General features: G+C 42.3%; 39 protein-coding genes and 1 pseudogene (1 of these 40 cut by a window edge). 7 read left to right on the top strand and 33 right to left on the bottom strand.

Annotated elements, in window-relative coordinates; translation table 11 throughout:
- Both PSM36_RS06170 and PSM36_RS06165 read right to left on the bottom strand, forming a co-directional pair.
- On the bottom strand, positions 1-2296 hold the 5' portion of the coding sequence (locus PSM36_RS06170; protein ID WP_076929795.1) for a carboxypeptidase-like regulatory domain-containing protein. The gene continues 257 nt to the left of window position 1, outside the view; only the first 2296 of its 2553 coding nucleotides appear in the window; the start codon lies at positions 2294-2296; the stop codon falls past the left edge of the window.
- A 151-nt stretch (positions 2297-2447) separates the two neighbouring features.
- Entirely contained in the window at positions 2448-3305 is an 858-nt protein-coding gene (locus PSM36_RS06165; protein WP_076929793.1) for a GLPGLI family protein, read from the bottom strand.
- A 168-nt stretch (positions 3306-3473) separates the two neighbouring features.
- On the opposite strand from PSM36_RS06165, the gene PSM36_RS06160 reads away from it, so the two are divergent.
- The gene (locus PSM36_RS06160; protein WP_076929788.1) at positions 3474-5048 is read left to right on the top strand and encodes a sensor histidine kinase; all 1575 of its coding nucleotides are present in this window, start codon (positions 3474-3476) and stop codon (positions 5046-5048) included.
- Positions 5045-5725, top strand: a complete 681-nt coding sequence (locus PSM36_RS06155; protein WP_076929786.1) for a response regulator transcription factor — start codon at positions 5045-5047, stop codon at positions 5723-5725. The genes PSM36_RS06160 and PSM36_RS06155 overlap by 4 nt, the downstream gene beginning before the upstream one ends.
- 17 nt (positions 5726-5742) lie before the next feature.
- Here PSM36_RS06155 and PSM36_RS06150 read toward each other — a convergent pair whose 3' ends face one another.
- From PSM36_RS06150 to PSM36_RS06030, 25 genes are all read right to left on the bottom strand, one after another.
- Positions 5743-7344, bottom strand: coding sequence for an ABC transporter ATP-binding protein (locus tag PSM36_RS06150; protein ID WP_232001529.1), 1602 nt, complete (start codon positions 7342-7344; stop codon positions 5743-5745).
- 46 nt (positions 7345-7390) lie between these two features.
- Complete coding sequence (locus PSM36_RS06145; protein WP_083710956.1) at positions 7391-8512, bottom strand: nucleotidyltransferase domain-containing protein; 1122 nt, start codon at positions 8510-8512, stop codon at positions 7391-7393.
- Positions 8509-8778, bottom strand: a complete 270-nt coding sequence (locus PSM36_RS06140) for a PqqD family protein (protein ID WP_076929782.1) — start codon at positions 8776-8778, stop codon at positions 8509-8511. Before PSM36_RS06140 ends, PSM36_RS06145 begins: the two co-directional genes overlap by 4 nt.
- A 58-nt stretch (positions 8779-8836) precedes the next feature.
- On the bottom strand, positions 8837-9277 hold the full coding sequence (locus tag PSM36_RS06135; RefSeq protein ID WP_076929780.1) for a S24/S26 family peptidase: 441 nt from the start codon (positions 9275-9277) through the stop codon (positions 8837-8839).
- Entirely contained in the window at positions 9277-10158 is an 882-nt protein-coding gene (locus PSM36_RS06130; RefSeq protein ID WP_076929779.1) for a hypothetical protein, read from the bottom strand. Before PSM36_RS06130 ends, PSM36_RS06135 begins: the two co-directional genes overlap by 1 nt.
- Positions 10159-10201: 43 nt before the next feature.
- Positions 10202-11260, bottom strand: a complete 1059-nt coding sequence (locus PSM36_RS06125; protein WP_076929777.1) for a hypothetical protein — start codon at positions 11258-11260, stop codon at positions 10202-10204.
- A 69-nt stretch (positions 11261-11329) separates the two neighbouring features.
- Positions 11330-11479 carry a hypothetical protein gene (locus PSM36_RS17300; protein ID WP_154670970.1) on the bottom strand — a complete coding sequence of 50 codons (150 nt, stop codon included), beginning with the start codon at positions 11477-11479 and terminating at the stop codon, positions 11330-11332.
- 214 nt (positions 11480-11693) lie between these two features.
- A complete protein-coding gene (locus PSM36_RS06120) occupies positions 11694-12674 on the bottom strand; it encodes a Gfo/Idh/MocA family protein (protein WP_076929775.1) in 981 nt (326 codons plus the stop codon).
- Between the two features lie 48 nt (positions 12675-12722).
- Positions 12723-15167: a cytochrome c biogenesis protein CcsA gene (gene ccsA, locus PSM36_RS06115; RefSeq protein ID WP_076929773.1), complete on the bottom strand. Its 2445-nt coding sequence runs from the start codon at positions 15165-15167 to the stop codon at positions 12723-12725.
- 117 nt (positions 15168-15284) lie between these two features.
- Complete coding sequence (locus PSM36_RS06110) at positions 15285-16202, bottom strand: TIM barrel protein (protein ID WP_076929770.1); 918 nt, start codon at positions 16200-16202, stop codon at positions 15285-15287.
- Positions 16203-16214: 12 nt separating this feature from the next.
- A complete protein-coding gene (locus PSM36_RS06105; protein ID WP_076929767.1) occupies positions 16215-17585 on the bottom strand; it encodes a Gfo/Idh/MocA family oxidoreductase in 1371 nt (456 codons plus the stop codon).
- A 75-nt stretch (positions 17586-17660) separates the two neighbouring features.
- Complete coding sequence (locus PSM36_RS06100) at positions 17661-19226, bottom strand: SUMF1/EgtB/PvdO family nonheme iron enzyme (RefSeq protein WP_076929763.1); 1566 nt, start codon at positions 19224-19226, stop codon at positions 17661-17663.
- Positions 19227-19360: 134 nt separating this feature from the next.
- Positions 19361-20524, bottom strand: coding sequence for a Gfo/Idh/MocA family protein (locus tag PSM36_RS06095; RefSeq protein WP_076929760.1), 1164 nt, complete (start codon positions 20522-20524; stop codon positions 19361-19363).
- 371 nt (positions 20525-20895) lie between these two features.
- Positions 20896-22785: a RagB/SusD family nutrient uptake outer membrane protein gene (locus tag PSM36_RS06090; protein WP_076929757.1), complete on the bottom strand. Its 1890-nt coding sequence runs from the start codon at positions 22783-22785 to the stop codon at positions 20896-20898.
- 12 nt (positions 22786-22797) lie between these two features.
- Complete coding sequence (locus tag PSM36_RS06085) at positions 22798-25878, bottom strand: SusC/RagA family TonB-linked outer membrane protein (RefSeq protein WP_076932101.1); 3081 nt, start codon at positions 25876-25878, stop codon at positions 22798-22800.
- Positions 25879-26024: 146 nt separating this feature from the next.
- Positions 26025-27227, bottom strand: a complete 1203-nt coding sequence (locus PSM36_RS06080) for an MFS transporter (protein WP_083711143.1) — start codon at positions 27225-27227, stop codon at positions 26025-26027.
- Between the two features lie 1015 nt (positions 27228-28242).
- Positions 28243-29379: a hypothetical protein gene (locus tag PSM36_RS06070; RefSeq protein ID WP_076929749.1), complete on the bottom strand. Its 1137-nt coding sequence runs from the start codon at positions 29377-29379 to the stop codon at positions 28243-28245.
- Positions 29366-31255 carry an FAD-dependent oxidoreductase gene (locus PSM36_RS06065; protein WP_076929746.1) on the bottom strand — a complete coding sequence of 630 codons (1890 nt, stop codon included), beginning with the start codon at positions 31253-31255 and terminating at the stop codon, positions 29366-29368. Before PSM36_RS06065 ends, PSM36_RS06070 begins: the two co-directional genes overlap by 14 nt.
- A 13-nt stretch (positions 31256-31268) precedes the next feature.
- Positions 31269-33740 carry a hypothetical protein gene (locus PSM36_RS06060; RefSeq protein WP_076929744.1) on the bottom strand — a complete coding sequence of 824 codons (2472 nt, stop codon included), beginning with the start codon at positions 33738-33740 and terminating at the stop codon, positions 31269-31271.
- An 89-nt stretch (positions 33741-33829) separates the two neighbouring features.
- A complete protein-coding gene (locus PSM36_RS06055) occupies positions 33830-34936 on the bottom strand; it encodes a DUF4998 domain-containing protein (RefSeq protein ID WP_083710955.1) in 1107 nt (368 codons plus the stop codon).
- Between the two features lie 22 nt (positions 34937-34958).
- Entirely contained in the window at positions 34959-36215 is a 1257-nt protein-coding gene (locus tag PSM36_RS06050; protein WP_076932100.1) for a DUF5000 domain-containing lipoprotein, read from the bottom strand.
- Between the two features lie 42 nt (positions 36216-36257).
- Positions 36258-38195, bottom strand: a complete 1938-nt coding sequence (locus PSM36_RS06045) for a RagB/SusD family nutrient uptake outer membrane protein (RefSeq protein WP_076929740.1) — start codon at positions 38193-38195, stop codon at positions 36258-36260.
- Positions 38196-38207: 12 nt separating this feature from the next.
- Positions 38208-41591 (bottom strand): TonB-dependent receptor, encoded by a 3384-nt coding sequence (locus PSM36_RS06040; protein ID WP_232001528.1) that lies wholly within the window; start codon positions 41589-41591, stop codon positions 38208-38210.
- A 327-nt stretch (positions 41592-41918) separates the two neighbouring features.
- Entirely contained in the window at positions 41919-42911 is a 993-nt protein-coding gene (locus PSM36_RS06035) for a FecR family protein (RefSeq protein WP_076929736.1), read from the bottom strand.
- 172 nt (positions 42912-43083) lie between these two features.
- Positions 43084-43686 carry an RNA polymerase sigma-70 factor gene (locus PSM36_RS06030; protein ID WP_173823169.1) on the bottom strand — a complete coding sequence of 201 codons (603 nt, stop codon included), beginning with the start codon at positions 43684-43686 and terminating at the stop codon, positions 43084-43086.
- A 335-nt stretch (positions 43687-44021) separates the two neighbouring features.
- Here PSM36_RS06030 and PSM36_RS06025 point away from each other — a divergent pair, with 335 nt between their 5' ends.
- Positions 44022-44357 (top strand): hypothetical protein, encoded by a 336-nt coding sequence (locus tag PSM36_RS06025; RefSeq protein WP_083710953.1) that lies wholly within the window; start codon positions 44022-44024, stop codon positions 44355-44357.
- Positions 44347-44700, top strand: coding sequence for a type II toxin-antitoxin system RelE/ParE family toxin (locus PSM36_RS06020; protein WP_076929731.1), 354 nt, complete (start codon positions 44347-44349; stop codon positions 44698-44700). Before PSM36_RS06025 ends, PSM36_RS06020 begins: the two co-directional genes overlap by 11 nt.
- 43 nt (positions 44701-44743) lie before the next feature.
- Here the strand turns inward: PSM36_RS06020 and PSM36_RS06015 are convergent, their stop codons facing one another.
- The 6 genes from PSM36_RS06015 to PSM36_RS05990 all read right to left on the bottom strand — a co-directional run bounded on the left by PSM36_RS06015 (position 44744) and on the right by PSM36_RS05990 (position 54397).
- Positions 44744-45784: a nucleoside hydrolase gene (locus tag PSM36_RS06015; protein WP_197684919.1), complete on the bottom strand. Its 1041-nt coding sequence runs from the start codon at positions 45782-45784 to the stop codon at positions 44744-44746.
- Positions 45729-47519 carry an FAD-dependent oxidoreductase gene (locus tag PSM36_RS06010; protein ID WP_076929729.1) on the bottom strand — a complete coding sequence of 597 codons (1791 nt, stop codon included), beginning with the start codon at positions 47517-47519 and terminating at the stop codon, positions 45729-45731. Before PSM36_RS06010 ends, PSM36_RS06015 begins: the two co-directional genes overlap by 56 nt.
- 77 nt (positions 47520-47596) lie before the next feature.
- Entirely contained in the window at positions 47597-49255 is a 1659-nt protein-coding gene (locus tag PSM36_RS06005) for a RagB/SusD family nutrient uptake outer membrane protein (RefSeq protein ID WP_076929727.1), read from the bottom strand.
- A gap of 12 nt (positions 49256-49267) precedes the next feature.
- Positions 49268-52528: a TonB-dependent receptor gene (locus PSM36_RS06000; protein ID WP_161947551.1), complete on the bottom strand. Its 3261-nt coding sequence runs from the start codon at positions 52526-52528 to the stop codon at positions 49268-49270.
- 199 nt (positions 52529-52727) lie between these two features.
- Positions 52728-53723 (bottom strand): FecR family protein, encoded by a 996-nt coding sequence (locus PSM36_RS05995; protein ID WP_076929725.1) that lies wholly within the window; start codon positions 53721-53723, stop codon positions 52728-52730.
- 122 nt (positions 53724-53845) lie between these two features.
- Complete coding sequence (locus PSM36_RS05990) at positions 53846-54397, bottom strand: RNA polymerase sigma-70 factor (protein WP_076929723.1); 552 nt, start codon at positions 54395-54397, stop codon at positions 53846-53848.
- A 446-nt stretch (positions 54398-54843) separates the two neighbouring features.
- Between PSM36_RS05990 and PSM36_RS17720 the strand changes: the two are divergent.
- From PSM36_RS17720 to PSM36_RS05975, 3 genes and pseudogenes are all read left to right on the top strand, one after another.
- Positions 54844-55119: pseudogene (locus tag PSM36_RS17720) on the top strand (type II toxin-antitoxin system HigB family toxin); the annotation flags it as partial.
- Positions 55120-55152: 33 nt separating this feature from the next.
- Positions 55153-55494 carry a helix-turn-helix domain-containing protein gene (locus tag PSM36_RS17860; RefSeq protein ID WP_394333052.1) on the top strand — a complete coding sequence of 114 codons (342 nt, stop codon included), beginning with the start codon at positions 55153-55155 and terminating at the stop codon, positions 55492-55494.
- Between the two features lie 122 nt (positions 55495-55616).
- A complete protein-coding gene (locus PSM36_RS05975; RefSeq protein WP_076929716.1) occupies positions 55617-57512 on the top strand; it encodes an IS1634 family transposase in 1896 nt (631 codons plus the stop codon).
- Positions 57513-57671: the final 159 nt, after the last annotated feature.

The raw sequence follows: 57671 nt of genomic DNA, 5'->3' as shown, positions 1-57671 counted from the left end.
ATCGTCGCTGCATATAATAAAAAGATCCTTTGTGGCTCATATTCCACAAGCCGCTTAATGACGCTACTTGTCCCGATTTGTCGGGATTGTCCCCGAAAGAGGACCATTGCCGCCGTAACTCTCCGTTATATGCCATCTCTGCCTGTCGGGTTAGAGATATGGAGAAAGAGGGTTTTATCATAAGCGTCCGGAAAGAGAAAGGCATCCACACGCCTTCCCGTATCTGTGCCGATTGATTGTACCAATAGGATACCTCTGCCGATACCTTGGTATTGATATCGAAAAATCCTTTTGAAACAACCGTATTTATGCCATACGAAGATTCACGATGCGGTATATACCGGCGAGTCCACCAGAATATATTATCCCTGACACTTTGCTCCAGGGTATGGTTTACCCGGCTACGCGATACCGTCAGATCGGCAGTTACAAAAAACTCCTGCAATGTATTTTTATACTCCGTCCGTAATGTATAAAGTTGCTTGTCGGTAACCGGTATACCCGTTTCATTTTCCATTGTGGTTCGATAATCAGTAAAATAGGGTTTCAAGTAAAATGCCGTGATATCATTGAGTTCTTTTCCGTATCGAGCCGATAAACGGGCATTCCATGCGTAATTTATTTTGTAGTCTGTCCTGAAAGTAAGTCCGGCCAGATATAACACCTCCTTATCCCCCGGGAACAGCACTGCCTGCAAAGGTGCCGACATCCTGAACGTAAGTGATTTGAACAGATACTCATAGGCAGGGGTCACCCACAGGCGATGATGATTCTTCAGATTGTTCAAATCGACAGACGCTCCGACGGTATAATGTTGTCTGACCTCTGTCCGGCGAATGATCCATCCCGATTCTGCACGGGCATACAATCCTTCCAACAGCATAGGCTGGTCGTGACCATTCAATTGCGCCTGCCGATCATAACCATTAAATTTCAACTGCTGCCAACGACGCCAGTAACCTAAAACCGACCTCATCTGCCATATATCCTTATTGGCCAACGTACGGGTAACACTAAGATTATCCTGCAGGGTAAGCGATTCCTCCCTTTGATATTGAGAAACATGATAACTACCACCAATTCCTGTATTACTCCGATTCTCTTCAAATTGGAAATCGAGTTTATTGCGCAAATAGTGGGTTACAGCATTGTCCTCATAATCAGCGAACAGATTCAATAACCTGCCTCTCTGATAACTGCTCTTGTTCTCTTCAATCATCAGTGTATCATTCGGATTAAAATAAGATGTAACCGAATTTACTTCCTGTTTAATATGATCCTGCGTATAAAAGGCATTCATTTTCAACCGCGAATCCTCGCCTAAACGGTACAAACGATTGGCTGTAGTAAGTGCAGCATCATCAAAAAGCCACCGGTTTTCCTTCAAAGGTGCTGAAATAGTACCGGAGTACAACAAACGGTAATCAGGCAATCCGGGCATATCATCGATTCCTTTGTCTCCTTCTTTAGTGATACCGTTTCCGGTATTGGATAACTTCAACGCATAAAGGGACTGGCTTTTCCGGGCAATCTGTAAAGCATTCGCTTCTGCCTCATACAAAAAACCTTCACTTGAAAATCCTGCCGACACCTTGGGTTTGAAAGTCCATTTATCTTTGAAATTGTCCTTGAGTTTGATGTTAATATCGGCAATATCTGTTGGTATTATCCCTGCCAGCGATTTAATTCGTTGATGGTTATCCAGTACCTCCACTTCTTTTACCGACTGTGCGGAAAGATTCCGGCTTACACTCTTGTAGCGGCTGTCCATCAAATCCAGTCCCTCTACATACATTGTCCCGATCTCCTTTCCCCTGTACTGGATCTTCCCGTCGTCATCCACCTGAATACCGGGCAGGCGTCTCATCAGGTCTTCGACCGTTTTATCATTTTCCCTCAAGAATTTCGAGGCATCATAACGTATCGTGTCACTCCGTCCCCATATCCTACCCGGACGAATGGTGACCTCTTTCAACCGGATAGGCGAAGGTACCAGTCTTACAGTAAAGTTTGACCGGTCTCCTATTCTTTCCGAAAAAGACTCATAACCCATCGAGGAAACCGAGAGTATAAGTGTATCAGCAGGAACATTGAGAGGAATTAGGAATTCTCCTTTTTCGTTACTGATGGTAAACGCCACTGTACGATCGCCCCTTAGTACCACCACATTTGCCGCCTCCAGTAATTGTCCGGTTGCCGCATCGTTGACCGTACCGGAAAGTGTCTGCTGGGCGTTCCCCCGAAAAGAACTAAAAAATGCCCATAAGACAATGAAACATAATATCTGTCTATACATGAGATTGATAGAGATTGATAGAGATTGATGAAGATTGATGAAGATTGATGAAGATTGATGAAGATTGATGAAGATTGATGGGGCTAGGTAAATTCTTAACTTCCAACTTCTAACTTCTTTTTCACAACGTCTTTATTCTTTACTCTACAAATCAATTGATTTCCATCGGATTATAGGGATTGCTCATTTTTCTGATTTCGTTCCCCATATTATCTTTCACGGTAATTGTTACATTGGGTGCATTTACTTTAATATATCCTTGAGGGTCGGCATTATAACGTTCATGCAACTTGTTCAACTCTTTACGTGACACTTTCCTGCGTGTAGTCTCCGGCATTTCAATAAAAGAAGTAGTCCGGCTCTGTTCAATACCTGTAGCTATAAACCGGTAATGTTTTTGCGAATCTTCCGCTTTCAGGATAAGACCGGGTAGCCCATGCAGTTTCCAGGGGCCGTCGCTACGAGGAATTTCAGTAGTGAACCATACTTCATATTCCCGCCCGTAAAGATGGGCTACCGCCTTTTGGCAAGTATATCCGCATACAGTAGCAGTGTCGGGATGGATAGTCCAATCAATTTTCGGCATCGGTTCTTCCACAACAAAGTTATCCGTCGCCATCCGGTCGAGTAATGTCAGTTGACCCTTAGGATAATTCTTATAGATACGGTGGGTAATCACGCCGAAACCATACTGTTGCAAATGTTCGTTAATAATTTGTTGTGATGCCCTGGATTGCACATCTGCCCGCAACACAGAATCGGCAATAAAAGAAGTATAAGAATAATATTCCGATATATTTTCTCCCACACGCAGCATCATTGTCTCTTTCGTAAGATTCTCGGGATGATTAGGGTTTTCTACAATGGAGACATCATACTGCACTGTAAAAACAAGTGAATCGACCGCGATCAGTTTACTGTATGAGTTGAGATCAGGAATTGTGATACGCTGGGCTGAGACTGACAATCCTAATAAAAATAACCCTGCAGGAAATAGTATTTTCTTCATATTATATCTTTTTTATCATTATCTGTCCGGCAAAAGTAGCAGTTCATCAGCATCAACCGACTGTTTTGATATTACTGAAATATTACTGATGCAAAAATCGTAGGGTCAAAACCATTCTATCTTCGTGTTAAGCGGTATATTTGTTTCGGATTCAGGATATACAACACTATGAAATCAGGCAAAATAAAATTAATCTGGTCATTAAGTATTACCGCTGCATTGTTGGTGATCCTTTTGCAAGGATACTGGCTATACAACCAATACCGGTTTACACTCGAAAAAAAGGCGAATGAGACAACAGGGCAAATTTTGCTGGCATGGGATGATTACAAGACATGGCAAAAAGCAAAATTGAAGAGTCAGCGTGAAAACCTGCAATCCTATAATACGAATCTTAACCAAAATACCTCTACCATTTATGTTTCCGAAATGAAAGAAAATATTACGGACTGGACTATTTCCATCCATACAATAAAAGCTACCGGCGAACCGGTAACACAACTTTCGGAAGACAGCATTAACAAACCGGAAGAAGATGAACAACGCAAAAATCTTCTCAATCAAATAGAAGAAAATCTATTCCTGACACAGACAACAAACACGGTACAAAAAGACTCCGTAAAAGGGTGGGAAGAGAAAGTGCTGCAAACCGATTCTACTCTCGTGAATACCTTCCGTTTCAGAACTTCAGAAAATCAAAACCTGGTATACGATGCCGTAGACCTGTTCCTTGTCGATATAAACTCTCCATTTAAAATAAGTGATGTGGACAGTATCGTACAACTAAAAACGGAGAACCTAGCCAGCCGGATCGATACGTTATCATTGCCGCCCGACTCTGTCTTATGGCAACCGAAAACAATGAAACAGTTGTCCATTGCAAATCCTTCCGTTACCGTGGAAATCCCCTATAATGTACTAAAAAGAAAAGTAGCCATAATAACTGTTCCGGTAGCTCCCGCCCATATCATCAAAGCAATGACGGTACAGATCATCATAAGCATCATATTGGTTTTAGTGCTTATCGTCTGCCTGCTGCTCCAGGTACAGACCATCACCCGGCAACAACGGATCAATAAATTGAGGCAGAATTTCGTCAATACGACCATTCATGAATTGAAACGACCGGTACAGACACTCAAAACCATTGTTTCATACCTGCAACAATCTTCTCCGGAAGAATCGGAAATGCTGAACAATGCCCGCATCGAAACCGATAACTTTACCTCTTATTTGCAGAAGCTACGGGACGTAAACCAGGCTGAAACAATTGCCGGAAGCCTCCACCTTTCATATTTTGATTTCACTGTTGTACTTACCGGTTGTATTGAAAACGTACAGAAAAATGCGGGAAAACAATTCCACATCGAAACCGATTTTCCCGGCACTCCTCTCCCTGTTACTGCTGATAAAATGATAATGAACAATATTGTGATCAATCTGCTGGAAAATGCGATAAAATATTCGGGAGAGGAGCCGGTTATCCGGGTAAATGCCGGAATTGACGACAATGGACTGTCTTTCAGCATATCGGACAATGGGATTGGTATTCCGGCCTCGGAACAAAGCCATATCTTCGAACCCTTCTTCCGTTCAAAAAATGACTACGTGGCATCGCTGCCCGGCATGGGACTCGGGCTGAGCTATGTAAAAATGGCGGTGGAAGCCCATCGGGGAACTGTAGATGTCCTGTCCAAACCCAACTATGGCACCACCATAACCGTTAAAATTCCCCGACAATGAAACCATCCCTGAAAATACTTTTTGCCGACGACGATATCAAATATGCACTTTTGTTGAAAGATTTCCTCACGCACAACGGTTACAACGTCACTTATGCGGGGAACGGACGCATTGCCCTGGATCTTTTCAATGAAATAAAACCCGGTTTGGTGCTTCTGGATGTGAATATGCCTGAGATGAATGGCTTTGACGTTGCGAGAGAGATTCGGGCGAAAGACAACAAGGTACTTATCTTTTTCCTGACCGACCGAAGCGATAAAAACGACAGGTTAAAAGGATTTCAACTGAAAGGGAACGACTATCTCGCCAAGCCGTTTTATCCGGAAGAACTATTGGCCCGGATAGAAGAGCGTTTGGGTAATCCATCCGAAACGAATCAAAAAATTTACAAAATTGGGAATATCTCATTCCACTATACCACTAACGAACTGATTACCGGAAATACCAAAACCATCATCACATCCCGCCAGGCCGATATATTACGTCTCCTGGCAGAAAACATCAATGAGACGGTAAGCCGGGAGCTCCTTCTCAACAAGGTCTGGGGTACCGATAATTATACCAATTCGCTTGCGCTAAATGTACAGATAACATATCTGCGACGTGCTTTGCAATCCGACAAATCCCTGAGAATTGTATCGGTAGTGCGAAAAGGATATATGTTGTCTGTAGGATAATGTTATTTGCGGGATGATTACCGGCTTCTCCGCTCCAATTTGATTGTTTGCCCGCAATATTGTGCCACGATTTCCCTATGTGTAATAAATATCAGGGTTTTATCCTTGGTTTGTGAAATAAGACGCTCCATAAGCAGACGTTCAGTTTCCTTATCCAGTGAAGAACTGAATTCGTCCAGCAACAGGATATTTCCCGGTCGAAGTAATCCGCGTGCTATGCAGATACGTTGCGATTGGCCTTCACTTAACCCCGCCCCTCGCTCTCCGCAAAGGGTATCCAGTCCATCGGGCAAGTCATATACGAAATCGGCTACTGTTGTCATCAATACTTTGCGGAGCTCCTGGTCTGTAGCATTCGGATTACCCAACAGCAGATTATCACGTATCGTTCCACTAAGCAAAGTGTTTCCCTGCGGGACATATACCAGATTACACCGTGTAAGCGGACTTGCTTCCAGTTCCTGTGTGGAATTATATAAATAGACCTTTCCTTCACGGGGTTGCAGCAAGGCCAGCATCAGGCGGATAAGGGTGCTTTTACCTACCCCCGTCTCACCCATGATTGCCGTACGGCTCCCGGGAGTAAAGTCATACGATAGATGTTCTATTATTTGTCGGTCACCATCGGGATAAGCAAATGAAATATTTTCGAGACGTACCCCAACCTGTCCATGAAGCATCTGTTGTTTGCCTTGTATTTCAGTGGTCAGGTCATCCAGTTCGTTGAGTCTTTCGGCAGAGGTAATAGTATGTACTATCGAAGGTATATACTGGCTGAGTTCGACCAGCGGGCGCTGAATCTGCCCGACCAATTGTAAAAAGGCGGTCATCATACCAAATGTGATGGCTCCTTCGTAGATGCCTCTTATCCCCCAAAGAAAGGCAATGAGGTAACCGGCAGCAAATCCGGACATAATCAATGTACGGGAAAAGACGGTGAAATTCGCGCGCTTTATCACACGGTTATACAATATGGATTGAATGGAATTTAGCTTAGTAGTTACCGGTATGTTCTGTCCGAGTGTTTGGATCAGCACCTTATATTGCAGTTTCTCCTGTATATGAGATTGTACCCGGCTATCCAGATTACGTATCTCCTCTGTAAACCGACGCATGCGCTTCACATATATCTTGCTCAATACCAAAAAGACCGGCATAATAAAAATAAGCGTCCATGCCAATTGGGCATTGAGTCTAGTCAGGAAAAGGAAGGCACCCAGGAACTGGAAAGAGGTTACAATTACTGCAGGCAACGATTTACAAATACCTTCGGCAACTACACGCACATCTTCTTCGATACGGTTGACAGCATCACCACTATGAAAACTCTCCTTCCCATTCCAGGTACTGTCCATCAGGCGGGAAAAAAGCTTATACCGCCATCTGTTTTTAAAATATATATCGTTCTCTGCTTCCATGCGATTTTTCAATGCCGACAGGATAATTTGACCAACCATAGTGGCTATCAGCAACACAATATAGTGGGCCATATTACCCTCTATGGAGCGGGTAGCAATATCGATCAGCTGTTTGGATATCCATACAAAGAATAATCCGGCACAAACATTCAGTATGCCAGCCGAGCTAATTAGTAGAATACGAAAATGTATCCCACTCAAATATCTCCCGATTTGACGTATACTATTGATTGGCACGGTTCAACCTTTATTTAAATTTATCATTCACTATCTGTTGTATCCCAATGACCAAATAATAGAGATAGTAAAGTCCCACATTTCCACCAATTGTAGAAAATAAACACAGCGCTCTCCGGTTTTTCATCCTGAAATTGTGAAACTTCCCGGATAGATAACCGGGGGGACGTGTTTTCCATTTCGGATCATAACGCCCAAAATTACCCAATGACAGAATATCTTTCAATATTACTTTTTGAGAGACATCCCTGAATTTATCCGTATAGAAAGGAAATTTTTCTTTTGCAAGGCCCAGTTGATGTACAGCTATACAACCAAAAATTTGCCATACACGCAATAACCGGAAAGCTTCGAGGTCATTTATCAGTTCCTGACGGTCTATTTGGTCATGGAATTTATGAAGATAGATTACCCAGTCACTCAATTGGCGGCACCCTATTCCATCCGAAATAAAATGATGGAAAGCATGATAAAAGATATATAATGCATCAAAATTTGCCGGCGGAAGCAACACCTCTGTATTATTCAGCTTCCAGACCTTTAATCTATTCCCATGTAAATGGTATTGTGTCCATCGCTGAAATATTTTATTTTTGAATGGGTCAGGAAATCTTTCTACTATACGATGAAATTCAATTTCCACACCCTCATGGTCGAAATGAAAATGTTTATGGCTTTCTAATGTGTTACCTGATACAATCCCCTTTTCAACAACCAAATCGCAAGCTCTTTTGTAGTCTTTCTTTCCAATATAAAGATCTATATCGCCACACTGGCGACGGGCGGGATTCGGATAATTCTGCGCTACTCCCTGCCCTTTGAGTAATATGGGATGGATGCCTTCAGCCTGTAATAAAGCTATTATCCGGATCAATCGGTCATTCAGCAGTTCATGGCTTTGTTCTATTCGGATAACCGTCCGATAGAGTTGACGCATGGTTGCAGCAGGAGGCTGCACATCTTCCGGCAAATTGGATATACCATCGAAAATAATACCACTGACAGTTTGCATGGCAGCTATTTTCATAATTGCACCCCAATCTGTATCACCTGAAAAAAGAGATTTCTCAACCGGACTTTCCCATAGTCCCGATCGTAGCAAAGCGAAAAATTGTTGCTCTGTGCGGCTCATTCTTCTACAATCCCTGCGTCAATCCAGCTCCTTGCAATATCGTTAGCATCGGTCAATGCCTGACCGACAGGTATGCCATATTTCGACACCAATAAATCGGCCAGGGTCTTTTCATCGAAATCCTTTCCTTCCACTTCCTGCCACAAATAAGCAGCAGAACTGTTAAGCGAAATCAATTTATTAAAATCTATTTGTGCCAGTCCTTCACCGGCTACAATGTATTCCTTGCCCACGGTGCGAAGTTTAAAACCTTGTTTTATCCTCATACAGTTGTTTTACACTTTAGTTTTATGATGGAACATCCCTATAACATTGGGTTACCTGCTATATAATTCGTCTGTATATGGCTAACAGATATCTCCTAACCGGCAAAAGCTTTCTCCACAGGAGAGCTTTTCTATACTCTCTTCTGCTGTGGCAATCAACCGGTTTTCCCTTATGGATAATAGTTCTTGCCAGACCGCAAATATTTTCTTTATAGCACCGCTCCACTCCGGAAACATTACCATCTCCCATCAGGATTACCTGTTCATTATCCATCTTCAGGATACGGTGCAGGACAAATTGCTTTGAACCAATTTCCGCCAGCACTATATCCCCTATATTATATACCTCCCTTTTTTCCAGCACTACACTATCCCTGCCTCCTACAATAAAAGGGAGCATACTGTTACCCTTTGCCTTGATGGTAACCTGCTTACCCTCCGAGAGCATCTTTGCCACTTCGAGGAGCATTACTTCATTGGGTAGTGTGACACTCCTCATTACGCTCCTTTTATTGTAGTAGCCGACAATTCTGCCGCAGCCTTATCGGGCAGGCAATACAGCCGATAGCAGGGGACCGTACTTACTAGTTTTTCCACCGTACGGTGTACTCCCGATGCAATCTCCTCTTCCCAACGCATACTCGAACAGGCCGGAAACACTATTGCATAAGCCTGTAACAAAGATAATGCTTTAATTTGATTCTGTGGTGCCTGTTCCAACTTTACAATCCCTTTCAGTAAAGCCTTTTCATTGCGGTAACAGGGAGTCTTACCACTCCATGGTGTACCATAAACAATGGGATTCCCATCAATAATCCGTACCACCGGATTGTCGTCATTCAACAGTTCACTTCCCTCTATATAATCCAGCCACAACCGGCTATGGGTACTCTTTCCGGTACCGCTTTTACCCAAAAATATAAATCCATCAGTCTCATTTTTAATAACTGACGCGTGCATCATCAGTGTATCAAGGTTGGCTGTGGAAAAAGCATAGAGCAACATTAAGCAGTTATTGAGACAGAAAAAACGGTACTTATCGCCGGCAGGAAGTTTCACCTGTGCCACCCGAAAAGCAGCATCGGTATCCATCGTGCAATAGTCTCGGCTTCCCGGATAGGCAATCCGAAAACGAAAAGATCCGTTATCGGGCTTGAATACGCCAATGAAAGCTATGTCGTTATCAAACTGCCCCACTTGTTTGTAATCGAGTTCATCGGAAAGATTGTCCACAATGGAAAGAGAAAAGAGGCAATCACCGGTCTCCTTAGACACACGAAAAGGAGAGTAATTGGTTAGACTATCCTCCTCTAAAGATTCATTAGAAAAAGATAGCCGGAAACGATGCCCGGCTACCTGATAGAAAAAATTGTTCTTCAAAATAATGAATATCTATATGCTGTTGGTTCTTCTAATTAATTACCTACTCCCATCCGGTCAGATTGAAATAGTAACTCTTCCCTGCTTTAAATCCATTTTGTAAGACGGCATTAGTGTTTGAAAATATCCGCAAAAAAGCCGGATCCATTTCTTCATCTTCCGAATTTACATATATCGCTCTAAGATACAATACATCATTCCCTTCAAATGGATCAGTAGCCAATATCGGGATAAAAAAGTCAAATTCTTCAGTCGGGGCACTCTCATGCATATTGATGGTCACAGTGGATATCTGCCAATAAGTTGCGGGAGTCAATGCATCGTCATCTATATTTTCCAGATAACCTTGTGTATTGAAAAAAGGTCTAAGATCTTCCGGAATAAGACCATTTACTCCTCCATTTGCCACTTTAGCTATCTCAAATCTGGATAATTTAGGGAACAACGGCTGGTTCTCATTCCTTAAATGAATCCGTAAAATACCTCCAAGCTGTTTATACTGTAGGCTGATAGGACTCGAAGCTCCTTCATCCTCTATAACTACACCCGTCGCTTTTGCTTTCATAAATATATTTGGAGTCAAATAGGATGACGACTCTTCATTTTCAATCGGTGCTATAGAAACCATTGTAGCCTTGTAGAATTCACCGCTCAAGGGATTACCATCTGGACCAGTGACCACCCCCAGGGTCCATCCTGAAGCGGGATAAAGCCCATATACGGTATAGGATCCTACTTCAAGACCTTCAGCTCCGTCTACGGGAACAAATTCACACCGGCTTGGTTTTTCGTTTTCTTCAACAACTGCCTGGTAAATAATTTCGATGGGGTCGTCTTCAAGAATTCCATCTTTATAGAACAACAACTTCACCTGATCACCGTTACTCCAATAAAAACTTTCACCGTTTCCTACAGGATCGTCGTTCTCTTCAACAACACCTGCTCTTGTAGTGGTTTCTGTGAATTTACCAAGATTTCCCTGAATTGTGGGCAAATATGTTTTCTTTGCCTCCGGAACAGATGATTGGGGAATTTCATCGTTATTACATGAGGTTACCAGGAATAATGCAGAAATTCCCATGAGGTAAAATATTTTCTTCATTTTAGTCGATTTTTTAATTGTTACAAATTAGTTCATTCTCCTCTGATTAAAAATAATGTAGAGAATAAACTACGGAAAAACTCCACCATTATCCCATCCATCACTACTACTTTGCAATATGGGATGTTCCATCTCCATTTCAATCACTTCGATTTCAGGCTTTTCATAAGCCACTTCCACTTCATTTAGTAGATTGTTTTGAGCTTGATTTTCTTTCATTGTCTTTTCTTTTATTAGTTAAACATTCTAATTAATAATTATCACCTTTTACCAGCCCCTAGATAAGGGTAAAGTACGGAAACTTCTGCTATGATTCGAATTAGAACAAAATAGATATCACTTTGTTCACAAAAATAAACAAATAAATTGAATAAAAAAGACAAATGTATAAAAAAAAGTACACCTCAAAGTAAAATCGTGAAATATTTCCCCATCAGGTCGTTTTTCCCAGTATCTTATCCATAACCCAATTGGCGCGGGTAGCCGAAATGCCGGTGCTGACAGGCTCTACCCCATGGCCGTTCAGATAGTTGACAATGCTTTCAACAAGATAATACTGGATATTCTCGGGATTCTCTTCACGAAACTCCTGTATGCCTGCGGCTGTATACAGGAGAATGGGTGCAAAATCGAAAGTGGCGAAGGTAAGCCTCCCTTTTGTGCCGGTTATATCAATCAGGTCGATCCGGCTGTTTTTCGGTGCGGTAAAACTCCAGCTTCCACTACCTGATAGCCCGGATTTAAAATGGAAAGAAGCACTTACACTATCTTCCACTTCATATAATCCTCCCACGTTATTGGTGAATCCATATGCATCCGTAATCTCTCCGAAGAGATAATCGAGCAGATCAAGTTGATGGGATGCCAGATCGTAAAAATACCCTGCACCGGCAATCTCTTTTTTCACCCGCCATGGCAAGGAGTCACGATTGTAATCCTCCTTATAGGGAGGAATGGCGAAGCGGATTTGTACAGTTGAGATGCTGCCTAAAAGCCCGTCATCGATAAGCTGTTTCACCCTCAGGAAATAGGGTAAGGTACGGCGGTAATAGGCCACAAAACAGGGTACCCCGGTCTCCCGGGAAACGCGGTTTATCTGAAGGCATTCCTCGTACGAAGCGGCCATCGGTTTTTCCACATAGACCGGCTTACCCGCTCTCATGGCAGCTACTGCATACTCTACATGCGAACCGGGAGGGGTAGCAATATACACTGCGTTTACCGACGGATCGTTGATCAGGTCATGTGCATTATCATACCACTTCCCTATCCCATGCCTACGGGCATAATCCTCTGCCTTTTGACCATCGCGGCGCATGACTGCTACCACATCCGATCCTTCTACTTTACTGAAAGCAGGACCGCTCTTCTTTTCGGTGACGGCGCCACAACCGATAAATCCCCAATGTATCATAATTAATTACAAATTACTAATTACCAATTGTCAACCAATTATAAGTTTTCAACTTTTCCTCTCCAGTCTCCCTGTTTCCCTGTCTCCCTTTTCACTTTTCATATAGGAAATTATACCCAAAATACCGAGCACTGCAAAAGCAATCCCGATATACAGGAAAACAGAGGATACACCATCCGCCTGTCCGTAGGAGTGCATCCCGCTAAGGAAATAGTTAACTCCAAGAAAAGTCATCAGGACGGAGGCGAAAGCAAAAACTGAGAGCAGGTTAAAAAGCCACAGATTGTTCCATTTCTTCACCAGGTGTAAATGGGTCACCATGGAATAAACTACCACGGTGATCAGCGCCCAAGTCTCCTTGGGATCCCATCCCCAATACCGGCCCCATGACTCGTTCGCCCAGACGGCTCCAAGGAATGTACCGGTAGTCATCAATACTACTCCCACCAACAACGACATATTATTGATGATACTTAACTCCTGAATGCGGGAAGATAAACGCGGACTATCCTTCGTAAAAGCCATTATAGAGAGATTAGTGATGCCGAGCAGGAAACTGATACCGAAAAATCCGTAGGCAGCCACGATCACAGCAACGTGAAACATCAACCAGGGCGACTTCAATACCGGTACCAGTGTATTGATCTGCGGATCCATCCAGTTGAGGGCAGCTACAAACAGGATAACTCCACCAAAAAGCGTGGCAAGTGCACGTGTGAGTGTACTTTTCCGTCCAAAGATAAAGCCGGCCAGTACCGTAGCCCACGACACATAGACCATAGTTTCATAAGAATTACTCCATGGTGCATACCCCGAGATATACCATCTCATCCCCATACCAAACATGTGGCAAAGGAACAACAACATGATACCCACGGTCAGGGCCATAGCCACATAACTCTTCCATCGCTTTTCGCGCAACAATTGCATCAAAGCGATAACAAGCAGCAATCCTCCACAGATAAAATAACCGGTTTTCACACGGTTAAAGAGATCCATCTTGTTATAGCGGAACTCCGCCTCCAATTTCTTCGGATGAATCAGAGAGGCTTTATCATTAGCCAACTGGTATGACGCGATCACATCCAAGGCCTGGTCGGCTTTGGACCAGTCACCATTTCCCAGCGCTTGCCTTACTTCCTCAAGGTACTGTTCGAACGACCGGATAATGAAGAGCGAATCCGTTTCTGAAAAAGCGGAAAGATCATCACCCGGTGCATACCAGGTATGGGAAGGATCCTTCGGATCGGGGTAGATCCCAAACAGAGTATGGTTCAATAACTGATAGAGAATACTCACTCGTTCATCAAGTTTGACCAGCTCTTTTTCAGAGAACATTCTCTTATCCGCCGGCTTATGATAAATCTCCTGCAATTGGGGTAGCAGCCTGTAATTTCCCTGCTGGTCGAAAAGATGATAATAGGGTACATATTCTTCGGGCAGGTTATAACGTCTACTGACTTCTTTATCGGATAAGACGATGAATGGCACCTGCATCCACATCTGCGGCATAGCAAGTATACCCAGCAAAAACTGATCGGAATTGAGATCGCCGAATGTCTGTTCTTTATGTACTTTGCGGAGAATCTCTGAAGAGAAAGTATTCATCGGCATAGTACGTCCCCGGAATTGTACCGGCAACTTACCGAACCGGGCCGCATGCTCCGTCGGTATCCTGTTATGCTGTACCGCGTCGTCTATCAGACCGTCAGGCATTTCCTGTGAATAGCTGTATACAGCTGTCAACACAAAGATCGTAACGAGTGCACCTTTCCGGACTTCCTTTAATCGCTGCTGCAACTTACGGAATCGGGAATCAGGCATAAAAAAGATAAGGATAAAACCTGCTACGAGCATGAGATAGCCGGCATATGTCACAGTACGTCCCGCCACATCCCTGTTCACCGAGAGGATGGTACCCATCTCATCCTGATCGTACGATGCCTGAAAGAAACGGTATCCCTTTACGTCCAATACGTTGTTCATAAACACTTTTTCCTCGCGGACCTCTCCGTCGACATGTACCAGCAGATCGCTCTCGTAGGAGGAAGGGCTCTGCGATCCGGGATAACGGATTAACCTGAAATCCTTGAGTTCCAACACAAAAGGCAAAATTTCCGTCTTTACTCCTTTGGAGGTATGCATTACCATCTGGTCAGTTTTCTCACCTTCACGGATATGTACCTGTCCTTCTTTCCCAAACAGGAAAGTGGTCAATGCTCCTAAAAGAATAACCACAAGGGCACAGTGGATCACCACCATGGCCCATTTTTTTCTTTGGATAAAATTACGACTGAAAAGAATCAGTATAAAATTCATCACCAGCAGAAATTGAAGGAACAAAAACAGTGGTGAATAATAGACCAGCATCTTGGCAGCCTGCGCCCCCATCCATTTTTCGATAAAAGTAGCTGTTGCCAAACCAATCGCATAGATCAGCAATAACACGATAGAGGCTTTATACGATGAGAGAAAACGTATTAATTTTTCCATAGTGATTTTTGACAGGGATGTTTATTTTAGTTTATTTAGCAAAAAATGAGTGAGGGATTGATTCCCTTCACTCATTTTTATTTATGCAGCACTATCTATTCGTCATGAAGGATAGTCTCACGCTTCTTCCCACTGTTTACGAAGTAATTCAAGGGCTGCCGGCACTACTATATTACGATCTCCCTGAGCACCGCATTCAAAGCTGACATACTTGTCGTATCCAAGCATCTTGAGCCCTTTAAACCCCTTCACATAGTCATCTGCATCACCATCTTCTCCGGGCATGCTGCGCCGTTTACGGCTGGCCATATGCACGTGTTGCAGGTAATCTCCGGCAGAAAGGAAGGCAGCCATATCGCAAGTCTCTTCCCAGGTCATGTGCCAGAAGTCACCCAAACATTTCACTCCCGGATTATTTATATCACGGCAGATAGAAGCGGCATCAGCCACCTGACGGAGATAGAATGCCTCCTTGCGGTTCAGCGGCTCGAGAATAACAGTCGTGCCATGTTGTTGTGCAAAAGTGCCCATCTCGTCAAACTGCTCACAGAGGAAATCGCGTGTCTCCTGCGTGTGGGGCATCACCGGAACCTGGCTGTTAAAAGCAGGTACAATGATTACACCTACTGATTCGAGTTCACCTGCGGCAATCATCAGTGCTTCCATCGTATCACGGCATTGTTTCCGGATCTTCGGATCGGTAGAGAGGATAAAACCATCAAAACCGGCACAGACGGCACTCACTTTTATATTTCGCCCTTTGAGAGCGTCTTTCATCTCCTGTAATCTCGCAAGCATAGGTTTTCCGTGAGGTTCAAAGCCCACTACACCATGCTTTTCCATGAAATCGAACTTCTCATTCAGGTTGGCTCCGGGAGCGGTTCCCTCCTGAAAAGAGATATTCAGTTTCGCCTTACTCTTAGAGCAAGAGTCTCCCTTTCCGTTTGCCGAAGCAAACGAGGTACATCCACCTATGGCCACAGCTGCTGAACCGGCAAGGGTTGTTTTTAAAAATCTTCTCCTGTCGAGTGTCATAATCGCAATTTTTTATTTTCCACTTCCCGGTACGGGTACCGTAAATCCGGACATATCCATTTTACCGATATTCAGGTCGGCGGGAGTGTAATCAAGCGGAGCAGCAGTCATGGCATCCCAGGTCACTTGCTGTCCGGTATAGGCTGCTTCACGCCCCATGATTCCAGCCATATTCGACACAGCCGTTTCAGATGCCTGTTCGATTGGTTTGTTACCCCGTATGCAGTTAATCAGATTGACATGCTCCAGGGTATAGGGATCCGTTTGCTGGAAAGTGGCCTTTTCAGCCTCACTATCATATTGCCAGATCACATTGCCGGCAAGATCCTTAATCACATGTCCACCATTGCTCGACCATGATCCTTTCGTTCCCTGGATAAATTCGCTCACGTTGTTGGCACAACCATTGATCTGGCGGCACATACTGTGCATATGAATACCGTTCTCCATGGTGAAGTCGATACTGAAATTATCGTACTGGTCACCCGTCACACGACGTTGGCGTGAACCAAAACCGACTGCACTGACAGGTTTCAATCCGGAGAACCAGGTAAATACATCAATATTGTGGACATGCTGCTCCACGATATGGTCTCCCGACAGCCATTTCCAGTTCACCCAGTCGCGTACCATAAACTCGAAATCGTTCCATTGTGGTTGACGGTCGCGATACCACAACTGAGACTGGTTCCAATAAACCGTTCCACCGGTAATTTCACCAATAGCGCCATTCATGATTTGTTTGAATGATTCCACATAGCCGCGCTGATGGTGGCGTTGCGTTCCGGTAACTACGGATAAGTTCTTGGCCTGCGCTTGCCTGGCTGCAGCTACGATGGTACGATATCCTGCCGAGTCTACACAGATCGGTTTTTCCAGAAAACTATGTTTGTTTTTCTCTACCGCATATCTGAAATGTTCAGGACGGAAGAAAGGAGGAGTGCAGTCGATCAGTACGTCGATATCGCTATCGATCACCTGTTTATAGGCATCCAATCCCACAAAGCGTTTATCGGCAGGAATATCGATATTTTTTTCGTCCTTCAGTTTCTCTGCCAGCTTGTCGACCTTGTCCTGGAACACATCACCCAAAGCGACGATAGTCACGCCATTGGCTGCATTCAAGAAGTTCATGGCTGCTCCCGAACCACGTCCACCGCAACCTACAACACCTGCTTTCAGTTCTTTTCCGTCAGTTGCCAAGTCAGGAAGTTCGGGGATATAATAAGTACCAGGCTCTCTCAAAGGCGCATTACCCTCTTTTCCTCCACCACTACAGGATGTCAGAAATCCCGCGGAGCCGGTACCGATCACTCCGACTGCTCCCGCCACGGCAGAAGTTTTCAGAAATGACCTTCTGGTTAGATTGTTTTCTTTCTTCATTACTTTGATTGTTTTAGATTATTGTTTTAGGATTTTTTATTGTTATTATCACTTCTCCACCATTTCACCTTACCACTATAAGTCCGGTTCACATACTACACGGAATCCGATCCCTTTTATATCGGAATACCACCAGATACTCTTTGGTTGTTGCGGGTCCGTCCTCAACCATGCTTCGTGTTGCGTATGTCTACGGCTCGCACTCCGCACATCAGCCGCATCGGAAGAATAGAGTCCTCCACGTACCACCCATTCGTCACCTTCGGTCACGCGGGGATTATGTGTAACTCCTGACCGTTTAGCATATGCTTGCGGATCATATTTGTCAGCCGTATACTCCATCACATTACCCAGCATATTTTTTAATCCGAAAGGATTGGCCATCACTTCGGAAGGAGGCTGCGTACGTCCGTTACTATTTTTGTCATAGACCACATACGAGGTGATACCGTCGGTCTTCGGCTTGAAAACATTCCGCATAAATCCCTGATCTGAAAAATCTTTCGGACTTCCGGGAAAGAAATAAGGTGTTTCCGTACCTCCACGGGCAGCATATTCCCACTCAGCCTCGGTAGGGAGACGGTATTTCTTACCGGTCTTCTCCGATAACCACTGGCAGAATGTTTCGGCAGCATAATGGGTCATTGTAATAGCAGGACGGTCACCTTGTCCCCACCCCTGGTCGGGATAGCCGAATGGAGGCGTAGGACCTGATATGGCGTCTACTCCCATTGCATTCAGGTTGTTCGCATATACCGTTTCAGGAGGAGTACGCCCTTCGCTCATCGTCTCCGCATAGAATGCCCAGTACATATCCCAGGTGGTTTCTACCTCCGCCATAAAGAACGGACTCAGAGATACCTCATGCTGCGGCGATTCGTCCGGATTGCGGAAAGGTTCTTTTTCCGGACTTCCCATCTTGAAAGTACCACCAGGGATTGCGATCATCTCAAACGAAACTGCCGTACCGGGAATCTGCTCTGTATAATTGGCAAAACCGGTGACCACCGCCGGCTCCTTATAAAACAAGCTGGTATCTGCTGCTGCAGCTCCGGTCATGCCGGGAACGCCAACCATCTGCCCATGGGAATAGTTCGGGTTGTAATGCCCTACATCCAAATGGCAACTGATACACTGCAAATCGAGCTTTTCCGCATTCTCCTCATAATAAAGATGTGCCGTAATACCATCATCGCTGATTCCTTGTGGAAAGAGATTTTGGTGACATTTTACACAAGACTCGTTAGGAATATATTTCACAGCATGTTCCAATTCCGATTTTCTGTCCCAGTCGATCTCTGCAGGATCCTTGGTAAGGTATCCCCACAAATCACGCACACCCAGCGATATCTTTGCCGTATAATGCGCCCAAGTGTCGTCTTTAGGCGGAAGATGGCAGTCTACACAGTTGACCATCACTCCACTTGAGTTGTTCACATGGACCGACAACATCCAACTTTCTTCTGCATGAGGATGCACGTGGCACATCATGCAGGATTCATTCGTGGAAAAATAGACTGAAGTCTGGTACAGGGCTGCAACAAAAACAATTCCGATGAATATTCCGATGAGAAGGAAAAAACCTTTTCGTTGATGCAATTTTTTACCTGTTCTCTGTTCCCTCCTGGCACGTTTCGACATTGTAGTTCCTGATAAAAAGTTTTAAATTATAGTTTTTATCTATATATTGCTATTATTTGCCAATAAAAGTACGAAATTTTATTCTATTTAAAAAAATGAATCTATAAAAAGTACTTCTTTGACAAAAATTATCTTTATTCAATCCATTTAAACCATTTTGTATGGTTATCCTTGCTTGCTTCTACCATCGTTTCCACAAATTGCATTCCCCTGACTCCGTCGTAAACGGATGGGAAATCGGTAATGTGCCCATTGGGGACTTCCCCGTTTCTCTTAGCCATTACAGTTAAAGCAAAGTTCCGGTAAATATTGGCAAATGCTTCAATAAAACCTTCCGGATGTCCTGCAGGTGTTCTGGTATTCCATTTGGCAATATCGCTCAGGAATTCGTTATTCCCCATATAGAGTTCTTGTGTGGGTTTATCTCCCCATCTCAGGATCAAACGATTCGGGTCCATCTGCCTCCATTCCAATCCGCCCTTATCTCCATACACACGAATACGGATATTATTGGCTTCGCCAGTAGCGATTTGAGTAGCCATCAGCACACCGGTCACACCGGTCTCCAGACGGAGTAACGAAGCACCGTCATCATCCACAGGACGTCCCTCCACATAAGTCTGCAGATCGGCACATACTTCCTGAACTTTGAGTCCCGTCACATATTCGGCAAGGTGCCAGGCATGGGTACCTATATCTCCCATACAACCTGCTTTACCGGTAGTGTTGGGATTTGTTCTCCAGCCGGCGTTATTTCCTCCTTGTAATTCAATACGCTGCGACAGCCATCCCTGTGTATATTCCACATACACTTTTCTGATCCTGCCCAACTCACCGCCGGCAATACGTGCCTTCGCCTCTTTAACGGCAGGATAGCCCGAATAGACATGTGTGAGCGCCAGTACCAGACCGGTCTCCTCTACTTTTTCCCTGAGTTTTACTGCCTCTTCGAGGGAAAAGGTGATCGGTTTGTCGAGCACAACGTGAATACCTCTCTCCAGGGCCATCATGGCAGGTTCAAAATGCCATTTATTGGGGGTTACGATGGTCACAAAATCCATCCGTTCTTCTTCTGGCAACTCCATTTCGCGTTCAAACATTTCATGGTAGTTGTCATAGATCCGGTGATCCGGAATGAAATATTCCCTTCCGGAACTTCTGGATATTTCCGGATTGGCACTGAAACAACCACAGACCAGTTCGATCAGGTTATCCATAAATGCTGCACGACGGTGTATAGCTCCGATAAAGGCATCGCTCCCACCGCCGACCATGCCCATTTTGAGTTTTCTTTTCATGAAAAAATGGTATTAACTAAGAAACTGTTTAAATTTTATTGCAATACTGTTTTGAGTTTATTTTGGGATAGATTTTTTATTTTTTTCTTGCAGATTTAGCGGGCTAAATCAAAAGGAAAAAGTGAAAAAGATGCGCAAAAGAGACCAAAACAGTAGCAAAGAAAAACAAAGAACTCAATTATAAAAATATTTCGGTAAAATTTAAACAGTTTCTAATAATTAGTAAAAAATAAATCCAAATTTACATCTTTTTATCGAACGGACAAAATAAATATAATCAATCGGATAAAGCCGGAAATCTGTCCTGTCCTGAGATAAGTTGCCACAAGATGTAAATCAACTCATAACAGGACAGAATAGTTGAAAAATAATTAGTCCATTCCCGGATTTTGAACCAGATTTGGATTACGACGAATTTCATCCTGATGGATAGGGGCAAAATACATCTTATCCAACCATTTCCGGTTCTCACGACTGGAGAGATCATTTACATAATAGTAGTAATCATATTTCTCTTCATTGTGAATATACGGTTTATAAGATGTCTGACCCGGTTTCAGGATACCTTCTACAATAATCCCCGTCAAAGGTTTATTACCTGCTTCCGGAGCGATCATCCAACGGCGAACATCAAAATAACGATGTTGCTCATAGGCGAATTCTGCACGACGTTGCTGACGCAGGAAATCACGCATATCGGCCTGGGAAAATTGTTTTCCACGGGCAGCCAGGGTAGATCTGGTATCTTTCAACTCAATACGTCCACGCAAGATATCCAGCCACTTTGCCGCTTCCTCCAATTCATTCAATTCAATACTTGCTTCTGCAGCGATGAGGTACATTTCGGCCAAACGCATATAAACATGCGGTACGGTTTGCCTGAAATACTGTGCATCAACGGAAGTGTCGATCAATTTCTTCTCGTAATAACCTGTCCATGACCCATTCCAGTCTTCGATAGGTCCCTGACGGGTATCCACACCCCACATTGAGCGTCGGACAACTCCATCACGGTATTCAATTTGCACATCACCGTCGGTCACTTCATATTTACCTGCCTGCAGGGTTCCCAGAGGAGTAGGATCCAACGTGGCGGCATCAGCCGGACGCGGACGTCCCCAGGTATTCCCGTCGGTAGCTACAGTGGCATAAAAACGAGGTTCACGACCATTATAGGGATTTCCTTTCTGGAATTCTCCGGGTTTAGTCATCCCTTCCGGCATAGTTCCATCCTCGAATTCAAACGCCATTACCAAATCCTGTGTTGGCGTAGTTCCTGCCCAGTTATGATAACCATTCGGTCCATGCCATAATCCCATATTATTCGCAGCTCCAATAGAAGTGTGGTAATTACGGACAAACATTTGCTCGCTGTTTTGAATATCCGTCATGATAGCTTTGAATTTCTCAGCCCTTTCAGTATTGATGCCTCCTCTGCAATCGATCAGCTCAAATGGGCCATCCTCAATCACTTTAATTGCGGCATCCCTGGCGGCACGATAAGTAGCCATACGATCACCGTCGAATTGATTAACAGCCAAGGTATTTACCGTGCGGTCCGCATACAATGGGCTGGCAACATGCAATAAAATACGGGCTTTCAATCCGGTTGCCACGAACTTGGTTACACGTCCCCATTCCCCTGAACCAACGGTTTCAGGAAGATATTCTTCAGCCTTTTCCAGATCGCTTACGATAAATTCCAGACATTCGCGCATGGTATTACGGGGTTTTTTCATCTCTTCTACCTGGTCAAGAGAGAAGTCTTCAGTGACAATAGGCACCCCTCCGAAGCCACGTATCAGTTCATGATACATGTGTGCACGCATATAATAGGCTTCACCTTTCATACGATTCAGGTTAAATCCAACCTTTTCCGGCACATTGTCAATGTTATTGATAATAATATTGGCATAACGGATACCTCTGTATCTATTTACCCATCTAAAAGGATTGTTATTATTGTCATACCATTGAAGGTTGGTCTGTGAAATAGAAGCAGCTTCAACAACATCTTTTTGCCCATAGTTATGGGTAAAGTAAGCATCGTCGGTCAATCCGTCCAAAGAATGTTCTTGCGCACCCGGATGTATGTTATTGTATAAATCATTTACAAAAGCTTGCGTCAGAGCTGCATCGGTAAAGACCATCTGCTCCGTATAGGAAGTAGAAGGTACGATATCCATAAAGTCCGAACAAGAATTGAGGACAATGGCAAATCCCAAAACGATGATGGTTATTATTTGTTTTATATTTCTCATAATCTCTTATTTTTAGAATGTTATAGATACACCGGCATTCCATATACGACGCTGTGGATATTCGCGACCCGTATCATTGGCTTCCGGATCCTGCACTTTTACATTGTCTATTGTAAATATATTCGTACCATTTACATATACACGCAAATCCTGGATTCCTGCACTGCGGACAGCCGGAAAATTGAACGTATATCCGATTTCCATATTTTTCAGACGCAGATAGTCGGTTTTGAACTGATAGTAAGTGTTCTTCTCGTCTGTTCCCTGTTTCGCCCAATATTCATTCTCGCGGTTATAAGCACGCGGATGTTCCACCATGGGGTTCTCTTCTGTCCAGCGGTTTTCATACATGAACTTATAGTAGTTTCCGGCTTCACCGGCTCTTTCACGCCAGATATAAGTAATACCGCCTGTGGCTCCCTGGAACAATGCCCTCAAATCGAAGTTATTCCAACTAAGACCCGTAGAAAGGCCGAATACAAAACGTGGCTCCGAGTTTTTGTCGGAACGGACACGGTCATTCGCGTCAATTTTCTTATCACCATTTACGTCTACAAATTTGATATCCCCGGTACGTGCATTGGCCCAATGCGGATAGCTGTCCAGTTCTTCCTGTGTATTGAATACACCGTCGGCAATATACCACAACTCGGTATTTACCGGCATTCCGGTCCTTTTCTGATAATCGGGTATACCGGGGGTTTCATCCCAGAATAACAGTTTATTTTTTGCATAGGTCATATTGAAAGAAACATCATATTCCACTTTACCGGCCCTGTCTGCCCAGGAAATTAATCCTTCTATACCTCTGTTCTCCATTTCACCGATATTTTCTCTTGGAAGGGTAATCCCTGAGATCTGTGGCAATGAAGCGTTTCTGTAAATCAACATATTGGTACGCTTATGGTAGAAAAGGTCGGTCTCAAGGCTTAATCTGTTATCCAGGAATTTGAATTCGAAACCAAGGTCATACGTAGTTCCTACTTCCCAGGTAATATTGGGGTTGGGAGTACGCGTCGGATATAATGTCTTCTGGAATGTTGTTCCAAACATATATTCAGTACCGAAACCGTAGGTATTCAGGTATTGAATAGATCTGTCGAGATTTCCGTCGGTATCCAACAGATAATCGCTACCGGTTTGGGAGACAGAACCACGCAGTTTAAAATAGTTGATGAAACTGAGGTTTTCCTTCCAGAAATCTTCTTCGGATGCACGCCATGCGGCAGATACCCCCGGGAAGAAACCATACCGTTTGTCTTTCGGGAAGCGATATGAGCCGTCGTAACGATATACAAACTCAAACAGGTATTTTTCGAGATAATTGTAATTCACACGTCCAAAGTAGTTGATACGGCTTTCTTTCCAGGAATAGCCTTCTGTTTCCATATCGGTTACCGAACCATTATTTATTTCATCCAGTGCATCTGAAATAAAATATTTACGGGTTGCCCTTACCCTGCGCCATTCGTTACTCTGTGCTTCAACACCAAGGGTCGCGCCAAAATTATGGTCTCCAATAGAACGGTCGTAGTTGACTACCAGGTTGGTCATCCAGTCTGTCTGCTCGTCTCTTCTCTCTTCCAACACCGGTTGAGAAACCCCTTTTAATGCAGGAGTCAACTTGTGTTCAGGGTTACCATCCCAGGTATAGAGGGTAAACGGAGTCTCAAAACGGCGCCTGTTATTGAAATGTTGGTCATACGACGCAGTCCCTATAAGTGACAATCCTTCAACGCCAGGGACTTTAAGTGTCGCCCTCAGTGTATTTTGGATATAATATGCTTTGTGAAGATCTTTCCCGGTTGCCGGAGTGGCACGCACTACCGGGTTATCTCCGTACTCAATATCCGGCCCCGGTTCCCCGCTTGGCCAATAGGCGGGCAAGATAGGTTTACTACGCACCATGGAACTAAAAATATCCGTTGCTCCACGTGCCGGATAATTGGTTACCTGCAAACGGTTTACGTTACCATAGGATATATCAAAGTGATCGTTTATTTTCATATCCAGATTGACACGTGTACTGTACTGATCGTAGCGATTCGCTGAATTCTTATAGATACCATCTTCTCCGTTAGCAGCCAGACTGACGAAAAACTTGTACCGGTCGCTTCCCCCGGTTATGCTCACATCATGGCGATACATGGGAGAAACATCTTTAATTGTTTCTCTATACCAGTCTGTGTCGGGATGCCCCCATGGATCTGAACCGTCCTGCCATAATCTCAGATCTTCCTGGGAATAGCGTGGCTCACGTCCGGAATATTTATCAATCTCATTGACCATCGTGGCATACTCAAAAGCATTGGCCAGCTCGGGGATACGTGCGGGTTGCGAAAATCCCATATTTCCGGTATATGTAATTGTGGGCTTTCCTTCTTTCCCCCGTTTGGTGGTAATCAAAATAACCCCATTGGCGGCACGGGAACCATAGATAGCCGCTGAGGCATCCTTCAACACTGACATGGATTCAATTTCATTAGGGTTGATACGATTCAATCCTCCCGCACGTCCGGGTACTCCGTCGACTACAATTAACGGATCTTTAAACCCAAGTGAGTTCACACCACGGATACGAAGGGTTGTTTCGCCGCCGCCGGGTTCATCTGAACGTTGGAAACCGATTACCCCCGGCATACGTCCCACCACGGCATTAGAAAGGTTAGTAGTGGGAGATACCTTGAGTTCATTACCGGACACACTCGCCACAGAACCTGTTACGGTCACTTTCTTCTGCACACCGTAACCAACGACAACCAGTTCGTCGAACATATGTGTCTCTTCTGCCAGGATTTGATCTATAACGGTTTGTGTTCCCACGGCAACTTCAGAGGTAACATATCCGATATACGAAAAAACTAGAACGGAACTCTCTCCAGGCACCTCTAATGAGTATTTACCATCAATATCCGTTACAGTCCCAGTAGCAGCAGCATTTTTTACCACTACATTCACACCGATCAAAGGCTCCCCGTTCACATCGCTTACGGTTCCCCTTACGGTCTTTTGCGCCGATACGGAAGCCGCAAGCAACACAAAAAACAGGCACATTAAAATTTTTGATGAATGTTGTTTCAATTTTGTTTTCATTTCATTTACAGTTAATGTTTCATTCATGCTTCAGTGATTTAAATAATTAGAAAGAATTAATTTTCTTAATGACTAACTGATTACATCTTTTCAGGTAGAAAAGGTCTCTGATCTATCTATCCATAGGCAAAAAAAATTAATGAGGTTTATACAGATTTACTCTTACTGTTTTCTCTGAACAGCGCAACAAACCCGACCAGGATGACAACAGCCATAATAAAGGGTACGATCCAGACAGAGACCCAATTATATGCACCCTGGGCAGTAGTATATTGATGGACTACATTTCCCGCAACCAGTGTTCCAAGATATTTCCCCACTCCATAAGTGGCAAAGGCGATCAGTCCCTGTGCCGAATTCCGCAATGACGAAGGCGCTTTTTCGTCTACAAACAGTTGCCCGGAAACAAAGAAGAAGGTAAAACAGAACCCGTGAAGCGGTAACACCGCATAAATGAATCCGGTTTGCCCCGTATGCGCTCCAAGGGCAAAAAATCCATACATCAGCACCCACGCGACAATAGCGGCAACAATACTTCCCTTGTAACGCAACTTAAGGAAGATAAGAGGGAAAGCAAAGAGGAAGATCACTTCGGCAACCTGCCCCATACTCATGGCAGCAGCGGCATTATTGATCCCTACGTTGACTATGAAAAGATTGGTAAAGGAATCATAGAAAGCAAGTGGAATACAGGTCAGGGCCGAGAATACCAACAGTACCAGAAACGACCGGTCTTTGGTAAGTTTAAAGGCATCGAAGCCGAGTATCTGCCCCACAGTCACCTTTTCAGCACGTTTTTCAGGTGCCTTGTATGGCAGTATGAAAGCATACAAACCGGCCAGAAAAGATATACCGGCGGCGATAAGGAAAGGGGTCGACAACGTTTCCAGGTTCATCGAACTGATCAGTATTCCGGAAACAATCCATCCGAACGATCCGAACAACCGGATACGGGAGAATTCTTTCGACGGTTCAAGCAGGTTGTCAAAAGAGATGGAATTGCACAGCGACATAGTAGGCATGAAACAGATGCTATACAACAACAGTACAGGGAAAAACAATGAAAAGTCATTAATTTGGGTCAACCAGACCAATAACATTGCTCCTACTATATTTAAAAATGCCAGGACCCTGTTGGCGGAGAAGAACCGGTCAGCAATCATCCCCACGATTACAGGGGATATAATGGCTGCTATGGCAGCGGTACTATATGCCAATCCGATCTGAACTCCCGTAAAATGAAGTGTTTGTCCCAAATAAGTACCCATGGTTACATACCATGACCCCTGAATAAAGAACTGAAAGAACATCATCAGGGATAATTGTGTTTTCTTGTTTCCGTTTCTCATAATTAAATTCATTATCATTAATTTGTTTGTCAGATTAGAGTAAAGTTTCTTTTGACTTGATCGTTCCTAAAAGACAAAACACTCCTAAGCAGCACATTTGCATAGCTACGGCTGCTTGTAGAATATTTTTTCGTATAAGGCATAAAAGGGTTTCGGCAAATATTAACAAAATATTTGCCGTCAGGAAGAAAAGAAAAAGAGGCTGAAAAAAAGAGTCTGGAGTTACATATAAGGAATTGCCCCCGTTAACTTTAATTAACAAAAAAGGAAGGATTAAATTTATGCTCGTTCTTCTCATCGAATAAGACTTTATCATTACGGTATTAAAACTTTTCCCTTTTTAAATGGGTATAAAATACACTTATTCCGCAAAGAAAATAAAAAAAAATTAAACAATAAAAACATATAGATAAAATTTATCTATGCAAATAAATTAAAAATAACACAACTAAAATATTGCCAGCAATCATAAAGCCACTCCGAATGTATTTACGTTCTTTATCTGAAGGATCACAAGCAAACCGAGCAACCATTCGGCCTGATAAACGGATATACCGTCAAATGAATTATAACCGCTGTTTTTCAGCAAAATACTACAGAATACAGGAAATGCACAACGATTGATAAAGATTCATTTTCCGGAAAACACGGGATGTCTTCCGGATCGGGACAATACAGATCAACTACCCGATCCACCTGGAATAAAACCGACCAGAAAATAACAAATTCGACAAAAGAAACTAACGGATTCCGGATATTATCACAGACAAATATATGACAAAATATTTGTTTTTATTAGTTTAATTAAATATATTTGGAGCATCGAATTTAATTTTTTTGATATTAAAGTTTCATTAGTACTTTAATTTATAAATTTCACCTGCAAATTGCTAATATATTAAAACAGACAATCATTCTTTCATTTTCGGGTTTGAATTGAGTATGCATAATGACCGGACTTAATTATAAACCAAGAGGCCGTTCAGGTGTTTTCCGGCTTGTGGAGGTCTGTTTTCTAATCTAACCAGCTTGTGTTTTCTATAAAATTCCTGGTAAGCCTCGATATATAAGGATCAGGCTGTGAAGCAAGTTTTTCCAATCGCTTTTGTATTGACTTATTCTCTCTTATCGATTTATCAGTAGCCATTTGCTTCTCAATGATTCTAAAAATATGATTAAGGGCTCCCTGGCTGATATCACCGGCATAAAACAGATCAAGCAAAAGGATGATGGCATCCGGAGAGACATCGTCCACTAATTGCATTTTATATATAATCTCATATTTTACTGCTGGCCGCGCATCTTTGATTAATCCTACAAAACGGGGTTGTTTTTTCAGATCGGTTAAATATTCAGGAGTAATCAACGAAATTCCCTTCTCCGCAATATCTTTGTTTTCGGAAGTAATGAAATCTAAAATCCGGGATTCAAATTCAGGGAAATATTTATTCTGCTGCCTGATATTCTCCAGTGCGAATAATTGCTGGTTACTATCCCCATTCATCAAATGCTCAATATATCCCGGATTAATTCTCTCTTTTAACAGGTCATCTATATAAGCTTTCGTTTCACCATATACCGTATGCCATAACGTATAACAGGTAAATACCGCATCGTCAACGACGTATTCTTTCAGCGAAGGAGCAGTAGCGCTTGAATATCCGTCGACCTCAAAAATCCCCTTCTCTTCCTTATCGACTTTCTGTTCCACCGTCAGGTCTTCATAACGGAGATCCTTTAAAATGGAGACGGTATCGGCCATAATTTCGTCCAGCCTGGTATAATCCTGAAGGCCAAAAGGAGTATGGTCTGATTTGGTCAGAGGGTCATTTTCATCCAATTGTATTCCTAAATAATGGCCGGTTCCATCCCAGAAAATCCACAACCGTACCATCCTGCAGATACCTGTAGTGCATATATCTTTAAAAAAATAACGTCCGAACCAGACAGTTAATCCATTCTGATCCTGTAATTCTATGACTTTATTATCCGATAAACTATCTTTTGAATTTTCGAGAAGGTGAGTAACAGTAACACCTTCCATTTTAAAAAAATCTTTTTCGGGAACCTGTAATACCGGACTACCGGGCGGATACTTTGACCCGCCCAATAGTACAAGACAAAAAAGAATGAATAATTTAATCCTTATCATAAGGAGGAATATCTATAGTAGTTATTTTTGGCCCCAATGATCCGCCTAGATTATAATTTTGCATATCCTCCACATCATATTTACCCACACCTTTTTCCATCAGCTTTTTCAACTCATTGAGATGGTTATTATAAACACCGCGTGGATTTGTATTGTTCTTTGCAGCTACCGACGCTGCCATGCCTACCACTTCTCCCATTATACCAGTAGTACGCATTACCCTTATAGTTCCTAATGCAACATGCGTCACACTGATATTCCTTCCTGCCATGAAAAGGTTGTCGATATTCCGGGAATAAAGGCAGCGATAAGGTATCGGATAAGGATGAATGGGTTTATGCACAGCAATAGACAAGAACTCATTTTCCGGGAAATGCTCCGTGTTTTTGGGATCCGGATAGTGCAGGTCAATTGTCCATGTAGTGGGTGCAGATGCATCGGGATAAATCACAAAATCGGTCAGATCCTGTTCTCTCAGGATATGATCTCCAAGTAACCGGCGAGATTCTCTTTTACCTGCGACATAGGCGACCCAGTCTAATTTTCGATTGTTATATTTCTCTTTCTCAGCACTGAAATTCTTCAACCACGACCAGTTGGAATAGACCACCAAAAGACCATAATCTCGGATCCGTTCAAATTCATTGATCTGGTCATAATTCATGCCGGTTTCCCATGTCCATTCACCCATAGTCACTTGTTTTACATTTTCGTCGTTAAATTCCACACCGTATTGGAATACCGGAAAATCGACAGGTTGCTTTTCTTCTGCCGAATACCATTGCACAGATGATCCCATGGTCATCTTATCCGGTGTTTCAGGAGCAGTCGGTTCCCCAAACTCATCTCTGGACTCTCGCCCCATCGCGTAATCGGCTCCGGCAAGAAACCCGATTGTCCCGTCGCCGGTACAATCTGCAAACAGGGGAGCGGTAAAGGACAGTTCTTCAGAGGTTTCAATATGCCGTGCGTACACTTCGGTAATAGAAGATCCTTCTGTTTTGACGGCAAATGCCCGATAATTGGTAAAGAGCGAAATATTCTCTTCTGCCAGCACCATCTGCATTTTTTTCTCATCCTCGTAATAATCTGCCGGCTGGGCATTCCCCCCACGTGAAGGGCCGATTTCCTTGACCACATCACCCAATGCCGGATAAGGTTCTACTTTAATTCTTCCCCCAAGATGCACACGCACCTCCGAACTGTTGTTTCCTCCAAGTACGGGCCGATCCTGGATTAACGCGACTTTTAATCCTAATCTTGCAGCAGATATGGCTGCTGTGGTTCCGGCCACTCCGCCACCTACTACCACCAGATCAAATTCACCCGCTTGTTGCGGTTCTTCGGGTATATCCAGCATCTGTTTTCTGAAATGACCCAAAGTTGTCAGTTCGTTTGGAGGAGATATGTTATCCTGCGTAAAATAAATTGCATCCACCCGACCGTTAAATCCGGTCAAATCCTGCAGGGTAATCACATTTTCCTTTTTCCTAATATCTACTTTTCCTGCTTTTTGCCAATACCATTCATTCCCAGTACAACCCAGTACCGATCCTACTTTCTCCCCATTTAACCTGAGTTGGAATTTTCCCGGCCCCTCACCCTCATACCATGGTGAAGTCCAGTTAAATGTACGGACATATACATCATATTTCCCGGTTGAGGGAAATTCGACAGATATTTCCGCATCGGCTACCGGCATGCCCATTCCATGCGCCATCAGGTAAGGTGATCCCATCAGATCCATAAACTGTTGATCGACCACCCAACCGCCTTTCTTACTGAAATTCTCAGCTTCCACCAAAAGAGAAGGTGATTGTGCGATTATCACATTCGCCACCATCGCGAACAATAAAATTACACCGTATTTTCTCATAATAAATGCTATTTTATTTATATTCCAACCATGTGGTTACGTTTGTATCGGTATCGGAAATAAACCGTATCCAGCGTGCCTGAAAGGAAGGGGAGAACTGATGACGTTGTTGTTGTCCCGGTTCTACGGTATAAACCGCATATTCCATCCAGTCACCATTTCCCGTCGGATCTACCTCGACTGAGATCTTTACCGCCTTTTCCGACGAATGAGACAAGGTTAATTCCCGTTGATCATAAAAACCGATCAGGTAAGGATCAGAAGCAACCTGTGCTTTTACATCTGAGTCTACCCACGGGCCTCCTTTTCCTCTTGGTCTTCCTAATTTCCAAAGGTCATCGATGACGCCTGCCCATACGGCTGCTTTGCCGTCTTGCGAAACAATAATATGCGGGTTCCCCTTTCCTTCCTCCGGAGTAATACCGGTCAGGATAAGCATTCCACGGTAGGAAGCATAGTCATTGATACGGTAATGATGGGTAGCTACCGGCCGGATCTTGGCATACCCGTCCGCATTCTCTGCCGGCAGTTCGTAAAAGGTTCCATGGCAACTGAACAGATCCCGCTCAGTGGCGACTTCACGGCATATACGCAACAGTCCTTTATCGGTCAAAGAGCTGTAAGCATCCTCTCCCAATGGTAATCTCCAACGCCGGCTTTTATCATCGACCACGAGAACGGACCCTTTCTCTATCTCTACTACCTGGTGGGGTATAGCAAACCGGTCACGGATAAAATCGGCTGTCGTAATGTCCTCTTTTCTTTCCAGTTTCAGTTCTTCTCCCATTTCATAATATCCGGTTTCCCACACTTCTCCGTCGGTAGTTGTATTCGCCAATACGCCGAGTGCGCGGCGGTTTTCACCTAAGCCGTATAACAAACCGCCCAGATTAGATTCCGACCCTACATCAGCCAATCCCTTGAAAATTTTATCCGGAACAGTACTCCTTGTATCGTTATCTTTATAGGTAAAGGTCAGAGTAAGTGTAGCCGGCCTGTCCGGTTTGGCACGTACCCACTCACCTGTTTCCGATGAAGAAAAATCAATATGGATTGATTCTCCGGCAGCCAGTTCTATACTTTTCAGCATGCTCCATTCATTATTTCCATTCTTATCTGCTTCATAGGTGACGGTTACCGGAGTTGTCCCTTCATTTCTTATCCAGCTGCTGCGATGCGGCCAACCGGTAAACAGGAACGGTTCTGAATATTCATCCGCATTTACCTTTTCCCTGGCCCAAACGGCTCCTCCTGCCGTAGTAGGCCCCAATTTGTCCGGTATGGCTACGGAGGTAAACCAGAGGTTGGAATTGGATTGGCCGGGACCCTCAATATTTCCTTTTGCCTTACGTTTGTTAAGAAATTCCCTCTGGGCAGAATCATCACAGCCAAAGACCAGTTGGTTGTCCCATCTTGTAAAATCACCGATCACTTTCAGGTAAGCGGAACGGGGACGAATACCGGCACTGGTTCCCGCTGTGAACGTACCTGGAAAATTCCAGAACATACCATGCATCGTCATCAGATAATCCGATTGCGTTTCCGTGCCTATATCGCGAATACGGGGCCATTCGGTATTCCATCCGTGTGCACCGTCGTAACTATGACTTGCTTTCGGTAAACGGTAAAAACTCCATCCCTCCGTCGCATCCCGTACACCGAGCAGAAGGGACTTATGGTCCCACCCCGTCGCCCAGATCGGGTCAGTTTCAGGATCCGAATTACCATATATTCCTCCGGGGCCGGTTACTTCTACGAACTGATTCCGTCGTACTAATTTCCACTCTTTTCCATCCCATTCGGAAAGGGATCCGGCCTCCACATCAAATTTATGCAACGCTTCCTGTGTCGCTTCCCCATTATTGGAATAGACCAGTACTCCCTGCCCCGAATAAAGGCCTTTACCATGCGCACCGGGCAACAACGCTGCTTCCTGAGCCATTTCTCCGGGCTTGCGATCCACATTACCATCTCGGAATAGTTCTTTCACTTCCAGCGTATTTACATCCACTTCATAAAATCCCTCTTCCATTGTGCCGTAGTAGATCTTATTGGCAGGGTCTGTCAAATGACACGCGTTCCCCGTATGCCTTCCGGGCATAACGGTATATGGAATAACACGTACGTTCCCTTCCGCGCTAATGGCATAGGGTCCGATAAAAAGCTGGTTACTTTCTTTGTGTATCATCCGGTTGGCAGGAGTACCACCGATACTTTCGTCGCGGACTATCTTCTCCAAACCGGACGTGATCTGGTATAATTTGTCGGATGAACCGTAAGGCAAATGAGGGCCATAGGTAATCACCCACAGGCTCCCCGCCCAGGGGACCACTGCCCCTGTACCACATTCGCCTTCGTCATTATAATAAGCTAATCGAGGATAAACACCTGAAATAGAACCAGATAATCCTGTATTATTTTTTTGTGTCGTACATGCTAAGATCAATGTCGTTCCAATTGCAAAAAACAATTTCTTTAAGCCCATAAAATTTCTAATTTAGAAAATATCAGATCCCTCAAATTTAAGAATATAAATAGAGGGATCTATATTTATTGATTAATTTTTACAAAATCTTAATATTTTACATACACATAAAGTTCCATCAGTCGCACCATATTATTCGGATATATCGGAACGAAAAGCCTCACCTTATCGGTTACAACCTCTTTAGGAAAAACCAGTTCATATATTTCACCCAAGTAGTTTTCCACTTTCGAAACATCAACCCATTCTCCATCTTTTTGTACCTGAAATGTAAAATTGGGAAGTAGAAACTCATTGTATAAATGTTTATGCACTTTGAAAGAATATAGACTATACTCTTTACCCAGGTCAACTTCAATCCAATGCTCCAATCCCTCACCCGCAATGGTAATCCACCTGGAAGCCGTTGAAATTATACCATCCACAGCTTTGCTTCCATCATAACTATCATTCAAATTGCTACTGGTTTTTACAGGTTTATGTAAAGCTACATTTTGTAGGATTGTCAATGGCACAGAAGCAGTAAAAAAAGTATCGATAGCTATAGGTTCAGGCAAAAACATTGTCCTGTAAGAGACGCCTCTTTCCACGTTCACGTCATTCAATACAATTTTCGAGCCTATCTCCTCATTTGTATACTGAACCATATTCTTTTCTTCTCCTGTGAAGTAGGTCATCTCGACTCCAATCTCTCTGGAAGAAGAAGGCTCTCCCCAATTTATAGTCACTTCCTGCTTATCGGAATCATAATCGACACTTCTTATAAACCGATTGCTCAATGTTGAGGAAAATTGCTGGCCATACACATTTCCTAACCGCTCAAAGACGATTGATCTTAAATTGTCCCCATCGCTTGACACTAACTGAAATGTATAGTTACCTTCGGGTATAATATTCTCTTTATCACCTATTAGCACATCTATAGAATCAGTTGATTGATGAGCAGGAATCGGCACAATAAGAGAATCTTCCATTTGATTCCAATAAATAATCAACTCTTTTGCCCGCATATCCGTGATCCAGTAACGTAAAAGAAACCTATTTTCACCGGGTAAGACTCTTGCGGAATCAACTCTTCCGATATAAATAATTTCACCTTCCTGCAAATAAAAGTCATGCTTATCATTCATTTCAGAACAGGCAAGAACCATAAGTAGAGAAATAAGTATGATTGATAAATATTTTTTCTGTTTCATAGCGCATTCATATATTAAGTGATCAATCGTTAATCTGTCCCCAGAATGTCAATTCGCCAATAAATGAACTATTGGAATCGGTCCAGCTACGAAGAGTCCGGAACCGGATATACCGTACCGAGGGAACTTCCAGTGGAAATTCAAACTCTTCCCCGCCTCTGGCCAAAGCCAGATCTTCACTGGTCAAATTGGCAAAAGCCATTGCTTCCGGGCCTGATGGTTTCTCTGATGTACAGCTCATCAATAGTTCCCATCCATCCCATGAGCAGGGATCACCATTGGCCACAGCAGGATCATCGGTTCCCCATATTTCAATCTCCTTAGGATGATGCAGGTTAAAATACCAGTTATTTCTTCCCCAGAATTTAAACCTCGATAATTTAGTGCTGACGCCTAAATCCATCGTGAAAAATATTCTAATAGAAGTAGTATTTAAATAATAGACATCTGTATTATCTACAATAGTTTGACCATCCCACAATTTAGTAATTGGTCCTCCCCACTGCGAAAGTGTAAACGAAGGACACAGCGTCATTCCTCTCCACAACTTTTTATCCAGTTCCGATTCATGCCATGGGGTGAGCGTCATATAAAGGGTATCTGTATAATTACTATAAATATCCCTGATAAAAATGCCAAACTCTGTCTCTTCACTTTTCAAACCGCGTATAGCTCCAATTCCTTTGTCCACAGACGTATAGAAATTCTCTATTGATACAAAAGAATTCTCTTCATTTTTATAAAGAATGCCTATTACGACGCTTTCCTTTTCGGGATTATCCCAGGTAAGCTTAATTCCTCCAAAAGCGGCCACAACCGAAAGACTTTCATAAATATCAAAAATAGGGGAGCTCAACGGTTCGATTTCCACTTCAACAGGGGCGGATTCATTTTGGCTCCTGTCAATCGTGATCAAACGCACAGTTGTTTTCGCAGATTTTGCAAATCCTTTAATTGTCAACTCATTGACGAATGCAGACGCTAACTTCTCTTTCTGTTCACCGTTAGGGAGTGTATACTGCGCTTTCACATAGAGTAAATCTTTATCACCAGGCAAATCATACTTAATGGTAGCTCCTCCTTTCAGATTTGTGACAACCGGATTAGAAACCTTTTGGGGAGGTATATTATCTACCGGATACTGCCCGATATATTCTTCCTCGCAGGAAGTAAGAAAGACCGAACATACCAACCATAATAAAAGTAATAACTTAACCAGGGCAGAGACTCGTTCCTTTTGTAAGGAAGATTCGTTAAAATTTATACTGTTCTTTATCATATTCTCTTTCATTTTCTTATATCGTTAAATACATTGAAAAATTTATTTCCAATAGGGATTCTGCTCCAAATTGGTATTGACTCTGAGATTGTGTTGCCTTATAGGAAAAAGATAATCTTTTGTCGAAAATTCCGGGGTATAAAGCACCCTCACGGTATTGTGTTCTACAGGAGTCTCTCCTTCCGGATTCAACCCCCTTATCGGTTGGTTTAACCACACATGGGCCGTCTTCCACCTGCGAATATCCCAAAACCGTTTCCCCTCAAATGCCAATTCTATCATCCTTTCATGTTGTATAATCTCCCTCATTGCTTCTTTCGTAGACGGTTTGGATGGATATCTTGAATAGTTTTGCCAACTCTCAACAACCCCCTTTAGAGCGGCTCTTTCACGCACAAGGTCAATATAATGGTACACCTCTTCGGTAGGGCTGTCTAAAGATTCATTCAATGCCTCGGCATACAACAAGTATAAGTCCGCCAAACGGATAATTGGAAAAGTAGAACGTACAACAACCACAGAAGAGGAGGAAGTACTTACACTTTCGAAATGGCTGGTTTTCCTTACCCAATACCCTGAAAGAGAATACCTTAAATTGGATGCTTTTCCCTGTGGTTCACCTTTCTTCGTACGGATTACCCAGGATTGTTCATTAGCTGAGCCATCCCCTACATCTCTAAAACGTCCGTTTCCAAACCAGATCGCTCCATCAAACGCCAGGTTGGCGTAAAAACGCGTCTCTCTTCCGATATTGAGTTTCGCCGTTTCGTAACCAGACTGGATATAGTATCTATGATCTACCGGAGCTGGTTCGGTCTGAAACCTATTACCATACTCAAATTGAATATCCTCTTCTATCGGCACCCCATTTTTTGTATAAAAGAGTTCGGCCATCCTCAAAGTCGGGCACATAAATGGATTTGTCGGTGTCCACTGAGCTTGCTCCATAAAGAAAAACGGGGTAGTGCCTCTCTGATAATCATACATACTCAATTTAGCGGCTGTCCAAATAATTTCCTTATTCCACTTATCTGTCACTACATGCCGGAGCGACATCAATCGTTTTGTAGAATCGGATATGTTCGTCTGTTTGGTAAACTCATATAGATCATGCCCACCCAATAGACAAGCATCAATGGCATCCTTACAAGCATCGGCGGCCTTCACCCATTTATCACGGCTGTATTCCTGGGAAAAAAGAGCTACTCCCCTACTATCCTTAAAAGATCTGTAATCGGGATTTCCATTGAACAAAGGACTTGCTGCCATTACCAGAATTTCCGCTTTCAACGACAAAGCGATAGACCGAGTAATCCTCCCCAATTCGGCGCTGACATTCATAATCTGTATCGGTAAATCGGGAGCTGCTTCATCCAATAAACTGATGATGTATTCTATCCCTTCATCAAAAGGATCCCTATAAACCCGCACTTCTTCGATTCCTGCCGAGATAGATATATTTTCCTTGATAATTGGAACAGGGCCATACATCCGCATTAAATAATAATGATAATAGGCCTTCAAAAACTTCACCTCTGCAATCCATCGTTTTGCTTCCTCCTGACTAAGATCGTTACCCACTTTATGGATATTTTCCAGGAATACATTACAATCACGTATTGCCCTGTAGCAGGCTCTACCACCATTAAGGCCATCCCAGAAATTGAATAACGGGTCATTCGAGTTCAACTCCCCTTTTTTTAATTTCAATCCGGCATAATTTGTAGTAGTACCATTATAAGTCTGGTCTTCAATAGCCCACCATTCATCACTACCCAATATGGCCGGATCACCGGCAGGTGTAGCTAAATTCGGAAGATAAGTATAACAGGTTGCCAAATATTTCTCAGCACTGGTCCTATCCAAAAATGCATGATCAATTGTCGGTACGTTATCCGGAATTACATCTAAATAATCTTCACATGCAAAAGCGAACGTAAAGAGAGATATTGCTATAATAAGTTTTTTTAATTCTTTCATCGTATTATTTTATTAAAATGAAACCTGAAGACCAAAATTAAACACTTTCTGAATTGGATAGCCCAGCCCATTACCTGCCATCTCAGGATCCCAAAGCTTGAATTTGCTGAAAGTAAGTAAATTGGTGCCTGAAAAATAAAAACGTAGATTCTTCACACCGGCCCGCCCAACAAATTCTTTTGGTAAAGTATACCCAAACTCAAGCGACTTTAACCTTAGGAAAGAACCATCCCGCATAAACCACGTACTGGTCTGTGTATTATTGGAAATATGCCTGTCGGCTAATCGAGGCCACAATGCATATATGTTAGGATTATTTTCAGAAAAATGTTGATCTGCATACACTTTTAATAAAGCATTTTTTGAAATAATTGCCGAATTCCCATCAGTATCAATAAAGGGAGCTGTGGCATAAGCATCTATCCAGAACGATTCTCTTGCCAATCCTTGAAAGAAACAGGACAAGTCAAAATTCTTGAATCCAGTGGAAATCCCAAATCCATAAATTATTTCAGGTTGCGTAGGATAACCGATAGGAACCCTGTCCAATGAATTAATTTGTCCATCTTTATTAATATCTCTATACTTGATATCTCCTCCCATATATTCTCCAAAAGTCTGAACAGGAGAATTGGCTACTTCATAATCATCTACAAATAACCGTTCAGCTACATACCCCCATGTTTGTGATATCGGTTGCCCTATTCTGGAAAGCCAGGGGGTCAATGAATTATCCACATCTTCATATACTTCGTATTTTGCCGTTGCATAGGTAAAATTAGCACGTCCGGTAATCCAAAAATCTTTACTGATAGAATATTGATAATCGGCAGAAAAATCGATCCCTCTTCCCTTGGCTTCACCTACGTTTGTCCGGGGTGTTGCTTGCAAACCCATGGTAGTGGGAATATTCGCCCTGTCCATTAGGATATTTGTTCTATGTTCAGTGTAATAATCAACCTGAATATCTAACTTATCAAATAAACCAAACTCAATCCCTGTATTCAATTTCTTTGATATTTCCCAGGTAATCTTATCATTTGCATATCGAGATGTGGCCACTCCATTCACTGTATAATCGAAATTTTCACCCCAAGTGAAGCTTCTTCCTTCATCATTCAAATTTACTTCGGACAAATAGAAAAAACGATCAGTTATGTCCCCTATTGCGTCGTTGCCTGACAGACCATAAGTAGCTTTCAGCTTAAGGTTATGAATAATTTTACGGATATCTCCTTCCCAGAATCCTTCGTTAGAAACAATCCATGCTGCTCCTATAGAAGGAAAGAATCCGAATCGCTCGTTTTTTGAGAACCTCTCCGATCCGTTATATCCAAAATTAAATTCAGTAAAATAACGGCTATCATAAGAATAAGTAAACCTTCCCGATAACCCCAGATTTCTGGAAGGGAGCGATAAAGTTAAGGTGGAAGCATTGGGTTTGATTGTATTTCGCATAGTTCCGACCAGTAAACCACTTATAGAATGGCTATTGAATGTTCTGTCATAATTAATAGCCGCTTCCATATAAGTAGTGGATGTAATCTCTTTGGGACCCTCGTTATAACTTAGCCACTCTGTCCCGTCCTGTGGATTTAATCGTGTCAACATATAAGTATCGGCACGTTTATCATAGCTGGATATGGAGTACCAAAAAGGGCTATAAAACCGGTTAACGTCAAAATAAGAGTACCTGTTTGTATTAAAAAGTCCACGCAAATTTAATCCCTGGGTAATAAAACCAAGGTCTTGCTTCAATTCAAATTGTGCAAGTATCAATGATTTTGCATAGTCTTTATACCCTTTCACCATATCGGCATAAGGATTAATATACTGTCCTTGATCATAATTGCCGAAAAGGGTATGTGTAACATGCTTGAATTGTTCATCCGGCGCAAAATAAGCAGGAAAAAGAACCGGATCGGATCTCATCACTTTTTGATATAAAGCCGTTCCTCCGTCAATCGGTCCGGAATAATCGTCAAAAGTACCATGTAGCCTCACAATAGTCTCTGTAGTAGGCGTTATATTAATGTTAATATTGGATCTTAAGAGATATCTTTTTAAGTCGATATTATTATTGAAATTGTTGTTTCTGTCTACATTTAAAATACCATTATCCTGATTAAAAGTTCCCGCTATGTAGTATCTGGCAATATTCCCTCCTCCGCTTACATTAAAATTGGCTCGATGATTAACCGTCTGATCCTTAAATAGCATACCATACCAATCGTTTGCAGGATAAACATATGGGTTGACCCCAGCTCTCGTATTATCAATTTTTTCATACGAATAAGGAACTGCCTGCAAAGGATTTCTTGCTGTAACAGCCTCGTTGTTCAATATCATATAAGTAACCGGATCAGCAAGATCCACTTTTGATGTCGGTCTGGAAAGAGATGTTTCATAACGGAATGAAATCTGGGCTTTTCCTTCCCGGCCTTCTTTTGTAGTAACCAAAATGACTCCATTAGCTCCCCGCGCACCATATAAAGCAGTTGCCGCTGCATCCTTCATGATGGAAAAACTGGCAATATCATCGGGTTGTAGACGTGCTAAATCGGAAGAAGACATTTCAACGCCATCAATAAGAATAAGCGGACCCCGGGCATAAGAAAATGAGGTGACCCCTCTCACAAAAAAACTTGCGTCATCCTCACCGGGCTCCCCACTTCTCTGATAAGAGATCAATCCTGATATCTTTCCCGCCAAAGCTGTAGTAAGATTACTACTTGGTATTTTTAAATCACCAGGCTTTACTGTAGAAATAGAAGATAATACACTTTCTTTTTTCTGCTTACCGAAAGCAACTATGGTTACCTCTTCTAATTCATCTACCTTTTCTTTTAGAATGACAATTAATGTTTTGTTGTTTCCAACTTTAATTCTTTGTGTTTCTAATCCTACAAATGAGAACTCCAATTCATCAGTTGGGGCCACTTCAATAGAATAAACCCCATCGATATCCGTGATGACTCCTTTGGTAGAACCAACGATTGTAATAGTAACGCCAGGTAAAGGGATCTCATTTTCATCCAATACTACCCCTGTAACTTGAAACGTTTTCCCATCTAACTCCTTTTTATTAGGAAAATTATCTTTTTCGGATATTTCGTACACAACAGAAATAGTATTATTTGTCCGTTGAAAATAGAGGTTTGTTCGGGCTGTTATTCTATCCAGAATATCCTCAATTGTACCATTTCGTACGTTCAACGTAACATTGGGTACTTTGTCCACAATTTCTTGATCGTAAAAGAACTTGTAACCCGTTAATACACTAATTTGCTGAAACACCTCACTGAGAGGTTGGTTTTGCACATTGAGCGAAAGGTTATTGTTTTTCGTGTTCTGTCCGGTAACAGGGGCAATTACAGCAAAAAACACACTCATCATGATAAAAAAGTTAGGAAAAAACGATGTTTGTTTTTTTAATTGATTGGTGAATTTCATATATTTGTTGTGTTTAATAATTTTTTAAACTATTTCGTTAAGTCAAATGAGCATAATCCAAGCAAGCTTGTCTTCTGCCATGGCGAGAAATAGTCTAACTTTAGTGAACAAAATTTTCGACCAGGTAACTTCTTATTATCCGAGATGGCAAACTGGTGAAATAGAAGTTACCTCTTCTACTTAAAGAGCACTTTTTTCACAAGGTGCTCTTTTTATTTTCCGAAATCTTTATTTATATGGTAAATTTATTCATAGGCGTATTTTTTAGGATTAGAACTCGTATTTATAAAGAAGTACTTCATTGTCTTTTTTCATGTATTTGATACCGCTTGTGTATTTAATGGATTCTAATACAGATTCGAGGTTTTGGTTGTCATGTTCTCCTGAAATCAGGTTATTGAACTCCTCTCCTTCTTTGAATACAATACGGCAACCGTATATCCTCTCCAGTTCCCTTGCAATATCACGAATAGGGGTCCGATCAAAATAAAGCCAACCCTCCATCCATGCAAAGGAATGCCTGTCATTGCGAATAACTTCTTTTATGATCTCTCCTGTACGGGTATTGAGAATTACTTTTTCTTTTCGTTTCAGGGAAAGAGAGGCTCCAGGCATGGATACCTCAACATGGCCTTCATTCACCGTCACCGAAACGATCTCATCCTCATCATATGCTTTTACATTAAAGGCCGTACCCAGTACCTGAACATCAAAACGTCCCGTTTCCACTATGAAAGGAGTTTTATCTTTGTTTACATCAAAATAGGCTTCGCCGGAAAGCCGTATACGACGCTCGTTTTTACCAAAGATCTCAGGGTAGACAATATTTGTACGGGAGTTCAGCATTACCCGGGTACTATCGGAAAACGTCAACCGTCTTTTTTCCCCATAAGATGTAACGATTTCCGTGTATAATGCAGAAGATATTTGTGTAGTTTTGATGTAATGCAATACATATACGACTAAAAATAATACCGACGCCATCGTAGCAATATATACCGACGCCTGACGAAACCGTCTCCTTCTCTTCTCTTCAAAACGTTTCAACAGTTGCCGTGCTTCCTGCTTGTATTGTTCATAGCGAACGGGACCGGGATTCTTTTGCAGTCTGCTCTCTTCTTCTAATTCCCATATTATATTATCTATCAGAGTATCATTTCTCCGATCTCTTATATCCCGTAAAAACCATTCAGCATCTTGCTTCGTATAGAGGTTTTCCAAAAAACGCCAGATTATCTTTTCTTTTTCTTTCTTACTTCTCATAAATATATCAATGAAGCGAGTAACCGGAAAATACCAGTACGATTTTTTATAAAAAAACAGCCGATATTTGTTATATTGTACAAAAATTGACAGGAAAAATTTGGCTCATTTATGTATCCCGTTATATTGAATACACAGATAAGCTACAAAGCTGGGGTTTGCTTAACTTTTTTTATATATTTATACAAATCAGGATTAGCAGTAGACCCACCATGTTATCAGGATATTCCTTCAGATAATGCTTAATTGATTTAAGAGCAATTGAAATATGTTCTTGTACCGTAAATACGGAAATACCCAATACCTCAGCAATCTCTTTATGTGTCATCTGTTCGTCCCGACTCATTTCAAATATCTGTCGCTGGCGGGGAGTCAATTTTTTTAATATTTTATCGAGAATACCCTTTAATTCATTGATCTGGACATGTTGGTTCGTAACGTCGGAATAATCAATGGCATTGGCAAGGATATGTGATTTGAGTTTCTGATCATTTTCTATTTCTCTCAGAATATTAAGAATTCGATTTTTCACAATGGTATAAAGGTACGATGAAAATGTCTTTTCCGGATCGAGGAAGCGACGGTTTTGCCAGATAACAATAAAAGCATCTTGATAAATGTCTTCTGCAAATTCACATTGTTTAACAAATTTCACGGCAAAATATAACAACCGCTCTTTATATTTTGCATATAATTCACAAAATGCTTCCTGGTCATTGTTGATGAGACGAATCACTAAGTCCTTGTCGTTCGTAATGGTATTCCTCTCTGTTATAATTCTTTTCTCTGCAGACATTTCAAAAAGAATAAAAGATATTAAATGGAAGAATTATTTCCTTGTGTATCTGCAAAGATATAATATAAATATCATAAATATATTAAAAAAGAAGAAGAATATTTTGTTTAAAAAGATAAGGAATTCACTTTCTCTCTATCGTATAATAGTATACAGACCAAACGGCCTCTATCTATGAAAGCGACATATAACTTATTCTCGATGGTATAAACGTAAAGGAGATACGAAAATGATCCGCATAAAAAATGAGATTTGTTTCTTTCGTAAAAACATCGTACCTTTATCCTCATTAACCCATTAGCAGACAGTAATTGATGGAAAAGAAAAAAGATAAACAACGCAGCAAAAAGAACATCCATAATGTGTCTGAACCGCAAGCCGCTTATAATATCGATGTCAACGCACTCAAATTAGCAGGCATTAATGCTTTGATGGGCATCGACAATCCGGCAATACTCAAAAAAGCAGTGGAATCGCTGTTAGAAACCGCCGGACAACCTTGGGAAAAACCAGTAGTTATCGAAGAGGAAGAGACAATCGGCAAAGAGGAGATTTTGGCAGGTATCCGCAAAGGATTATTGGAGATTAAAGAGCGCCGCCGCACAGGGAGAAAACCTAAAACCGCAGAGGAGTTGCTTAATGAATTATAAAATTAATGCACTATACCCTTTTGAACGCGAGCTGAAACGCCTAAGTAAAAAGTATCATTCCATCAAAAAAGACTATGCAGCTTTATTGGATGAACTTTATCGCAATCCTAATGCCGGTGTAAATCTCGGAAGCGGTATCCGTAAAGTACGTATGGCTATTGGCAGCAAAGGGCGAGGAAAAAGTCATGGCGCAAGAGTGATAACTGTTACCATTTCGGTGGATATGGAAGAAGCTGAAATTAACCTGCTTTTTATCTACGACAAGGCTGAGCGCGACAATATTACTGCCCGTGAAATCAAAGCATTGATAGAAGAAGTAGGGTTGGATAACTCTCCTGAATAGAGTTAGATAGATAGACTGAAAGAAAAAGAATACCCTGGTTGTTTTATTGTACATCACCTCCCAACATCAAGGCTGTTATTAAGGTAGATACTTCAGGTATGGAGGCATTCTCATTAAATATAAGATAACCGTGATTACTCTTTTTCCCGGGGATCCAGCGGTTACTTCCGTCCGGATCGACAGAGCAGTGTCCCCTGTTTTGTATCTGAAAATATTTGTGGCTTTGCTTCGATAATAAGAAAACAGTGACCTGATCCCAACTTGCCCGTCCGGCAAAATTATTGTACAACTCGTAGGCCCTATACACAGGATGTTTAACCGGCAATTTTCTTAGTGTCGCATCACCGGTGATGATAGGGTTTCCTATCTCCCATCCACAAAAAACGACCTCTTTATTCCAGTTCTTCAGACAATAAACAGTAGAAGCGGGATCCGGCCTGTAGAAATTAGCTTCCTTTCCCTGCGGGAATTTTCCTCCCATACAATACCATTTCATGACTTTGGCTTCTACTAGTTCTTTCCCATGAAGAGGGGAATATTCGTCCGGCAGAGATTCCAACAGTTTTTGCAGACTGCTGAGATGACCTACCGTCAGAATGATTACGGAATGATCGGGACTTTCGGCCAATAATTTCCGATAAGTAGCCGTTGCAGACGGCGCCTCTCTCCATGAAGGCAAAGGATGAGGATATTCTTCCGCTATCTGTCTGGTATAACGGGAATGATTGGTAAGCACCGGTTGCCCTTCAAGAAATCCTACAGGCAGGCGTTCCATACCATAATATGTATTTAAGGCACTGACACATTCAGGAGCATAAGGGTCATCACTGGTGACAATAACACCAAGAAGATCTATCTCCTTTTGTTTATGAAGGTTATAAAGCATGGCCAAGGCTCCGACATCATCGACGTCGGAATCCATATCCGTGTCAAAAATAACCCTCTGCTGCGAGAAACCGGCCACAGAGATCAACCCAATTGCCAATATTAAAAGATTATGCCTTATCATACTATAAATGACGATATTTTCAATCAACACATTCTGCGCTGACAAGTAGAAGTAATTCCTCCAGATATTTTTCATAGATATCTCTTGGCAGGACATTCCTTTTCTGACAAAGGTAAGCCGCCAGCCCCACTACCTCTCCCATCATACCGGTACACCGTTGAACCCTGACAGTGCCCAGGGCGATATGAGTTACACTGATATTCCTTCCCGCCATGAACAGGTTGGGAACGTTGCGAGAGTAAAGGCAACGATAAGGGAAAGTATATACATCCTGTTGCTTAAAAGGGTGTTCCGCATAGGCAATGAATTCCATACCGGGAAACCGTCTGGAATTTTCAGGATGGGGATAATGCAGGTCAATTCCCCATGTAGTGGTGACCACCGCATCAGGATATTCCACCTTTTTAACCACATCCCATTCTGTCAGGATATGATCCCCTAACAACCTGTATGATTCCCTTTTACCAGTCACGTGTTGTAGCTCGGATAAGCGATAATGGGAAAAACTATCCTTTTTAAAAGTCTTCAGAAAGGCCCAGTTGCTGTAAATCGCACACAGATTCAGGTCACGGATCTCTTCTGCCTGATCAACTGTATGCAGGTTATCAAATCCGCTCTCCCAGTCCCATCGTGATTGAGTGATCGGAAAATGGTATTCTTCCGAAAACCGGAACATCCACGGCTCGACCGGAAAATCAGAAAGGATATCCTCACGCACACTCTGCCATTGGTTAGAAGAACCCATTACCAGATTATCTGCCGTTTCAGGCGCGGAAGGCTCTCCGGTTTCTATCTCCGCTTCCCTTCCATAGCGGTGGTCAGCACCGGCCAGTATTCCGACTGAGGCATCTCCTGTACAATCGGCAAATAGATCCCCCTCAATAACATAATTTTCTAACGTTTCAAGGTGTAGGGCATAAACAGCCTTAATTTTCCCCTCCTTCATTTCAACTCTATTCACATGCAAATTAGGCAAGAGGGTGATATTGGGTTCGTTTAATACAAGGTCTTGTCTTGTTCCGTCCCGGTATAAATGAGCAGGGCCTCCCACGCCGGCCTCATAATTATCGATTTCCCTGACAATCCTACCCAGTGACGGGTATTTGTTTTTAAAAGTACTGCCGTCGGTCGATACTCTGACTTCCGAGCTACTGTTTCCACCCAATACCGGCCTGTTTTGCACCAATGCAACCTTTACTCCGAGCCGGGCTGCCTGCACAGCGGCGCAAATCCCAGCAACACCGCCACCCACCACAACAAAATCGAACTGTCCCAGCATTTGCGGTTGGGGAGAAACTGAAATATTCCTGTAACGCAGATCTTCAATCTCCGTCAGAGCATCAGGTAATGAGGTCTTTTCCCTGGAAAAACATATAATGTCACATCTTCCATTCAACCCGGTCAAATCTTTTAAAGATAATCTGACTTTTCTGTTTCCTATGTCAATCGTTCCACCATACACCCAGTGCCAATTCTTTATTCCGTCCGCACCAAATACAGGGCCATAAGCTATATCATTTATTAATACTCTGAACATGCCGGGACCTTCTATATCGGTCGGAACCCAATCTTTGGTTCTTACCCAAAAATGATATTCTCCCGTTTCCGGGAATTCCACTATGGTATGGGCATCCTTTACGGGTTGCCCCAGCCCGTGTGCCATCAAATAGGGGGAACCCATCTGATCGACGAACTGTGTTTCACTTATCCACCCACCTTTATCTTCAAACAATTCAGTTTCAACCCATACCAATTGACCGTACGTCAGGGAAGAAAGAAGAAGAAGAACTATTATACAGAAACTCTTCATGAGTAATAATTTTTTGGAGAAAGTATCAGAGGTATCTAATAACAGATTCCCCTGACACTTTAACCCTGATTATTATATTAATATCCTTTATTTTGAATCAACAGCTTATTGGTCTCAACCTCAAGGCGGGGAATCGGCAATAAATAATCGCGATCTTTGTTAAAGGAACGTATTTCTATCACACGCATTTCCGCCCAGTTAGGAACTTCACTGTAATCCGGTGTTGCATATTCATCAATCGTCGGCGCTGTTGCTAAAAGACCTTTAGGAATTCTACCCAGAAAATTGCCCGGCATCACTTTTTCAGCAATTCCCCATCTACGAATATCGAACAACCGGCTACCTTCGAAAGCAAATTCATACTTCCTTTCCCTTCGTACTGCAGCCCTCAGTTCCTGTTGACTTTTTCCTTCAGTTACCGGAGGCATGTTTACCCGCTCTCTGACATCATTTATTGCTTTATATACCGAACTATCAATATCGTTCGCTTCAATTTTGGCCTCGGCATACATTAACAACACGTCCGCATAGCGGAGAAGCATGATGGGAGTTTCTCCCACCGTAGGAAGATTCGGTATGGATTCAGCATATTTCCTCCAACAGTAACCGGAGAAAGAAGCATATGCATTCAATGCATCCTGGTTAGGCACACGAGTTGGAGGATTAGTATTATAATTCCAACACTCCACACTATCTTTATGCGTTTCAAACTGATATCCGAAAAAAACAGAACCAGGGACGACACAACTATAATCCAGACGGGGATCTCTATTTTTAAAAGGTTCAGTCGGATCATACAATGGGGATTTATCTATCGGCAAGCCGTCAATACACTCATAAGAGTCTATCAGACTCTGGGAAGGTATTTTCGATGAATACCCTCTCCCCATTCTGGTTGTGACACCATCAGGACCGTATGTCCCATATTGATAAAGATATTGCAGACTGAATAAAACTTCCTTTGTATTTCTTTGTTGGGAATTTTTGAATAGTGCTTCATAACTCGTTGCCAGTTCATAATCTAAGGCCATAACCTTTAAGGCGGAATTTATCGCTTCCTGCCATAAATTATTATGGAGTGCAATTTTTGTCCTGAGAGCAAGCGCCGCTCCTTTTGAAGCTCTCCCCAATTCCGATGCAGGAATACTTTCCGGTAAATATTGTGCAGCTTCTTCAAGATCGCTCAAAAGAAATGAGACAATTTCATTTTTAGAGGATTTCGCCAGCTGTGTATCGGCAATATCATTAATTGGTTTGATTGTAAAAGGAACATCACCGAATAGTTCCATTAGCCAAAAGTAATGAAATGCCCGGATGAATTTTGCCTCGGCTAAAATCCTGTTATATACATTTTCGGAAACATTATCTTTCCCTCTCGATATATTTTCAGTGATAAAGTTACATCTGCCAATCCCTGCATAAAATTGTCCCCAAATAGAAGCGACCAACTCATTATTACTGTCATGCTTTCCCGTACTTATATCCATATATGTTTGCCGTGCTCTCTCCCATCCAATATCAGTCAAACAATCCAGCAAAATAACGGCAGGGTAATTATAATCCTGAGAAGTTTTTAGTGTCGCATAAGCACCTGTTATCGCCATTTCCATCTCAACTTCCGTAGTTAAGAAAGTACCGTCGGAGGGTCTATCCAAAGGGAATCTTTCCAACCCCGAGTCACATCCGATAAATAACAATATCAAAAATATAAATAAAAAATATTTATTTGTTTCCATCTTTTTATTATCTTAAAATTTAACATTTAACCCAATAGAGTAGAGTTTAACCTGAGGATAATGACTTCCCATTCCGACAGGCGATTCAACATCGTATCCATCCCAGAACTTATCGAATGTTAACAAATTTTGGCCACTGACATAGACTCTCAGCATAGTAAAGGGCATATTTTTCAATACTTTCCCGGGAAGGCTGTAACCCAACTGAATATTTTTCAATCGCAGGTAGGCTGCATTTTTCATCCAAAAAGTGGAATTCTTCTCATTGTTTGTCTCATTAAAGGCTAATCTGGGAAACGAAGCATTTGGATTCTCAGGTGTCCAGTAGTCCTTATGCATTTCTAATGCTGTCCCACCCAGATAAAATGGCATTGTCGCATGTTGATTTAAGTAACCGTCAGCTTTTCCTACCCCTTGCCAGAACATACTCAAATCAAATCCCCGCCAAAATGTATTAATATTCAGGCTGTAAGTATAACGTGGAATAGTGCTTCCTATAATTTTCTCGTCTTTATTATCAATGACGCCATCATCGTTTTGATCCTTGTACTTAATATCCCCACGATTAAAATTTCCATATTGTGTAGCATGCAGGTAGTTTCCATTAGCATCGTAATCAGCATCGGTAATATAACCGATTGCTTCCAAACCATACAGTGAGTTTATAGGATAACCTTCATTACTTACTGTTAAACCTGTCCTGGTTACTCCTTTTAAATCAATCACTTTATTTTGTACATCTGATAACACAAAGACAATATCATATCGGAAATCGTTAATGTTATCATGGAAATTAATCCCCAAATCCCATCCTTTGTTATCGACAATTCCTGCATTCTGATAGGGTGCGCTCAAACCTGTGAATCTGGGTATATCCAGCCTTAATAGAATATCACTGGTTCGTTTATAATAATAGTCAAAATTCACAGATAATTTGGAAAAGAGAGAAATATCAATCCCGGCATTCGTCATGGTAGTTTTCTCCCAACTGATCCCGGGATTAGCCATATCACTTAGATAAGCAGTTGATACCGGCTGCCCCCCTATTACATAAGTACCGTAACTTAAGAATGATGCAAAAGGATAATTACCGATGAGTTGATTTCCCAATTGTCCCCAGGAGACTCTTAATTTCAGGTTGTCAACCTTATTTCTCAGTGATTCCCAGAAATTCTCTTCCGAGATACGCCATCCTGCCGAAAAAGAAGGAAAAACTCCCCACTTTTTACCGGAGGCAAAGCGAGAGGATCCATCATAACGCAGATTTGCCTCAAAAAGATATTTCCCTGAATAATCATAATTTAGACGTCCGTAAAAAGATCGTAAAATCCATTCAGAGCCGGAGCCATCATTTTTCATATTTTCAATGGAACCTGCCGACAAAACTTGGTATTGGGGAAATACAAAATTATCCCTGTAACCTGATATCCAATCATTGTTATAGCTCTCCTGCGAAAAACCGGTCAATACTTTCACCGTATGTCCTCCAAACGTTTTGTCGAGTGTAAGCATGGCTTTTACATCCTGATTGAGGGAGTTAGTTCTGTTTTCAGATAAAGAATTTACAGATGGTTTTGTGTATGCCACATCACCCGTTGGAGTATATGTTTGTACGGCTTGTTGAAATACTTTAGTTATATTCGGCACATAATGAAGGGAATAAGAAGCATCAGCCTGTAACCAATCTGTAATCTTATAATTCAGGCTACCTGTAGCAGCAATCGATGGAGTATTTTCGCTCCTCATCCCACTCTCCCAAATCTTCGCATAAGGATTATCACCATCCCAACCTATACCCATTTTTCCGTTGGAAAGTATAGCCGGTTGGGTAGCAGGCATTCTGTTCAGCCAATAAAGGATACCTGATCCGTCACCTGAAAGTGAAGACGCAGGCTCTTCCTGTTTCATTAAGCGTCCGTAAATATCAAACTTAGCTGTCAACCGGTCAGAAAGCAGCATGTCTGTATTAAACCTTGCCGTGTACCGTTTATAGCTTGTGTTTTCGACAATTCCTTTTTGATCATAATACCCTAATGCTGCCAGTACCCGGATTTTTTCAGATCCTCCATTCAATGTTACAAAATGACTCTGCTGAAAACCACTTCCCTGATAGATCAATTTTTGCCAATCCGTATTAGGATATAAATCCCGATTATCACCTCTCATCGTATTGTCAATTTGTTCCTGTGAAAAAACAGGACTTTTGCCAACATTCGTATTTGCCAGATTCATCATCACCATATGATCTACTGCGTCAACAGGCTTCCTCATATCGGTAGGAGTTTGCCATCCGGCATAACTATTGTAGGATACAGAAAATTCGTCACTCTTGGCACGTCTGGTTGTAATAAGTATCACACCATTTGCGGCACGTGAACCATAAATAGCCGAAGAGGCTGCATCTTTTAAAACTGAAATAGATTCGATCAGATTAGGATCAACATTATTAATATTCATCTCTACACCATCCACCAAGATCAATGGATTAGCGTCATTTAGTGTACCTATTCCCCGAATACGTATTGAACCAGCATCTTTACCCGGTTGTCCGGATTGCTGCGTAACTGTAACACCAGGTGCAATTCCTTGTAGTACCATCGAAGACTGCCCTACTTGTCGTCTTGTAATATCTTGGGAGCTAACGGTTGAGATTGCTCCTGTCAGATTCACCTTTTTCTGTGTTCCATACCCCACTACAACCACTTCATCCAACGATTTGGTATCTTCCTGCAAAACCACATTAACAGTATTCCTCCCTATTGTTACAATCTCTTGAGGCAGATAACCGATGTAGGATACAATCAGTACAGCATTATTTTCCACGCTTAACGTAAAATTACCGTCAATATCGGTTACCGTACCGTTCGCAGTACCTTTTTCAACAATATTGGCTCCGATAATAGGTTCTCCCAGCTGATCAGTAATTATACCTGTCACATTTTTCCGGGCCTGCTGAGCTGTTACCTGTACTTTAGAAATAACAATATGATTTTCGCGTACCACATACGTACATCCTGTGCCTTGCAGTAAGGCGGTCATAATTTCGAATAACGAACCCTCTTTTCGAGGTATGGATACTGTTTTATTTACATCAATAATTTCACGGTTATAGTCGACCGACATGTCGGTTTGCCTCTCTATTTCAGTAAAAGCCGTTCTGAGAGTCAGACGGGAGTTGGATAAGGAAACCTGTTGTGCCTGTGAGATTTGTGTCTGAAAAAAGAAAAAGGTAATGAACAGAAAGAGAAGTCGGTTCAAATAATTTATTCTCAATCTGTTTTTTATTAGATATATTTTCATAATTTTGTAAATTGATAGTTAGTACTTTATGCAATTATCCCTGTCTTCGTTTCATGGATAGTATTTGTTGTAGTATGTAACGATTTCAAACCGGGAAGCTTTTTACGACACAGGCTTCCCGGCTCTTTTTTTCATGGGCAAGCTCTCCTTCTCATATCTTAATTCAATTATGTCATTTTATGTAAATAGTATTATTATTTGCCGTCCATTTCAATCCGGGATTCAATGTTTCCAAGATAGTTAACACCTGCCGGACATCCTCATAAGGTGTATATTTTACAGAAAAACGTCCTCCTCCGTATTTTCTTACATCATAATAAACCGTAACATTGAAACGGCGTTCCACAGTACGTATAATCTCTTCAAAGGAAGCTTCTTCAAACACAAGGTATCCTTCTTTCCATCTGGAGACAAGTTCCGCATCGACCTGTAACCTGGATGTTTTTCCCTGACGATGATCATAAACGAACTGCTCGTTGGGACTGATTACTTCTGAAACTTTCACCTTTCCGTCGATATCCACCCGCACCGATCCTTCCTCCAGGGTGACTGCCGCAGTACCTGAGTCTACATATGATCTTACATTGAATGTCGTTCCCAGTGCTTCTACCTGCATATATTGGGTTTTCACGATAAAAGGCCGCCCGGGATCTTTCTCAACCCGGAAAGTTGCCTCGCCGCTCAGGAATAAACGTCGGATCGATCCCGAAAGGTCATCGGAATACAGTAACATGGAACCTGCATTCAGCCACACCTCAGAACCATCAGGTAAAAGAATTTGCTTCATTTCCCCATCAGGTACAACATGCTCTGCTATTTCCATTTTTGGGGCGGATGAGCCAGACTGATCATGCATGACCCAATAGGTAAGCAACCCGCCTATAAGAGGCAAAAGCAAAATAGAAGCAATGCGAAGCAGCCTTTGGGATAAGGGTAATTTTACCGTTTTCTTATTCTTACCTATCCTTTTATTTATTTCGTCTAAAGCCAATAGGGTGTGAGAATCGGTTTCAGCCTCTTCCCGCTCCCACAATTCATTCAGGACCTCGTTCTTTACTACGCTGTCGTCTTTACGTATAAACCATTGTTGAAATTTAAGAACAGATTCTTTAGGAAAATCATTCTCAAAAAAACGGGTTATCAATATGCGGATATGGTGTTTATCCATTGTATATACTATTATATTCTTTATACCGACTATTGAAAGATCATTTCAATCATGCCGGATTCATTCTCTATATTAAGGTAGACAGGAAAATCGGGAAGTACGCACAGGCCAATGTACATTTTTCAAAAAAATAAAAAAGAAACATGCTGAAGCGCTTTTCTCAAATCGCTCAACGCATTGGAAATATGGTTCTCTACCGTTCGTTTATTGATATTAAGACGGGAGGCAATTTCATCACTTGAAAAGCCGTCTTTTCGGCTCATCTTAAATACTCGCTGACGCTGTTCCGGCATTTGTGAAATCACCAGATCGATTAATAGAGAAAGGTCTTTGGCAAACATATCCTGTTCCGGCTCATACGTCTCGGGCCGATCCAACTGGCTGAGGGTATATTTTTCCTTTACAAGATTATGTTCGTAGTGATTATAAATCATGTGCCTTGCCATGGTAAATAAATATGCTTTAAACGATTTGATTTCTCTCATCATTTCACGGTTCATCCATACTTTATAAAATATCTCCTGCGTCATATCATACGCCTCCTCTTCATTTTTTATAAAACCACATAAAAAATGATAAATCTTAGGGTGATATACTAGAAATAATAATTCGTACGACCGATGGTCTCCCTCAGAAAGATTTGTCAGGCATTCTATTTCAAGTTGTTTATCCATGTAAAAATACTCACATGCAAAAAGAGAGTTCCCCTAGGGGATAGATCTCATAGATTATTATCAGGATATCAAAACAGGACTATTTTGTTAAGCAATACAAACAGCAGACAAGTTCACTTGGATTATATCGTTACGAGAACTATTTCGATAAGCGAGCACAGAGGCAAAACTTGTTTTGACTATGTCAAGCGTAGAAATAGTGCAATAAACTTGAAAACGACTGATGTAATCGAACATATTTTTGCAAAGATGCAAAAATATTATGAAAATAAGAAAACGCTTACACCGATTTTGTATTTCAATTCCTTAAAATCACAACTTATGACATCATGGCCAATCATCAGTTTACACATAGGGATAAAAACACAAGAAAATTCCTTATTCTGGTATTTCATTTTTCGATTTGGTATCTTATGTTTATCTTTGACTAATAAAATGGACAGAGTATGAGAATCTTCAGATACCGTACGCTGGCACAATATTACCACAAGCACCCCGATGCCAAAACAGCATTGGAAGATTGGTTCTCAAAAACGGAAGAGTCTGAATGGAACAATTTTTCCGATATGAAAGCCACATTCAACAGCGTGGACGCTGTCGAGAACCACCGATATGTTTTCAACATAAAAGGAAACTCCTATCGCCTGATAGCCATTGTGCTATTTGTGCCGAAACACGTTTATATACGGTTTATAGGAACTCATGCCGAGTATGATAAAATCACGGATGTTCAATCCTTAAAAAAGCAACAAGCAATGAAAGCAATTACTAACGACAGGGAATATCAAACCATCACTAAAAGAATAGACCAGCTATTGGACATAGTTACCGATGATAACTATAACTCTATACCCGAAGCTGTGGAACTTGATTTCCTTTCGACATTGATTGAGGAATACGACCGCAAGCACTATCCGATAGCGCTACCACAATTGTCTGAAGCAATCAGGCTCCGGATGTATGAAATGAACATCAATCAGGCGGAACTGGCGAAGTTGCTGGGGGTAAGTCCCTCACGTATTACCGAATATCTGTCAGGCAAAGAGCCCAGCCTTAACCCAACTTTCACCCTCAAAATTATTTTTGATAAAAAATGAGCCTGTTTTATGCTCCTTTGATGTGATAGCCATTTGATATTCAGCGATCGTATTTTTCGGAAGTATGTCAAATCCGGATTGTAGGACACTTTTGAATGCAAGTCTTGTTGTATTTTTGTCTCATGCACGTGAATGTACAACTACGTTTCAATTCCGCCACGGGACAGGAAGCTCCTTACTATCGACTGAAGGAGTCTTATCGAGATGTGCGCGGACATGTGCATTCCCTGATTGTACTGAATATCGGTTTTGAACCATGCCTGAAGCCTCTCCAGGTCAAACGTATTGCACGTGCCTTGACTATGCGTTTTCAACACCGGCATCATGGATCTCTTTTCCCGGAAAATAAGGATGGACTTTCTCACGAAGAGCGCCTCTTTGCCGAACGATACTGGCAACGCATGCTTGCCGAAGGAGGGATCGACCGGTTCAACCAAAAAGAGAACCAATCCAAAGAAGAGTCCGAAAGGTATATAGATTTGGATACAGTAGAACATACCGATGCCCGTAACATCGGCGCGGAATGGCTTTGCAAACAAACCATTGACCGCCTGGGGCTGGAAGATTTTCTAAGAGGCCAGGGCTGGAATGAAAACGCCATTCATGCCGCTCTCTCCCATCTGATTGTCCGAACCGTTTATAGTCCATCGGAATGGGCTACACACCGTGTCATGAAGGAGAATTCCGCTGCTTGCGAACTTTATTCAGGTACTCCGGATTGGACTCCGGGCATCAATGCACTCTACCAAATGCCGGATCGTCTTTATGGGATCAAAGATAAATTGGAACGACATCTTTGCCAAAGGACGGATAACCTGTTCAATATAGATAATCGTATCGTGCTTTTTGACCTGACCAACTTCTATTTTGAAGGCCGTAAAGCAGGAAGTCGCAAAGCGCGTTTCGGACGCAGCAAGGAGAAGCGCAACGACTGTCGATTACTGGTATTGGCCTTGTGCATAAACAGGGAGGGATTTATCCGTTATTCCTCTATTCTTGCAGGCAATACCTCAGACCCCAAATCACTTCCCGGTATGATTGACAAGTTGGCTGTCAAAACCTCCGTCACCAGTAAAAAGACCTTGGTTGTAATCGATGCAGGCATCTCCACCGAAGAGAACCTGCAAGGCATAAAAGAAAAAGGATACAATTATCTTTGCGTATCCCGCACACGGTTAAAAGACTACAGCCTCTCGAAGGATCACCGGACGGTAACCGTACATGACACCAGAAAACAGGAGATTACCTTGCGGGAAGTGCAGACCCGGCCTGAAGAGGATTATTATCTGGAGATCACCTCTCCCTCAAAAGCAATGACGGAAGCCTCCATGAACCGTCAATGGAAAGAACGCTTTGAAGGTGAGATGGAGAAAATCAACGAGGCCATTACAAGGAAAGGAGGTACCAAACGTTACGAAAAAGTAGTTGAACGAGTCGGCAGAGCCATTGAGCGTTATCCCTCCATCGCGCGACATTATCAAATAACGTACCTGTGCAATGAGAGGAAACCAGCTGAAATGCAAAAAGTAAACTGGACGATCAAGGATATTACCGCAATAGACAAAAACACGGGAGTCTATTTCCTGAGAACCAACGTACGGACTTTTGGCGAACAGACGACCTGGGAGTATTATAATTTGATTCGTGAGATAGAATGCACCAACCGGCAGCTAAAAACGGATCTCAATCTACGACCCATCTATCATCAAAAGGATGAACGCAGTGATGCGCATTTATTCTTCGGACTACTTTCTTATTGGATTGTCAATACGATACGCTTTCAACTCAAGCAATCGGGAGAAAACGCTTATTGGACAGAGATTGTTCGCCGCATGTCTACGCAGAAATTGGTGACTACAGAAGCCGTCAATGCCCTGGGTGAGAAGGTGGAACTGAGACAATGCAGTCGGCCGACAAAGCAAGCGGAGAGGATATACTCCATCCTAAAGATGAAACAGGCGCCGTTCAAGAAAATAAAAATATGTAGGTCACAGTCACCGCCAAGGGGATCGTCCTGACTCATTCTGGACAGGATTGCGTGGAAATGTAAGTGAAAGTTGGGTTAAGATTGCCCGAATAATATGCGAAAAACTGAATATCAGCGCCAATGTCGTTTTGGGCGTATCCAGACCTGCTTATTCGAAGTCGGGCGTTTATTAATCGATTAGTAATTTTTC

The organism is Proteiniphilum saccharofermentans (assembly GCF_900095135.1).
Lineage (GTDB): Bacteria > Bacteroidota > Bacteroidia > Bacteroidales > Dysgonomonadaceae > Proteiniphilum > Proteiniphilum saccharofermentans.
Note: the sequence above shows the minus strand (reverse complement) of the source record. Positions and strands in the feature narration are given on the sequence as shown.

Coding starts and splice junctions, on each gene's coding strand:
- PSM36_RS06060 (WP_076929744.1), bottom strand. CDS start 33,740: ATGGGCTTAAAGAAATTGTTTTTTGCAATTGGAACGACATTGATCTTA.
- PSM36_RS06015 (WP_197684919.1), bottom strand. CDS start 45,784: ATGAAAAATATCTGGAGGAATTACTTCTACTTGTCAGCGCAGAATGTG.
- PSM36_RS17300 (WP_154670970.1), bottom strand. CDS start 11,479: ATGAAAGAAAATCAAGCTCAAAACAATCTACTAAATGAAGTGGAAGTG.
- PSM36_RS06005 (WP_076929727.1), bottom strand. CDS start 49,255: ATGGAAACAAATAAATATTTTTTATTTATATTTTTGATATTGTTATTT.
- PSM36_RS05990 (WP_076929723.1), bottom strand. CDS start 54,397: ATGGATAAACAACTTGAAATAGAATGCCTGACAAATCTTTCTGAGGGA.
- PSM36_RS06085 (WP_076932101.1), bottom strand. CDS start 25,878: ATGAAAACAAAATTGAAACAACATTCATCAAAAATTTTAATGTGCCTG.
- PSM36_RS06095 (WP_076929760.1), bottom strand. CDS start 20,524: ATGAAAAGAAAACTCAAAATGGGCATGGTCGGCGGTGGGAGCGATGCC.
- PSM36_RS06135 (WP_076929780.1), bottom strand. CDS start 9,277: ATGAGGAGTGTCACACTACCCAATGAAGTAATGCTCCTCGAAGTGGCA.
- PSM36_RS17860 (WP_394333052.1), top strand. CDS start 55,153: ATGAAAGCAATTACTAACGACAGGGAATATCAAACCATCACTAAAAGA.
- PSM36_RS06050 (WP_076932100.1), bottom strand. CDS start 36,215: ATGATAAAGAACAGTATAAATTTTAACGAATCTTCCTTACAAAAGGAA.
- PSM36_RS06010 (WP_076929729.1), bottom strand. CDS start 47,519: ATGAAGAGTTTCTGTATAATAGTTCTTCTTCTTCTTTCTTCCCTGACG.
- PSM36_RS06035 (WP_076929736.1), bottom strand. CDS start 42,911: ATGAGAAGTAAGAAAGAAAAAGAAAAGATAATCTGGCGTTTTTTGGAA.
- PSM36_RS06125 (WP_076929777.1), bottom strand. CDS start 11,260: ATGAAGAAAATATTTTACCTCATGGGAATTTCTGCATTATTCCTGGTA.
- PSM36_RS06160 (WP_076929788.1), top strand. CDS start 3,474: ATGAAATCAGGCAAAATAAAATTAATCTGGTCATTAAGTATTACCGCT.
- PSM36_RS06155 (WP_076929786.1), top strand. CDS start 5,045: ATGAAACCATCCCTGAAAATACTTTTTGCCGACGACGATATCAAATAT.
- PSM36_RS06140 (WP_076929782.1), bottom strand. CDS start 8,778: ATGAGGATAAAACAAGGTTTTAAACTTCGCACCGTGGGCAAGGAATAC.
- PSM36_RS06020 (WP_076929731.1), top strand. CDS start 44,347: ATGAATTATAAAATTAATGCACTATACCCTTTTGAACGCGAGCTGAAA.
- PSM36_RS06100 (WP_076929763.1), bottom strand. CDS start 19,226: ATGTCGAAACGTGCCAGGAGGGAACAGAGAACAGGTAAAAAATTGCAT.
- PSM36_RS06165 (WP_076929793.1), bottom strand. CDS start 3,305: ATGAAGAAAATACTATTTCCTGCAGGGTTATTTTTATTAGGATTGTCA.
- PSM36_RS06055 (WP_083710955.1), bottom strand. CDS start 34,936: ATGAAACAGAAAAAATATTTATCAATCATACTTATTTCTCTACTTATG.
- PSM36_RS06070 (WP_076929749.1), bottom strand. CDS start 29,379: ATGATAAGGATTAAATTATTCATTCTTTTTTGTCTTGTACTATTGGGC.
- PSM36_RS06110 (WP_076929770.1), bottom strand. CDS start 16,202: ATGACACTCGACAGGAGAAGATTTTTAAAAACAACCCTTGCCGGTTCA.
- PSM36_RS06025 (WP_083710953.1), top strand. CDS start 44,022: ATGGAAAAGAAAAAAGATAAACAACGCAGCAAAAAGAACATCCATAAT.
- PSM36_RS06145 (WP_083710956.1), bottom strand. CDS start 8,512: ATGAGCCGCACAGAGCAACAATTTTTCGCTTTGCTACGATCGGGACTA.
- PSM36_RS06045 (WP_076929740.1), bottom strand. CDS start 38,195: ATGAAAGAATTAAAAAAACTTATTATAGCAATATCTCTCTTTACGTTC.
- PSM36_RS05975 (WP_076929716.1), top strand. CDS start 55,617: ATGCACGTGAATGTACAACTACGTTTCAATTCCGCCACGGGACAGGAA.
- PSM36_RS06105 (WP_076929767.1), bottom strand. CDS start 17,585: ATGAAGAAAGAAAACAATCTAACCAGAAGGTCATTTCTGAAAACTTCT.
- ccsA (WP_076929773.1), bottom strand. CDS start 15,167: ATGGAAAAATTAATACGTTTTCTCTCATCGTATAAAGCCTCTATCGTG.
- PSM36_RS06065 (WP_076929746.1), bottom strand. CDS start 31,255: ATGAGAAAATACGGTGTAATTTTATTGTTCGCGATGGTGGCGAATGTG.
- PSM36_RS05995 (WP_076929725.1), bottom strand. CDS start 53,723: ATGGATAAACACCATATCCGCATATTGATAACCCGTTTTTTTGAGAAT.
- PSM36_RS06120 (WP_076929775.1), bottom strand. CDS start 12,674: ATGATACATTGGGGATTTATCGGTTGTGGCGCCGTCACCGAAAAGAAG.
- PSM36_RS06080 (WP_083711143.1), bottom strand. CDS start 27,227: ATGAGAAACGGAAACAAGAAAACACAATTATCCCTGATGATGTTCTTT.
- PSM36_RS06090 (WP_076929757.1), bottom strand. CDS start 22,785: ATGAGAAATATAAAACAAATAATAACCATCATCGTTTTGGGATTTGCC.
- PSM36_RS06040 (WP_232001528.1), bottom strand. CDS start 41,591: ATGATGAGTGTGTTTTTTGCTGTAATTGCCCCTGTTACCGGACAGAAC.